Raw genomic sequence first — 56,284 nt, 5'->3', positions numbered from 1 at the left:
CGGTTCCGGCAACGCGGCGGCCTCAAGGGGATTCGCCTGCCGCGCGAGGGTCGCGAGCAGCGCGGCCAGCCCCGGCTGTTCGTTGCCGGGGACGATATCGAGCGCGGCATCGGCCGGCAGATGCAGCGCCGCGCGCACGGTCATGAAGGCTTCATGGTAGCCGCCCAGCCGGTCGACCAGGCCTCGGCTGCGGGCCTGCGCGCCGGTCCACACACGCCCCTGCCCCACCGCGTTCACCTGCGCGGGACTCATCCGCCGGCCGGCAGCCACCCAGCCGACGAATTTCTGATAGTCGAGATCGAGCTGCCCTTGCAGGCTGGCGAGTTGCGCCTCGGTCCACGGCGTCACCGCGCTGTCGAACAGCGCGTTCGCTCCGCGCGAGGCCGTGCTGACGCTGACGCCCAGGCGGGCCAGCAGCCCGCCGAAGCTGAATTTGCCGCCGAGCACGCCGATCGACCCCGTCAGCGTCGCCGGATCGGCCACCAGCACGGCGCCGTGGCTCGAAATCCAGTAGCCGCCAGAGGCGTCGAGCGCACCCATCGACACGATCAGCGGCTTGTGCAGGCGAGCGGCGCGCGCAACCTCGGCGCCGACCATGGCCGAGCCGGTCACCGTTCCGCCCGGCGTGTCGAGCCGCAGCACGATGGCGCGGATCGACGGATCCGCGACCGCCGTCGCGATTTCATGCGCCAGGCGGGCCGGATCGATCCCGCTGCGCCGCCCCGGCGCGTCAGGCGCGTTGATATCGCCATGGGCGACGATCAGGGCGACCTTCGGCGCGCCCGCGGGCGCCGGCGCTGCGTCGGCGACATAATCGGCGAGCGACACATGTACGCCGCGCACATGCGCGACCTCTGCCGAAAGCGGCAGCACGGTGTCGACCAGCCCGTCCTGTTTCGCCTGCGCGGCGCTGAACGGCGCCTGGTCGAACAGGGCCTTCACCTGGTCCGGGCTGCGCTTCAACCGCGCTGCGATCGGCACCAGAGCCGAATCGTAGAGCGAGCCGGCCAGGCTGTTCATCATCTCGGTCGCCGCCGCCGATGGGCCGGAGCGGGTGAACAGTTCCGGGTAGGTCTTGTATTTGCCGATATGCTCGAACTGCGCCTCGACCCCGGCCATCTTGAGCAGGTCCGCCGCGAACGGGCTTTGCAGGGCGAGCCCGGTGACCCCGAAATCGCCGGCATCGGAAAGTTCGATCCGGTTCGCCGCCGTCGCGACGATATAGGCACCCAGCCCTTCCGCCCCGTCGAAGGACATCGCGCGCGCAACCACCTGCCGGTGCGAAATGGCCCGGAACCGGGCGAGCGCGTCATGCAGTTCCTCGGCCGTGGTCAGGCCGCAGCATCCGCCGCCGAGAAGGATATCGATGCCGCGCACGCGCGGATCGGTGGCGGCGCGGTCGATCGCCGCGATCGTCTGCTCAAGCGTCGGCGTCGCGCCCGTCGCCCGCCTCAGCAGCGCCGACGGCGCGGCGACGTCCGGCGGCGCCGTCTGAAGATTGAGCGAGAGGATGAAATGTTCCGGCAACGCCGTTGGGCGGCCCGCGAGGCGGTGAAGCCCCCACAGCCCTGCGCCGGCGAGAAGGATCGTCACCAGCCCGATGGCGAACACGATCGCGCGCGCCGCGCGCCACAGCAGCCTCGCCAGGCGGCGCAGCGGCGCGGCAGACTCACTCATGGGCGGCGCTTGACCTCATGAATCATGATATGCCGGCGCGCCGCGTCGGCGGCAAGGCCCCCAAAACGCCATGTCCCCGCCGTTCAGACGCGCTCGAAACCCGGCCGTCCGATCTGGTCGGGAAACTGCGCCACCCGCCTGAACTGCCGCGCGTCGTAGCCCTGGCGATAGAAACGGTCGAGCATCGCGCGATAGGTCGCCTCGTCCATCCGTTTCTCGCGCGCGAAGATCCAGCCCAGCGAACGGTTCGGAAATCCGCCGAGGAACACCGAATAGTCGGGCTCGACATGCATGATCACATACGGCACGCCAACCAGACCGTTCAGCAGGGTCACGCGCCAGACCGCATTGTCAGTCCCGGGTTCCACCTGGTCGACCGAGGTGAACTGGAATCGTTTCGCGGCAAAGCTCTTCGGATAGCCATTATACTGATCGTCGATGGCCCCGTCGGGACGGCGCGTATAGACGGCATAGGAGCCGACATAACCCGCCTCGGCGAAATACGGGATGTGGCCAATGATGTACCAGCGCCCCATGAACCGGTCGAGATCGACGCGCGCATGGCGCAGCGGCGGCTGGGGATAGGGGCTGGTATCGAACGTGCAGCCGGCGAGCAGCGCCGGAGCTGCCGCCAGCAGCGAGCGGCGGGCAAGTGTCATCACGCGGGTCCTCCATGCAAAGCCGTGCCGGGGTTACGCGCCCCGCACGGCTCTGGATGTGGGCCCGGCCGGGATTTGCGAAACCGCGCCCCGCTTCAGTCCGCTGCCTCGGCATAGGCCGACAGCGGCGCGCAGGAGCAGACGAGGTTGCGGTCGCCATACACGTTGTCCACCCGCTTGACCGGCGGCCAGTATTTCGCAGCGCGCACATGGGGCAGCGGGAAGGCAGCGCGGTCGCGGCCATAGCCATGCGTCCATGTCGCCGCCATCACCTCGGCGGCGGTATGCGGCGCGTTCTTCAGCGGGTTGTCCACCCGGTCGAGCGCGCCGGCCGCGACATCGGCGATCTCGCCGCGGATCGCGATCATCGCATCGCAAAACCGGTCGAGTTCCGCCTTCGTCTCGCTCTCGGTCGGCTCGATCATCAGCGTGCCCGGCACCGGCCAGGACATGGTCGGCGCGTGGAACCCGTAATCCTGCAACCGCTTGGCGATGTCCTCGACCAAGATGCCGGCCTCTGCCTGGAAGTGCCGGCAGTCGATGATGCATTCATGCGCGACCATGCCGTTCGCGCCTGTGTAGAGGATCGGGTAATGCGGCGCGAGCCGATGGGCGATGTAGTTGGCATTGAGGATCGCCACCGCCGTTGCCTCGCGCAGCCCGTCCGGCCCCATCATGCGGATATAGGCGTAAGGAATCGGCAGGATCGAGGCCGAGCCGAAGGGAGCCGCGCTCACCGGGCCATAGCCGGTCGAGGGTCCTGCATCCGGGCGTAGCGGATGGTTCGGCAGATGCGGCGCGAGATGTGCGGCCACGGCGATCGGCCCCACGCCAGGCCCCCCGCCGCCATGCGGAATGCAGAACGTCTTGTGCAGGTTGAGATGGCAGACATCGGCGCCGATCGCCGCCGGCGAGGTCAGCCCCACCTGCGCGTTCATGTTCGCCCCGTCCATATAGACCTGGCCGCCCGCCGCATGCACGCGAGCGCAGATATCCCGCACGCTCGCCTCGAACACGCCATGGGTAGAGGGATAGGTGATCATCAGCGCCGCGATCTTCCCCGCATGCGCGGCGATCTTAGCCTCGAGATCGGCGAGGTCGATATTCCCCGCGCGGTCGCACCCGATGACCACCACCCGATAACCCGCCATCGTCGCCGAGGCCGGGTTGGTGCCATGCGCCGAGGAGGGGATCAGGCAGATGTCGCGATGCCCCTCCTCGCGCGCGGCGTGGAAGGCGCGGATCGCCAGCAGCCCCGCATATTCCCCCTGCGCGCCGGAATTCGGCTGCAGCGAGACCGCCGCGAAGCCGGTGATCCGCGCGAGATCCTCCGACAGCCGCGTGATCAGCGCCCGATACCCCCGGGTCTGCTCCATCGGCGCGAAGGGGTGGATGTCGGCGAAGGCACGCCAGGTGATCGGAATCATCTCCGCCGTCGCGTTCAGCTTCATCGTGCAGGAGCCGAGCGGGATCATGCTGCGGTTGAGCGCGACATCCTTGTCCTCGAGCTGCTTGAGATAGCGCAGCATCGCGTGCTCCGAGCGATGCGCGTGGAACACCGGCTCGACCATGAAGGCGCTCTGCCGCCCCAACGCGTCGAGTGGCGAGGCCGCAGCATCCGCCGCGCCGCCGATCACGCCGGCCAGAGTGGCAATCTCCGCCGCCGTCACCGTCTCGTCCAGCGCGATGGCGACGCAACCGTCATCGACGCGCCGCAGGTTGAACCCCGCGCCCAGCGCCCGCTGCATCAGCGAGTCGGCACCGGCGCCCGCCTCGATCGCGATCGTGTCGAAGAACACGTCATGGCGGATCGAAAGCCCCGCCGCCCGCGCCGCGCCGGCCAGCAGCCTGGCCGCGAGATGCACCCGCCGGGCGATCCGCGCCAGCCCTTCCGGCCCGTGCCACACGCCATAGAATCCGGCGATCACCGCCAGAAGCACCTGCGCGGTGCAGATATTCGAGGTCGCCTTCTCGCGCCTGATGTGCTGCTCGCGCGTCTGCAGCGCGAGCCGCAGCGCCGGGCTCCCCGCCGCATCGACCGAAACGCCGACCAGCCGGCCGGCCATATGCCGCTTCAGCGAATCGCGGGTGGCGAAATAGGCCGCGTGCGGGCCGCCGAAACCCATCGGCACGCCGAAGCGCTGCGCCGAGCCGACCACGATATCCGCCCCCATCTCGCCCGGCGGCCGCAGCAGCGTCAGCGCCAGCGGATCGGCCGCGACAATGGCGAGCGCCCCGGCGCGATGCGCCGCCGCGATCTCGTCCGACAGGTCGCGGACCGCGCCCGTCGTGCCCGGATATTGCAGCACCACGGCGAAGGGCTTCGCCTGCTCGATCGCCCCGGCATCCCCCGGCGCGACATCTTCAAGCGTCCAGCCGAGCGGCGCGGCACGGGTCGCGATCACCGCCCGGCTCTGCGGGTGCAGGTCGGCCGCGACGGCGATCACCGTCGATCCGCCCTTGTGCACCGCATGGGCGAGCGAGACGCCCTCCGCCGCCGCCGTGCCCTCGTCCAGCAGCGAGGCATTGGCGAGGTCGAGCCCGGCAAGCTCCGCCATCATCGTCTGGAAATTCAGCAGCGCCTCCAGCCGTCCCTGCGCGATTTCGGCCTGATACGGCGTGTAGGCGGTGTACCAGCCGGGATTTTCCAGCACGTTGCGCAGGATGACCGGCGGCGTGACGGTGCCGTGATAGCCAAGCCCGATCAGGCTGCGCTTCACCTCGTTGTCCGCGGCGTAGCGGCGCAGATCGTCGAGGATCTCACCCTCGGTCAGCGCCGCCGGCAGGTCGAGCGGTGCCGCGCTGCGGATCGTCTCCGGCACGGTGCGGGCGATCAGCGCGTCGAGATCCGCCGCGCCCAGCGCGCGCAGCATCGCCGCGCGCTCGGCTGGTCCGGGGCCGATATGGCGCAGGGCGAAGCGCTCCTCGGCCAGCAGGGCGGTGAAATCGTCGATGGTCTGGGGCGCGGTATCCGGCATGGCGGCGGCTCCGGTCAGAGCGTTGCGAGAAAGGCCTGGTAATCGTCGGCGGTCAGCAGGGCGTCGAAGGCGGCGCGGTCGTCCAGGGTCATGCGGAAGAACCAGGCGCCGGATTCGGCCTGCGCATTGACCATGCCGGGATCATCGGCCAGCGCGCCGTTCGCCTCCGTCACCGTGCCGGCCAGCGGGGCATAGACATCCGAGGCAGCCTTGACGCTTTCCACCACCGCGCAGGCCTCGCCGGCATCCACATGCCGCCCCGTCTCGGGCAGTTCAACGAACACGACATCGCCGAGCGCCGACTGCGCGTGATCGGTGATCCCCACGGTCGCGACGTCGCCGTCGAGCCGCACCCATTCATGGTCCTTGGAGAATCGGGTCTCGGTCATCTGGTCCTCTTTCAGCGATGATAACGATGCGGAACGAAAGGCAGCGGCACGACGGTGATGCCGATATCGCGGCCGCGCAGCCCGGCGATCAGGGTCGAGCCGTCCCCGGCGCAATCGGCGCGGACATAGCCGAGCGCCACCGGCCCGTTGACGCTCGGCCCGAAGGTGCCGGAGGTGACGCGCCCGGCCGGTTGCCCGGCGGCATCGCGAAGCTCGGCGCCGGCGCGCACAGGAGCCCGACCTTCGGCGCGCAGCCCGACCAGGCGCTCGCGCGGGCCGGCATCGTGCACCGCCCGCACGGCGTCGCCGCCGAGGAAATCCCAGCCCATCTTGCGTGTCTTGCCGATCGCGAAGCCGAGCCCGGCGGCAATCGGGTCGCGCGTCTCGTCGATATCGTTGCCATAGAGCGGCAGACCGGCCTCGAGCCTGAGCGAATCCCGCGCACCGAGGCCGGCCGGCTTCACCCGCGCATCGGCCAGCAGGGCGCGCGCCAGACCCTCGGCCTCCGCCGCGGGAAGGCCGATCTCGAACCCGTCCTCGCCGGTATAGCCCGAGCGGGTGATCGTGACGGAAATGCCGGACAATGCCATCTCGCGCGCTTCCATGAAGCGCATCGCGGCCACCTCTGGTGCCAGCGTGGCCATCACCGCGCCGGCCTCGGGCCCCTGCAGGGCGAGCAGCGCGCGGTCGAATTGCGGGGTCAGCGAAACGGTCGCGGGCAGGTGGGCGCGAATGTGAGCAACGTCAACATTTTTGCGCCCGGCATTGAGCACGAGGAGCAGGCGGTCGCCCAGATTGGCGACCATGAGATCGTCCACAATCCCGCCTTGCGCGTTCATTAGCAGCGTGTAGCGCTGGCGGCCTGGCTTCAGCCCCCGGATGTCGCCGGTCACCACGCGTTCTAGCGCGGCGGCCGCGTCGGGGCCTTCAAGCACCGCCTGGCCCATATGCGAGACGTCAAACAGCGCGGCTTGGGCCCGGCAGTGCAGATGCTCGGCGATGATGCCTTCATACTGCACCGGCATATCGTAGCCGGCGAAATCGACCATACGCGCGCCCAGGCTGCGATGCAGCGCGTCGAGCGGCACGGTGAGCAATGCTGATTCGGCCAAGACCGGATCTCCCGCGGCAGCAGCGGGCGGGTGCAGAACCGCCCAGTCTGACCCCCCTCTGTCACGGAACCTGAGAGATTCGGCCCGGGTTACCCCTTGCCTTACGCCTTCGGTGCGGCGCGACGCGCCGGCTTTCCAGAGATCCTTGCTCCGCCGCGGTCCTTTTGCCTGAGCGTTTCCGGGGGCCGGTTGCGCCTTCGGCGGCGGCAGGAGCCGGTCAGACCGGCCTCGCCGCTCTCTCCCGCGGGGAGGTGCGAATAACGGTTCTTAGGCTCAGATCGCGCGCAAACGCAAGCGCCGACCCCGGCTCAAATCGTAATGTTGAGCAACGTCCCCCGTGGCGCGCCGGCAGGTGCAGGGCCGGGGCGTGTTGCGGGGTTGACGGTCGAGGACGGCTGGGCCGGCGCGGACGGGACAGGTGACACGCGCAGCGGCGGGGTGCCGAGCGAAGTCGGGCCGATCGGCGCAGCGAACGCGGACAACGACGCGAGAGTGATCATGACGAGCACTATAACCAGCATGCGTTAACAATAGGTTAACGCATCGACGTCCGCCACCGATCTTAAGGTGTAATTTTGCTAGAATTTGTTCAAAAATTGAATTTTTTAATGTTCTCTACAACCATGGGTAAGTGATCCGCCAGATCCTCGGCGATCAGTCCGCCTCCCGCCCGCGTCGCCGCCGCGCCATGCAGCCAAACCGCCGCACAGCACGCCTCGAACGCCGGCATCCCTTGCACCAGGAGTCCGGCGGCGATGCCGGCGAGCGTGTCACCGGAACCGGCCGTTGCCAGAAAGGGCGGTGCATTGGCGTTGATCGCCGCACGCCCGTCCGGCGCCGCGATCACCGTATCGGGCCCTTTGAGCACGACCACGGCACCAATCCGCGCTGCCGCCGCTCGGGCGCGCGACAGCCGATCAGCCTGAAGGTCGGGAAACACCCTGGCAAACTCGCCCTCATGCGGGGTGATCGCCGCGACGCCACGCAGACGCTCCGCCTCTCCCGCGGCGGAGGTCAACGCATCGGCATCGGCCACGATAGCGCGGCCCGCCGCGACCAGGCGCGCCAGTGTCTGGCCCGCCGCTTCCACCCCCAGCCCCGGCCCGCAGAGCCAGACGCGACGGCGCGGATCGGTCACCAGTTCGTCGAGGGCGGCGCGGCTGACGATGATGCCCGGCGGCACGCCCGCAGGGTCGGGGCCCGCAAGGGTGACAAGCCCGGCACCAATCCGCCGCGCCGCCGCCGCCGCCAGGATCGCCGCGCCGCTCATCGGGCCGGCCAGGATCGTCAGATGGCCCCGTTCGTATTTATGCCCGGTCGCCGCAGGCGCCGGCAGGCGCCAGAGCGCCGGCGTATTCCGCCATGTTTTCGTTTCAACACGGGCGAACGCCGCCGCCGGCATGCCGATCTCCGCGCAGACCGTCTCGCCGCAGAGCGCCCGGCCGGGAAACAGGAGATGGCCCGGCTTCAATCCGGCGAAGGTGACCGTGAGATCGGCCCGCGGGGCGGCCCCGCGCACGGCGCCGGTCGCCCCGTCGACGCCGCTCGGCACATCGATCGCCACGAGACGCCGCGCCGCGCCGAGCAGCGCGACGGTCCCCGGGTCGACATCGCGCGCGAGCCCGGCTCCGAAAACGGCATCGATCACGAGTTCAGCCGATTGCACCCGCCCCTCGTCCGCCGCGACGACCGGGCCGCGCCAGAGCGCCGCCGCCGCGGCGGCATCGCTCGCCGGGCGCGGCGGCGCGAGCGGCGCGACGGCCACCGGCCAGCCGCGTTCGGCAAGTCGCCGCGCCGCGACATAGCCATCCCCGCCATTGTTGCCCGGCCCGGCGAGTACCAGCACCCGGCAGGGGCGGAATCGCCGCACGATCGCCCGCGCGACCGCGGTACCGGCATTCTCCATCAGCATGAGCCCGGAGACGCCGCATGACAGCGCCGCCGTATCGATCAAACCCATTTCCTGTGGCGTATATAAAGCGTCCATGCCGCCCATGTGGGACAGAAGGCGCCGTCTTTGCTAGTCTTCCGTCGAAAGTGGAGGCTCGGATGGCGCAGGTGATCGCGGTGGCGCAACAGAAAGGCGGCGCGGGCAAGACGATGCTGGCGACCCAGCTCGGCGTCGCCCTCGGAATGACGCGGCGGGTCGGCCTGCTCGACATCGATCCGCAGGGCTCGCTCGGCGCCTGGGCGCGGCTGCGCGCGGCCAATCCGAAGGCCCGTGCCGATCTCGCGGTCGGATCGGTGTCCGGATGGCGGCTCGCCAACACGCTCGACGCGATGCGCCGCGATTGCGACCTGCTCGTCATCGACACGCCGCCGGTGCTCGATTCCGACGCGCGGCGGGCGATCCGCGGCGCCGACCTCGTACTGGTGCCGCTGAACCCCTCACCGCCCGATCTCTGGGCGGCGGAAGGCACACTGACATTGGCGGCCGAGGAACGCCGCCCCGTCGCGCTGGTGTTCAACCGCGCACCGGCCGCCTCGAAACTGCGAAGACGCCTCGAAGCCGAGATCGCGGCACGGCGACTGCGACTGATCGACGAGGCGCTCGGCAACCGCGCCGCCTATGCGAACAGCTTCGCCGAGGGCCTGGGCGTCGCCGAAACCGGTCCATCAACGCTGGCCGGTACCGAAATCGCCGCCCTCGCCACCCGGCTTGCCTCGATCCTAGAGTGACCCTGTCCGGCTTCACGACGATCAGCGTGCTGTTGGCCGTTCATCTTGGCGGTTTTGCCATGTGGAGCGGTTTGCTGCTCGGCCTTCTCCTGGCCGGGCCGGGGCCGGGCGCCGTGGCGATCCGGCGCCAGCTCGACGCGGCGGTGCCGTTCATGGCGGTGACGCTCGCCACCGGCTGGGCCCTGGCGTTTGCAGAACAGGGACCACCGGAGCACTGGAACTGGACGGTGAACGCGATGCAGGCTCTCGGCATCGTGATGGCCGCCGTGCTCTTGGTTGCGCGATTCGGTGCGCTGTTTCTCTGGGAAGAAACGGACTCAGGGCCGGATGAGGAAGCAAAGGCAGCGGCGTATCGCCGCCTCGCCCGCCTCTTTGCGGCGGACCTTGCAATTTCCGGGGTGATTCTGGCAGTCGCGGTGGCCGGTCGCTACGGCTGACGGGCAATGTTTCATAAAAAACACGCCTGTCGCACCGCATGTAACACATTTTTTCTTTCAACAGCCCATATGCGACACGAAAGGGTCTTGCCCACGCCGGGAATCTCGGCCATTTATTGACTGTGGCGTTACGAAATTTTCGAAGATCGCAACCGAACACGGTTCGACTGCGAGCGTGAAGAGTTCGGGCGCCAGCCGCCAAGTTTAGGGAGCCTCTTTAAGTTGCATCAACGTGATGCCGGCCGGTCAAAGACCGGCCGTTTTTTTTGCGCTCTGCTGGATATGGAAAAGGCAAGGTGGGGGGCTTCTGTTGCCCGGCGCCCCCCGTGCCGCGCTTATCGCTTATGCAGCGACAGCGAGCGCCTCGAAGTTATCGTTGGCACTTGTCATACGGCCCGATGACGGCGGAACCATGCCGAGCGAAAGATGGGTCTTTACCACGCGTGTCGAGCCTGTTTCGCCCCCATGAAACCGCCGGCGGTTCGATTTGCGCAATGCGAACCGGACCGGCGGGGAAACTGGTGGAGGCGCCGGGTACTGCCCCCGGGTCCACTACGCTTATTCCACGCATCGTTTATCGCCATAGTCGGTTGCCCGACGCGCTCTATATAGGTGAAGGACACCGGCTGTGAAAGATCCTGTTCTTGCCGATGGCGCCGGACGGGCATAGGACGATCGCTCAACCAGGGACTGCCGTCATGCCGCTCAGCGATTCCGACCGGACCGAGATCGAGGCCGCGCGCGCCGAAACCACGCCGACCCGCCGCGCCACCGTACCCACGCTCGAGGCCATGCTTTTCAGCGCGATTCCGGTGCTCGATCACGGTTTTGTCCGCGTCGTCGACTATATGGGCGACGATGCCGCCGTCGTGCAGGCGGCACGCGTCTCCTATGGCCGAGGCACCCGCAAAGTCAGCGAGGACGAGGGACTGATCCGCTACCTCATGCGCCACCGGCATTCCACACCCTTCGAAATGTGCGAGATCAAGCTGCACGTGAAGCTGCCGATCTTCGTCGCGCGCCAGTGGATCCGCCATCGCACCGCGAACGTGAACGAATATTCCGCGCGCTATTCGGTGATGGACCGCGAATTCTACATCCCCTCCCCGGCCAATCTCGCCGCCCAGTCGGCCAGCAACCGGCAAGGTCGGGGAGACCTGCTCGAGGGCGACGAGGCGTCCGAGGTGCTTGCCATGCTGCGCGCGGATGCCGAGCGGAATTACAATCATTATGAGCGTATGCTGAACGAAGGCGGCGCCGATCCCTCTCGCCGCGGCCTCGCGCGCGAACTGGCCAGGATGAACCTGACCCTCAACACCTATACCCAGTGGTACTGGAAGACCGACCTGCACAACCTCTTCCACTTCCTGTCCCTGCGCGCCGATCCCCACGCCCAGTACGAGATCCGCGCCTATGCCGAGGCAATCCTCGATATCGCCCGCGCCTGGGTTCCGGCCAGTTGCCGCGCCTTCGAGGATTACCGCATGGGGGCCGCGACCTTCTCGGCCACGATGCTCGCAGCCCTGCGCCGGATGCTGGCCGGCGAACCCGTCGATCAAGCGCAATCCGGCCTGTCGAAGCGCGAATGGGCGGAAATGATGGCTGCACTCACCCCGCCCACGCCGGGCTGATCTGCGTACGGTCAAATTTTTCCGAAATATGTCTGCCGGTTGAACTTATGTCCTTGACGAGCGATGCCGCTTTCCCCGCAATAGTCAACGTTCGGGCACGGCCACGTCGCCGGCTCCGAGAGACTACGAGGAGCATCGTATGAATCGCGACCATCCGTTCATCGCCCAATGCGACAAGGCCCTGGCCGATATCCGCGCCGCCGGCCGCTACCGCCGCTTCGTGGCGCTGGAAAAGCTGGCCGATCGTTTCCCCTATTACAAGGTGACGATGGAAGGCCGCACCCAGGACATTCTGGTGTGGTCCTCAAACGATTATCTGGCCATGGGCACCGACCCCGAGGTGATCGAAGCCTCGATCGAGGCCGCGCGCACCATGGGCGCCGGCGCCGGCGGCACGCGCAACATCGCCGGCTCCTCCCCCATCCACGTCGCGCTCGAGGCCGAACTCGCCGCCCTGCACGGCAAGGATGCGGCCCTGCTGTTCACCTCCGGCTATGTCTCGAACCAGGCGACTCTGACCGCGATCCTCAACTCGATGCCCGGCTGGCACGTGTTTTCCGACGCGCAGAACCACAATTCGATGATCGTCGGCATCAAGGGCGGCAAGGCGGCGACGGTGCATGTCTTCGCCCATAACGACCTCGCCGATCTCGAAGCCCGTCTTGCGGCGGCGCCGGCGGATGCGCCGAAGATGATCGCCTTCGAGAGCGTCTATTCGATGGACGGCGACATCGCCCCGATCGGCGCGATCTGCGACCTCGCCGACAAGTATAACGCCATCACCTATCTCGACGAGGTTCACGCCGTCGGCATGTATGGGCCGCACGGTGCCGGCGTCTCCGAGCGCGACGGCGTTGCCCATCGGCTCACCATCATCGAGGGCACGCTGGCCAAGGCCTATGGCTGCCACGGCGGCTACATCGCCGGCGATGCCAGCGTGATCGACTATATCCGCTCGGTTGCGGCCGGCTTCATCTTCACCACCGCCCTGCCCCCGCCCACCGTCGCGGCGGCGCTTGCCTCGATCCGCCGGCTGAAGGTCGACCAGGCGCGGCGCGATACGCTGTTCGAACGGGCAAATCTGCTGAAATCGAAATTCGACCAGGCCAGACTGCCGCGCCTGCCGACAGAGAGCCACATCGTCCCGCTGATGATCGGCAACGCGACACGGGCAACCGAAGTCTCGATGCGGCTGATCCGCGAATTCGGCATGTACGCAACTCCGATCAACTACCCGACGGTACCGGCTGGCACCGAACGGCTACGTTTCACACCGGGCCCCAAACATACGGAAGCGATGATGGACCAGCTCGTCGCCGCCTTGCGTCATATTCTTTCCGGCGAAACCGGAACGGTGGCGGCCTGACCCGGTCTTGCAGCCAGCGACGAGCCTCGCTATAGCCTCGCGCAGCGCCGACATAGCTCAGCGGTAGAGCAACTGATTCGTAATCAGTAGGTCCCCAGTTCAATCCTGGGTGTCGGCACCATTTCAAATCAATGACTTGTGCGATGAATGACGTCGCTGGCTTCCAGCGCGAGCCGGCGGCCAAATGCCTCACTTTGTCTCACCTTATCCGGGGGAAAGTGAAGCATACGTGAAGCACGGCCGTGCACGCCGGTTTGCCCGGCGGCATCTTCATCTCGCAATTTCTTTATTTGGAATGGTGGGCGCACAAGGACTCGAACCTTGGACCCGCTGATTAAGAGTCAGCTGCTCTACCAACTGAGCTATGCGCCCATTCCAGCGTCGCGATCCGAAGCAGATCGCGTCGACACAGGGCGTCTAGCAAGATCGGTTCGGTCTGTGAAGAGGCGCCGGGCCTACTTGATCAATCAGTAGATATGGCGAATTAGAAATCTGACCGGACACGCCCGCTCCCGCCATGCAGATCACAGGTAGAATCCGATGCCGCATTCAAAAAAGACGATTTTTCGCCGCGCTCCGCTCTGGGCCGCCACACTTCTCATTGCATTGACCTGCGGCGCCGTCGGCATTGAGGCTGCGTTCGGCCAGGAGGCGGGCGGCTACATGCCGACGCCGACGGCGGCGAAGCCCGAGGCGTTTCCGGCGCTGCCCGAACCCGTGACCAAGGGCATGAGCCAGGCAGAGATCGCGCAGGTGCGGCGCGGCGAATATCTCACTGCCGCAGCGGACTGCATGCCCTGCCACACGGCACCGGGAGCAAAGCCTTTCTCCGGCGGACTGTCCTTCGTCACCCCGTTCGGCACGCTCTACTCACCCAACATCACCCCGGCCAAGACGACCGGCATCGGCAAGTGGACGCCGCGGCAATTCTACAATGCCCTGCATTACGGCGTCTCGCCCGGCAGTTCGCTGGGCGTGTTTCCGAAATATCTCTATCCGGCGATGCCCTACACATCCTATGCCAAGCTGACGAGGCCGGATGTGATGGCCATCAAGGCCTATCTCGACGCCATACCTGCCGTGCACGCACCGCATGCACCGAACCGGCTCGGCTTCCCGTTCAACATCCGCGCGATGCTGCTCGGCTGGCGCATCATGTTCTTCAGCACCGCGCCGGTCCATTACAAGAAGGACTGGTCGCCCGCGGTGCGCAACGGCGCCTATCTCGCCGAAGCCCTCGGCCATTGCAGCGAGTGCCATTCGCCGCGCAACCTGCTGTTCGCCATCAAGTCGGGCGATACGCTGGCCGGCGCGCAGATCCTCGGCGAGCCCTGGTATGCGCCGAACATATCCTCCTCGAAGACCTATGGCGTCGGCGGGTGGAGCCGGAAGGACCTGGTCGACTACCTGCATGAGGGCGGCAACATGAACCGTGGCTCGGCATTCGGGCCGATGCAGTCTGTTGTGGATTACAGCCTGAGCCAGCTCCCGCGGCAGGATGTCGACGATCTTGCCGCCTATCTGCAGACCGCGACGCCGCCGCGCGAGAACCCGGTGAAGAAGGTGGCGCTTGCCCCGGGCGAGCTCGCGCAGGGCAAGGCGCTCTACGATGACAACTGCGCCGCCTGCCACCAAGCGGACGGCAAGGGCGTGAAGGACGTGTTCCCGAATCTCGCCGGGAATGACGCGGTGACCAACGGCCCGTCGGACAACGTGATCGGCATCGTGCTCGGCGGAATGATCCCCTGGCACGCCAACGGCCCGGCCATGCCCGCCTTCGGTTCGATGCTGAACGACGCCCAAATCGCCGCGATCGCCAACTACGTGCGCACCGCCTGGGGTAACAAGGGCGTGACCGATGCCGATGCCGCCAAGGTGCTGGGCATCCGCGCATCGACCCCGCCGCACGACATCGCGCTGGCCGACGCCGACTATCTCGACCTGCCGCCGATCGCCTCCGCCGCCGCGCGCAGGATGAACTGCCCGCTGCTGACGAAGGACCTCGTCTCGCCCGGCCACGGCACGATGGAGATTATGCAGGGCGTCACGCCGGCAACGCTCGGCAACCGCACCCGCATGCTGGTCGCCGCGATCCGCAAGGCCTATCCGGACATTACCCAGAAGCGCATGGCGGAATTCCTGACGGCGGCCTATTGCCCGGTCGTGGCGCAGGAACGCGGCCTGTCGCTCGGGGAGAAGAAGAAGGCGATCCAGCGCTTCCTCTCCGAGGCGGCGTCGATGGACACGGCCGCCAGGAAGGGGAGCTGAGGCCATTCAGCCGCTGCTTCCCACCGAAACCCTCCGGGGTGCGGCGATCCTGCCGCATCTCGCGGCGCTCGCCCGGCTGCGGATCGAGGTGTTCCGCGCCTGGCCCTATCTCTACGAGGGCAACGAGGCTTACGAGCGCGACTATGTCGCGACCTATGCCGCGAGCGAGCGCGCCGCCATCGTGATCGCGCGGGATGGCGATGCGATCGTCGGCGCCTCCACCTGCCTGCCGCTTACCGACGAGGACGAGGCGATGCAGGCGCCGTTCCGCGCCGCCGGGATCGATCCCGCCTCGGTCTTCTATTTCGGTGAGTCGGTCCTGCTGCCGGCCTATCGCGGCCGCGGCGTCGGCGTGGCCTTTTTCCGCGAACGCGAGGCGCACGCGCGGGCGGTTTCCGACGCCGCGCAGGCCGCCTTCTGCGCGGTGATCCGCGACAACGCCGATCCGCGCCGCCCGGCGGATGCCACCACACTCGACGTCTTCTGGCGCAAGCGCGGCTACGCGCCGGTGTCCGGTCTCGTCTGCCGCATGCGCTGGCGCGAGATCGGTGCCGCGCATGAGGTGGAAAACCGCCTCCAGGTGTGGATGAAGCCACTCGGCGGCGCATGACCATGCGGGTTGCCCTGTCTCCCTTCCCGATCCACCGCCCGACCGGGCTGGACGATTTTCTCGATCGGGTGGATCGCCTCGCGGATGAGGCGAAATCTGGCGGCGCCGACCTGCTCGTCCTGCCGGAATATGCCTCGATGGCGCTCGCCGGCGCTTTTGTCGCCGCGCCGGACGTCGCCGCCGAACTCGACGCCGTGGTCAGTCGCGCCGATACCCTGGTGGAGGGTTTCCGCGCCATTGCCCGCACCCACCGCCTGCTGCTGCTGCCCGGCTCGGTGCCGATGCGCGGCGCCGATGGCAATATCCGCAACAGGGCGCCGTTGATCGACGGGGACGGCCGTATCGCCTTCCAGGACAAGCGGGTCATGACGCGCTTCGAATCCGAGCGCTGGGGCATCACGCCGGGCGGGCCCCCTTCGGTGTTCGAAACCGATTTCGGCCGGCTTGGCATCGCCATCTGCTACGACTCGGAATTCCCCCTGCTGGTGCGCGCACAGGCGCTCGCCGGGGCGGACACGATCCTGATTCCGGCCTGCACCGACTCCCTGCACGGCTTCAACCGGGTGCGTCTGTCGGCCCGCGCGCGGGCGCTGGAGAACCAGTGCTTCACCGCCGTCGCGCCGACCACCGGAATGGCGCCCTGGTCCGCCGCCGTGGATGAAAATCGCGGCTATGCCTGCGTCTTCGGTCCGGTCGATCGCGGGTTTCCGGAAGACGGGCTGCTGGCCCGCGGCGCGCTGGATGCGGCGGACCTGCTGTTCGCAACGCTCGATCCCGCCCGCCTCGCCGCCACGCGCGACGACCCAGCCGTCCGCAACCGGACCGACTGGCCGGACGATCCGGCGCCGGCCCGAATCGTCCGCCTGACATGACGCTGGTTTATGTCGTCGCCGGTGAAGCAAGCGGCGACGTGCTGGGTGCGCGGCTGATCGCGGCCATGCGCGCGCGGGCCGGCGGCATCGAAGTTGCCGGCATCGGCGGCGCGAGGATGGCCGAACAGGGTGTTGCCTCGCTGTTCCCGATGCAGGAACTGGCGCTCATGGGCCTCGCGGAAGTCCTGCCCAAGCTCTTCCGGCTGCGCCGCCGGCTCGAGCAGACGGAAGCGGACATTGCCGCGAGGCGGCCGGACATCGTCGTGACCATCGACAGTCCGGGCTTCACGCTCCGCCTGCTCCGGCGAATCGCCCCGCTCGGACTCCGCCGCGTGCATTACGTCGCCCCCCAGGTCTGGGCCTGGCGACAGGGGCGGGTAAAGCACTTCCCCGGCCTGTGGGACCGGCTGCTCTGCCTCCTGCCCTTCGAGCCGGATTTCTTTGCACCGCATGGGCTGAACCCGGTCTTTGTCGGCCATCCGGTGCTGGAATCGGGTGCCGATGCCGGCGATCCTGCGCGCTTCCGTGCCCGGTTCGGCCTGGCGGAGTCAGCGCGTTCCCTGATCCTGATGCCTGGCAGCCGCCGCACGGAAACGGCCCGGCTGATGCCGGTTTTCGGCGCGACGGTGGAACGCCTCCGCCCACGATTTCCGGATCTCGTGCCGGTGCTGGCCGCGGCGCCGGCACTCGCCGGCGAGTTGCAGGCGCAGGCGGCCGCCTGGCCGCGCCCGCCGCTGATCGTCACCAATGTGGCCGAGCGGTATGACGCCTTCGCCGGCGCCGAAGCCGCGCTGACGAAATCCGGCACCTCGACGCTGGAACTGGCTCTGGCCGGCGTGCCGATGGCGGTCACCTACCGGGTCAATCCGATCAGCGCGATGCTGGCCCGGCGGCTGATCAAGGTGCCGCACGTCGCCATGATCAACCTGCTCGCCGGGCAAGAACTGGTGCCGGAACTGTTGCAGGATGCCTGCACGCCGGAGCGCCTCTCCGCCGAAATCGCCTCGCTGCTCGGCGACCCTGAGCGGGCTGCAGCGCAACGGGCCGGCTTCAGCGCTGCCCTATCCACGCTCGCCATCGCGGGATCGGCGTCTCCCAGCGAAGCCGCGGCAACGGCCGTGCTCGACCTGCTCTGATCGGCGTTCCGGCCTGCACACGCAAAAAGCCGCAGCGCCAGCCTATAGGCGCAAGGAACAAGCGATTCTCCGCGCCCCACAACACCAAAAGGCCCGAAGCATTGCTCGGGCCGATCAGCAAGCGAAGCGTGTCAACGGCGCGGAGCCAAAGCTCCGCGGTTGATTACTTGATCTTGGCTTCCTTGAAGGTCACGTGCTTGCGCGCGACCGGATCGTATTTCCGGAATTCGAGCTTGCCCGTCTGCGCCTTCGCGTTCTTCTTCGTCACGTAGAAGAAGCCGGTGTCGGCGGTGGAAACCAGTTTGATCTGAACAGTGTTCGTCTTGGCCATGCGTATTCTCCGATCGCGCCGATATGATCGACCTTGCCGGCCTGGTCAACCCCCGGCCCGGGCATGCGGGAGCAGCGGGCGGATCAGGGCGGCGCGATACGCGGCCGGATGATCGATCAGCGCGGCCGCCGCCCGTTCGTAGCCGTTGCCGCCGATCGCGGCCGGGCAGGCCTCTCGCAGGGCCAGCACCTCGGCGAGCGGCATCGGCGCCCTGGCCGCACGGGTTTCGGCCAGCGGCTTCGCCAGCAGGTCGACGCCATGCCGCAGCGCGTTGATCTGCTTCGCGAGCTGGTCGGTGCCAAGGCTGGTGCAGACCTGCGGAAACACGCCAAGACTTTGCAGCGGCCAGCCGCGTGGGGCGATCATCCTGCTCCAGGTGACGAACAGCTCGCCCCCGCCCGGAAGTTCGGTGACGCTCTGCACCAGCCCCTTGCCGAGTGTCGCACTGCCGAGAACGACGCCGCGGTCGTTGTCGGCGATTGCGGCCGAGAACACCTCGGCGGCGCTCGCGGTGCCGCCATCGACCAGCACGACCACCGGCAGGCCGTGCGCGATATCGGCCCCCTCGGCATGCCATACCTTGTTGGCCGCCGGATCGCGGCCGATCGTGTGGATGATCGTGCCTTGCGAGAGCAGCGTGTCGAGGCTGAGCACCGACTGCCGCAGGACACCGCCGCGATTGCCGCGGAGATCGATCACGATTCCCTTCGGGGCGGGCTGCGCCTGCACGAGTTGCGCGAGAACCGCGGCGAACTGCCGCGCCGTGCCGTGGTCGAAGCCGAGAACGCGGATATGGGCGATGCCATCGTCGATCTGCCCGGTGACGCTCTGCGTCGGCACCAGGGCCCGGGCCAGGGTGATCGTCTGCGGCAGGCTGTGCCCGGGCCGGATCGTCAGATCGATCATGCTGCCGATCGGGCCGGCAAGTTCCTGTTGCAGCTGGGCGACCGGTTGCGCGGCGGCATCCCGCCCGTCGATCGCCAGAAGCTGCATGCCCGGCGCGATCCCGGCCCGGTCGGCCGGGCTCGACGGCGTGACGCCGGTGATCGTCACGATGCGGTCGTGCCGCGCCAGGGTCATGCCGATTCCGCCAAGGCCCAGCCGCAGCGCGCGCTCCGTCGCGGCCTCGCGCGGCGCGACATAGCGGGAATAAGGGTCGAAATGATTGAACAGCTCGTCGAAGAAGCTGCGGATCATGCCGCCGGTGCCGGCGCGCTCGATCGTGGGCGAAGCCGCGAAGGCATGCGCGGCGACAGCAGCGCAGGCCACGCCCCATTTCGCCGCGTCGCCGACCGGCGGCGCCAAGGTTGCGAAAATCACCCGATTGGGTCCGAAGAGCAGCAACTTTCCCGATTGTTCCTGCACGGTGAGATCGGGGTCCAGCGCGGTAATGCCGGACAATCCCCATACCGCCATGCGCGGAATGCCGAGCGGCTGCAACGTGCGGGGCGCCATGAAGGCGAGGGCAGCGCCCCAGACGGCGGCGGCGTGAGTCGAGTCGAAGCCACGCTGGCCCGCCTGGGCGCCGCAGATCGGCAGCATCACGCACAGCACTGTGACAATCCGGCGGATCGGCCGCACGAGCGCCGGCCGGCGGGCGCGGTGCGCCCGGGAACGGCGAGCGAGCGAACGGGCCATCCGGCGTTTCATCGGCGGCTGCGCTTGTGCCTGGCGGGCGCGCGGCCCGGCTTCCTGCCGCCCTTGCGGGCCGGCAACCGGCGATGTTGTCCACCGCCCTCGCCCGGCGCGCTGCCGCCCTCGATCAGGGTGAACAGCAGCCCGCCGGTCACCGGCTTCGCCTCGCGCAGCCGCACCAGCACCGGATCGGCCAGGCGGAACACCACGCGCGAGCGGGTGCCGGACAGCGTGCCATCGGCCTCGTCGAAATGCCAGAAATCGTCGGGCAGCAGCGCCATCGGCACGAAACCGGACGCGCCGGTCGCATCGAGCGTGACGAACAGGCCGAACCGCGTCACCCCGCTGACCCGCGCGCCGAAATCCTCGCCGATCCGGTCGGCCAGATAGGCGGCAAGATAGCGGTCGGCCGATTGCCGCTCGGCATCGGTGGCGCGGCGCTCGGTCGAGGTGATCGCCGCCGCGATGGTTTCGAATCCGTCGGCGTGTTCGGGACGCAGCCCGTCGGTGCCGAGCTTCAGCCCGGCGATGAGCGCGCGATGGACCAGAAGATCGGCATAGCGGCGGATCGGCGAGGTGAAATGCGCGTAGCTGTTCAGCGCCAGGCCGAAATGGCCGATATTCTCCGGCGCGTATTCCGCCTGGCTCTGGCTGCGCAGCACCGCCTCGTTCACCAGCGGCGCCGCATCGCTACCGGCGACAAGGCGCAGCACATGATCAAGGTCGCGCGGGTGGAGCTGGTCGCCGGGCTTGAGCGAAATCTCGAACGTCGCCAGCAGATTGCGCAGCGAATCGAGCTTTTCCGGCGAGGGCGGGGCGTGCACGCGATACATGCACGGCTGGCGCAGCCGTTCCAGCTCCTCCGCCGCCGCGACATTGGCGAGGATCATGAACTCCTCGATCAGCCGGTGGCTGTCGAGCCGCGGGCGCGGCGCCACGTCCGTCACCCGGCCAGCCTCGTCGAGCGTGATCTTGCGCTCCGGCAGGTCGAGATCGAGCGTGCCGCGGGCCTGCCGCGCCGCCAGCAGCGTGCGATAGGCGGCGTAGAGATGGTCGATCGTCCCGTCCGGCAGATCGGCTTCCCAGCCGGACTCGAAGGCGCCCTGCACCTCCTCGTAGGTGAGGCGGGCGAAGCTGCGCATCAGGCCGCGGCCGAATTGGTGGCTCAGCTTGCGGCCCTCGGCGTCGACGATCATCTCGACGAACAGGCATCCCCTGTCCTCGCCCGGCCGCAGGCTGCACCAGCCGTTGGAGAGCGCCTCGGGCAGCATCGGCACCACGCGGTCGGGGAAATAGACCGAGTTGCCGCGCTTCAGCGCCTCGCGGTCGAGCGCCGAGCCGGGGCGCACGTAATGCGCGACATCGGCGATGGCGACGACGATGCGATGCCCCGGCCCGGCGGGTTCGGCGAAGACGGCGTCATCGAAGTCGCGCGCATCGGCGCCGTCGATCGTCACCAGCGGCACTTCGCGCAGATCGGTCCGCCGGCCGGGGCGGACGCCGCGGGCGCGCTTCGCCTCGTCGATCGCGGTCTCCGGGAAGTCGGCCGGAATCCCCAGTGCCGCGATGGCGATCAGGCTGATCGAGCGCGCATCGCCCATCCGGCCGAGATGCTCGGCGATCCGCGCCGGCTTCGGCCTGTAGCCGAAGGCCGGCAAGGGCATGGCGCGCACCACGTCGCCGCTTTCGGCACCGGCGGTTTCGCCCGGCGGCACCTTCCATTCGGCGCGGCTCTTGCGGTCCACCGGCTCGATCCAGCCGCCCTCTCCCTCGGCGCGGAACACGCCGATGATGCTGGCCGGCTCCTCGTCGAGCCGCCGGACCGTGCGGCCTTCGTAACGGTCGTCGTCGATCCGTCGCAGCCGGGCCAGCACCCGCGCGCCGGGCGCGAGCGCAGCGTGGCCGCGCTTTTCGGGCAACATGAAGATGATCGGCGGCTTGCCCTGCCGGTCCCAGCCGACCGGCCGGGCAAGCGGGTCGCCGTCACGATCGGTGCCGGTGATCTCGACGACGCAGCGTTCCGGCAGCGCCTCGGCCGCGCGCACCTGCCGCCCGCCGGCGCGGACCAGCATGCCATCGCGTTCGAGATTCCGCAGCATCGCCCGCAGCGCCGGTTTCTGGTCGGGGCCGAGGCCGAAGGCGCGGGCAATGTCGCCCTTGCGCAGCCGGGTTCCAGCTTCGGCGATGAACTCGCGCAGCACAGCCTCGGTCGGCAGTTCGGCGGATCGGCGGACGGGCTTCCGGGTCATGCGCCACCGCGGCGGGGCATCATCACGATCCTCTCGCCCGAAACCCGGAATACCGCCTGGAATCGGTGCACGGCAGCGCCCCACACATCAGAAGTTTTGTCCAATGTTAACCGCATAGACCCTATGTGGCTGGCCGACAACGCTGATGCAGTGTTTCCCGTATGGTAGCGCGGCAAGTTTTCCAACTATGGCCGGAATGCCACAGACGCGCGGTCGAGCGTGGCGTTGAACAGCGCCCCGAACAGCACGGCATAGGCGCTCAGATAGAACCACATCATCAGACCGATGATCGTCGCCAGGGGCCCGTAGGTGCGGCTATAGGCCGCGAATTGGCCAACATAGACCGCAAAGCCATAGGACACGACGAGCCAGACCAGGATCGCGACCAGCGCGCCGGGTACGACCGGGTGCCCCGCATCGCGCCCGAAGGCCGGCCCGAATCGGTAGAGCAGGCCGAGCGCCAGACCCATCGACCCGATCAGCAGGGCGAATCCGGGCAGCACCGTCAGCACCGCCGGCGCCTTGGCAAGGCCCAGGAAGGCAAGCACCAGCGGCATGCCGACCAGCACGGCGATGGCGATGACGGCGCCGAGCATGGCAATCAGCGTCATCGCCAGGGTCACCGCCTGAAACTCGAAGAAGCCGCGCGTTTCCTGCCGCTTGTGGATCACGTTCAGCGCGTAGATCAGCGACTTGATGCCGGAAGCCGAGGAATAGAGCGTGAAGCCCAGCGAGATGACGAGGCCGATGCCGAGCGTCGTCTTGCCGCCGGAAACCAGTTGCTGGATCCGCCCGCCGATCAGCGCGAAGGCGGCCGGCGGCATCAGGTGTTTCAGATAGAGAAGCTGCGGTTCGACCGTTACCGGGTTGAATGCGAGGCCGTAGAGCGAAATCAGCGCCGTCATCGCCGGGAACAGGGCCAGGGTGGCGTAAAAGGCGCAACCGGCGGCGACGAGCGACATTTCCCCGCTCATCACTTCGATCGCGGCCGCGCGCAGCGCCCTGAACCAGAGGTCGAGGCGCGTCCGCCAGCGCATCAGGCGCCATCCAGAAACCGCCGGATCACCGCGATGGTCGGCCCGTCCATCAGCGCCGGCGCGTGGCCGCATGCCGGCACGGTATGCGTGGCGGCGCCATCCTCCTCCATGCGCGCGAGGGTCGCTTCGGTCAGCAGGTCGCTGGTGGTGCCGCGAAGGGCAAGCACCGGCACGCGGATCGCCGTCCAGATCGCGCCGAGATCGGCATCCATGGGCACCGAGGCGCGGATCGGTTCGGCGATCGCGGGATCGTAATGCAACGCGAGCCCGCCGCCCTCGACGGGCCGTGCCGAGTGAAGCGCGAGAGCGGCCCATTGCGGATCGGTCAGCGGGCCGAACGGCGCATGCACGGTGCGCAGATGGGCTTCGAGCGCCGCAAGATCGGGAAAGGCAGCGGGTGCCTCGCCCATGTAGTCGCGGATCCGGCCGAGCGCCGCGGCGGGAATATGCGGGCCGATATCGTTGAGCACGAGGCGGGTGATCGGCGTGTGCGCCGCGGCGGCGACCATCATGCCGCAGATCCCGCCCAGCGACGTGCCGACCCAGGCAACCGGCTTGTTCAGCCAGGCGAGCAGATGCGCCAGCGCGATGACGTAGGAAGGGGGCTGATAGAGCGCCCCGTCGCGCAGCCATTCCGATCGTCCGCGGCCCGGCAGGTCGGGGCAGATCACATGATAGCGATCGGCCAGGCTGTCCGCGAGAATGTCGAAATCGCGCCCGTTGCGGGTCAGGCCATGCACGCAGAGCACGGCCGGCGCGGCCGGGTTGCCGAATTCCACGAAGGCGAGCCGGTGGAAATCGTTGCCGAGCAGATAGGGAACGAAACCCTGCCGCGCCACGATCCGGCCGTCCTTCAGATGATGCCGTCCCGGCGCAGCGCGGCGCGGGCCGGTTCGTCGAGTCCCAGCATGTTGGTCAGCACCTCGTCGGTATGCTCTCCCAACATGGGAGGTGCGAGGCGATAATCCACCGGCGTTTCCGACAGGCGGACCGGATTGGCGACGAGCTTCACCGGCACGCCATCGCTTCTGGTCATTTCGATCAGGTTGCCGCGCGCGATCACGTGCGGATCGGCGAAGACCTGCTCCAGCGTGTTGATCGGGCCGCAGCCGATCTTCAGCTCTTCCAGCCGTTCCAGCCACCAGGCGGACGGATGCCGCGCCAGAACCGCAGTGAGGGTGTCGGTCACAAATGCGCGATTGGCGACGCGGGCGGCATTCGTGGCGAACCGCTCGTCAGCCAGCAGATGCTCCAGTCCGAACGCGTTGCAGAAACGCGCGAAGGTCGGGTCGTTACCGATCGAGAGGACGATATGGCCGTCTTCGGTCGCGAAAACCTGATAGGGAACGATATTCGGGTGCTCATTGCCGAGGCGCGGGGGATTCTTGCCGGTGGCGAGGTAGTTCATGCCCTGATTTGCGAGCCAGGCGACATGCGTGTCCAGCATGCCGATATCGATGTGCTGGCCCTGCCCGGTGATTTCCCGGTGGCGCAGCGCGGCGAGCACGCCGATCGCGCCGTAGAGCCCGGCAAAAAGGTCGGCGACCGGCACGCCCACCTTCATCGGCTGGCCATCCGGCACGCCGGTAAGCGACATGATGCCACCCATGGCCTGGATCAGGCTGTCGTAGCCGGGGCGGGACGCATAGGGGCCGGTCTGGCCGAATCCGGTGATCGAGCAATAGATCAGCCCCGGATTGTCGGCCCTGAGATCGTTATAGCCGAGGCCGTAGCGCGGCAGCGTGCCGACCTTGAAGTTCTCGACCAGGATATCGCTCTTCGCGATCAGCGCGCGCGCCAGTTTCTGGCCCTCGGGCTTCGCGATATCGAGCGTCACGGACCGTTTGTTGCGATTGGCGCCGGCGAAATAGGCGCTCTGCTCGGTGCCCGGCAGCGCGGGAGGCGCGAATCCACGGGTATCGTCGCCGCTGCCCGGCTTCTCGATCTTGATCACCTCGGCCCCGAGATCGGCCAGCATCTGCACGCAGGTGGGACCGGCGAGCACTCGCGTCAGATCGAATACCGTCAGTCCGGCGAGCGGGCCCGAGGGCGACACGGTTCCAGCGGATGGCTGTTCAGACATTCATGACCTCCCGTCAACGCGACCCGCAATAGCGAGCCTGTGAAGTCAGGTCAAAAACGGGAGGTCGGAACGCGACGACGGCGGATCAGTGGCGATGCGTGCCGCCGGCGGGCGGAACGCAGCTGCGCAGGGCAAGGCGGACCAGCCGGTTGGCGACGGCCGGCAACCCGGCGCGCTCGGCGTCCTGCGCCAGCGAAATCAGGCGGTCGACAAGAATGAGCGGGCTGACGATCGGCTCGTGATGGTCGGCGGTTTTCGCCGGGGCGAACTGGGTCATCGCGGGTTTCCTTCTCAGGAGTGTCCTTCAGGAACAGCCGTTTTTGGCTGCGCCCGAACATGACCCGCTCCAGATTACAATTCGGTAAACAAATTCGACCCGGAAAGGAAAATTATCTTTCGTTCTCGTCACTGTCGCGCTCGACCTCGATATCGGCATCGATCGCATCGTCGTCCTCGAGATCATCGGCATCCGTCAGGATATCGTCGTCGCCGGTATCCTCCACGTCATCCGTGTCGACGTCGTCCTCGGTGGTCTGCGCCTTGGCCGGCTTCTTGGCGTCGTCGGGCATTGGTACGCTGCGCTTGAGCTTCGGCTGCTCGGCCGGCTGTTCGGTGCCGCATTTCGGGCAGACGGCCGGAACCTTGCCGAGGTCGAAAAAGCGCGCGCCGCAGGACACACAGGTATGTTTGTCGCCAAGTTCAGGCTTCGCCATGAGAGCCTCGCATTCCAGGGTGAGCGGTGGAGTCCGTCAGGGCGGGCGCCATGCCACCCATCGCCCTGCTTGTCAAACCCTGACGGCCGCCGACAATGATGGCTGGCAAAATCGTCCACTCGTGGTAAGCGCCGCGCCATGGAACACGCCGCAACGCTGCCCCAGACCTCACGCCGCCCTGCCACGCCGCTCACCGGCACGATCACCGTTCCGGGCGACAAGTCGATTTCGCATCGCGCGCTGATGTTCGCCGGCCTCGCGGTCGGTGAAACCCGGATTTCCGGCCTGCTGGAAGGCGAGGACGTGCTGCGGACCGCCGCCGCGATGCGCGCGCTGGGCGCGACGGTGGAGCGTACCGGCCCGGGTGCCTGGCGCGCCTCCGGCCCCGGCATCGGCGGGTTGCAGAGCCCGGACGACGTGCTCGACATGGGCAATTCCGGCACCGCCGCGCGGCTGCTCTGCGGCATTCTCGCGAGCCACGACATTTTCGCCGTGATGACCGGCGATGCCTCGCTCCGCCGCCGGCCGATGCGCCGGGTGATCGATCCGCTGGGCGCGACAGGCGCCGTCTTCGCCGCGCGAGAGGGCGGGCGCCTGCCGCTTTCGGTGCGCGGTGCCGCCGAGGCGATGCCGCTCTCCTATCGGCTGCCGGTCGCCTCCGCGCAGGTGAAGTCGGCGCTGCTGCTCGCCGGGCTGAACGCCCGCGGCATCACCGAGATCGAGGAACCGGAGCCGACCCGCGACCATTCCGAGAACATGCTCCGCCATTTCGGCGCCGAGGTGGAGGTGGCCGCGCATGGCACGGGCAAGCTGATCCGCCTGCGGGGACAGCCGGAGCTGCGCGGCGCGGATGTCGTCGTGCCGGGCGATCCGTCGTCGGCCGCCTTCCCGATCGTCGCCGCGCTGATCGTGCCGGGCTCGCGCGTCACGATCGGGGGCGTCGGGCTGAACCCGCTGCGGACCGGGCTGTTCCTCACCCTGCGCGAGATGGGAGCAGCGATCGAGATCGTAAATGCCCGCGAGGCCGGCGGCGAGCCCGTGGGCGATCTCATCGTCACCGCCTCGGATCTGCGCGCCGTCGATGTGCCGGCGGAACGCGCCCCCTCGATGATCGACGAATACCCGATTCTCGCCGTCGCCTGCGCGATGGCGCGCGGCAGCTCGCGGCTGCGTGGCCTCGCGGAGCTGCGGGTGAAGGAAAGCGACCGGCTGGCCGCGACGCTCGCCATGATCACCGCCAATGGCGTCAAGGCGCAGGTGGACGGCGACGACCTGATCATCGAGGGCGGCGGCGCGCGCGGCGGCGCCACGGTGGCGACGCATATGGATCACCGCCTGGCAATGAGCGCGCTCGTCATGGGCCTCGCGACCGAGACCCCGGTGACCATCGACGATGCGCGCTTTATCGATACGAGCTTCCCCGGCTTCCTGCCGCTGATGCGCGGAATCGGCGCGGCGATCGAGGCGGCGGCGTGACGCGGCCGATCGTCATCGCGATCGACGGGCCGGCCGCCTCCGGCAAGGGCACGCTCGCGCGCCGCCTCGCCGCCGCCTTCAACCTGCCCTATCTCGATACCGGCCTGCTCTACCGCGCCGTGGCGCGCCGCGTGCTCGACCGTGGCGGCGATCCGGCCGATCCGGCGGCCAGCGAGGAACAGGCCCGCTCACTCAGCCGGCTCGATCTCGAACGCGGCGATCTGCGCACCCCTGAGGTCGACCGCGCGGCCAGCGCCGTCGCCTCGATCAAGCCGGTGCGCGCCGCGCTGCTCGACTTCCAGCGCCGATTCGCCGACGCCTCCGGCGCGGTGCTGGACGGGCGGGACATCGGCACGATCGTGTTTCCCGAGGCCGATGTGAAACTCTTCGTCACCGCCTCGCTGGATGTGCGGGCGAAACGCCGGCATCTGGAGCGCCTCGCCCACGGAATCGATCCCGGCTTCGACTCGGTGCGCGCCGAACTTGCCGCCCGCGACGAGGCCGACCGCACCCGCGCCGCCGCCCCGCTAGTGCAGGCGAAGGACGCCTTGCTGCTCGACACGAGCCAAATGGATGCCAATCATGCCTTTACCGCGGCGGCCGATCTGGTGAACAAGGTACTCGCGCGGGGGTAACCCCGCCCGGACCAGAGGAGACAGCGTGACCGATCTGTTCGAGCAGGCCGCCGGCCAGGCGAGCTATTCCGCCAAGGACATCGAGGTTCTCGAAGGGCTGGAACCGGTTCGCCGGCGCCCCGGCATGTATATCGGCGGCACCGACGATGCGGCGATGCACCACCTCGCCGCCGAACTGCTCGACAACGCGATGGACGAGGCCGTAGCCGGCCACGCCTCGATCATCGAGATGACGCTTGCGCCCGGCAACCTGCTCACGGTGCGCGATAACGGGCGCGGCATCCCGGTCGATCCGCACCCGAAATTCCGCGACAAGTCGGCACTCGAGGTGATTCTCACCACCCTGCATTCCGGCGGCAAGTTCGCCGGCAAGGCCTATGCCACCTCGGGCGGTCTGCACGGCGTCGGCTCTTCGGTGGTGAACGCACTGGCCGAGCGGCTGGAGGTCGAGGTCGCCCGCGAGAAAACCCTCTGGAAACAGGATTATGCCCGCGGCAAGCCGCTGACCAAGCTGGTCAATGCCGGGGCGACGCCGAACCGGCGTGGCACGCTGATCCGCTTCGTCCCCGATCCCGAGATTTTCGGCGACAAGAAGTTCAGCCCGGCGCGGCTCTACCGCATGTGCCGCTCGAAGGCCTATCTGTTCCGCGGCGTGCGGATCCGCTGGACGTGCGATGCGGCGCTGATCGCGGCGGGTGCCGATGTGCCGGCGCAGGCGGAGCTGCATTTCCCCGGCGGCCTCGCCGATTCGCTGGCGGAGGAACTGGGCGCCGCGCCGAAGCTCGTCGCCCCGGTCTGGGCCGGGCAGGCCGACCTGCCGGACGATGCCGGGCGGATCGAGTGGGCCTGCGCCTGGCTGGAAGCCGGCGAGGCCACGCTCTCGACCTATTGCAACACGATCCCGACGACGCTCGGCGGCACGCATGAGGCGGGGTTCCGCGCCGCCCTGCTCAAGGGCCTGCGCGGCTTCGGCGAGCAGCGCAGCAACAAGCGCGCCGCGGTGATCACCGCCGAGGATGCGACCGGCGCGCTCGCCGCCAAGCTCTCGCTGTTCATCCGCGACCCGCAATTCCAGGGCCAGACCAAGGAAAAGCTGACCTCGCCCGAGGCGCAGAAACTGACCGAGGCGGCGCTGCGCGACCGGTTCGAGCATTTTCTCACCGGCGATCCGGCGAACGCCGACAATCTTCTCGCCTTCGTGATCGAGCGGGCGGAGGAACGCATCCGCCGCCGCGAGCAGAAGGACACGCCGCGCAAATCCGCCACGCGACGCCTTCGCCTGCCCGGCAAGCTGACCGATTGCTCGCGCGAGAGCCGCGAGGATACCGAGATCTTTCTGGTCGAGGGCGATTCGGCTGGCGGCTCGGCCAAGCAGGCGCGCAACCGCGAGACCCAGGCGGTGCTGCCGCTGCGCGGCAAGATCCTCAACGTCGCCTCCGCCTCCACGGAGAAGCTCCGGCAGAACCAGGAACTGAAAGACCTGATCGAGGCGCTGGGCTGCGGCGTCGGCGACCGGTTCCAGATCGACGCGCTGCGCTACGGCCGGATCATCATCATGACCGACGCCGATGTTGACGGTGCTCACATCGCGTCGCTGCTGATGACGTTCTTCTACCGCGAGTTGCCGGAACTGATCCGCGGCGGCCATGTCTATCTCGCCCAGCCGCCGCTCTACCGCCTCACCCAGGGCGGCAAGTCGGTCTATGCGATGGACGATGGCGAACGCGACCGGCTGGTGAAGACGGCGTTCAAGGCGAACGCCAAGGTCGAGATCAGCCGCTTCAAGGGGCTTGGCGAGATGCCGCCGGCAATTCTCAAGGAAACCACGATGGACCCGAAGCGCCGCGTGCTGCTGCGCGTTCTCGCCCCGCCCGAGGCACGAGCTGAAACGGCGGAAATCGTCGAGAGCCTGATGGGGCGGAAGCCCGAGCTGCGCTTCCGCTTCATCCAGGACCATGCCTCGAGCGTGCAGGAACTCGACGTCTGACTCAGTTCATCATGCTCTTCATGAGCACACTGTTCGCCGTCAGGCGAAGGGCTCGGTCTCGCCGTCCGGCACGGGCACCCGGAAGGCCTTGATGGTCATGGAAATCAGCCCGTAATAGCCGAGGATCCCTACCAGATCGACGAGGGCTCGGTCGCCCAGCTGGCGGCGGGCAAAGGCGTATGTCTCGTCCGACACCTCGTGCGCAGTGAGTAGCTCCCGGGCGAAATCGTGCACCGCCCTGGCGTCCGGTTCGGCGAAGACGGGCGTTTCGCCCGCCTTGATCGCGGCGATGACCGCCTCGGGCACGCCGGCTTTCGCGGCGATCGGCGCATGGATGTACCATTCGAACCCGGCACGCCAATAAGAGCCCATCACCAGGATCGCGAGTTCCGACAGGCGCGGCGGCAGCGAGGAGCCAAAACGGCAGAAGGCGCCGAGGGCCTGCGCGTTGTTCGCGAGTTCGGCGCTGTGCAGCCACACTGCGAGCGGCCCCTCGACCCGGCCGCGCGGGCCGGACGCGATGGCATCGTGCGCGGCGCGCTGGGCCTCGCTCATCCGGGCGGGGTCGGGCAGGCCAAGGCGGGGTGTGTGGGTCATGGCGATCAATGCCTGAAATGGCGCATGCCGGTGAACACCATGGCAATCCCGGCGGCATCTGCCGCCTCGATCACCTCGTTGTCGCGGATCGAGCCGCCGGGCTGGATCACCGCCGTCGCCCCTGCCTCGATCGCGGCCACAAGACCGTCGGCGAAGGGGAAGAACGCGTCGGACGCGACGACCGAACCCGGAATCTTCTCCCCACCCTTCTGTGCGGCGATGCGCGAGGAATCGACGCGGCTCATCTGCCCCGCGCCGATGCCCGTGGTCGCCCCTGCTTTCGCGTAGATGATCGCATTCGACTTCACATGCTTGGCCACACGGAAGGCGAACAGCAGATCGGCGAACTCGGCGTTGGTCGGCGCGCGCTGGGTGACGACCTTCAGATCGTCGCGGCCAATCCTCCCGGCGTCGCGGGTCTGGGCCAGGAAACCACCGGCAACGCTGCGCCAGGCAAGGCCCGGTTCCGCCGGGTCGGGCAGGCCGCCGGTGAGCAGCAGGCGGAGATTCTTCTTGCGGGCAAGCAGTTCAACCGCGTCAGGTGCGGCGTCCGGCGCGATGATCACCTCGGAGAAGATGCTCGCCATCTTCTCGGCTGCCGCAACATCGAGCGGGCGGTTGACCGCGATGATGCCGCCAAACGCCGAAACCGGGTCGCAGTCCAGCGCGCGGTCCCAGGCCTCGGCAAGATCGGCGCCGAGGGCGACGCCGCACGGATTGGCGTGCTTGACGATCACCACCGCCGGCCGGTCGAACTCGGCGACGCATTCGAAAGCGGCATCGGTGTCGTTGATGTTGTTGTAGGAGAGTTCCTTGCCCTGCAACTGCCGCGCGGTGGCAACGCCGGGGCGGTTGCCGGTGCGATAGAACGCAGCGGACTGGTGCGGGTTCTCGCCGTAGCGCAGCATCTGCTGCCGCGCGCCGGCCAGGGCGAGGTGCGCCGGGAACATCTCGCCGGTCTGCTGCGCGAACCAGGCGGAAATCGCGGCGTCGTAGGCGGCGGTGCGGGCATAGGCGGCGGCGGCGAGGCGGCGGCGCTGCTCCAGCGTCGTTCCGCCGGCGGCTAGCGCCGCGATGAGGTCGTCATACTGCGCCGGGCTGGTGAGAACCGCCACCGAATCGTGGTTCTTCGCCGCCGCGCGGATCAGCGCCGGGCCGCCGATATCGATGTTCTCGACGCAGGTTTCGAAATCCGAGCCCTTCGCGACCGTTTCCTCGAACGGGTAGAGATTGACCGCGAGCAGGTCGATCGGCGGGATGTCGTGCCGCTGCATCTGCGCCAGATGCTCCGGCAGGTCGCGCCGGCCGAGCAGGCCGCCATGGATCTTGGGCACCAGCGTCTTGACCCGCCCATCCAGCATTTCGGGAACACCCGTGTAATCCGCCACCTCGACAACGGCGATCCCGGCCTCGCGCAGCGCGCGGGCGGAACCGCCGGTCGAGAGGATTTCCACGCCCGCTGCCGCCAGCGCGCGGCCGAGCTCGACCAGCCCCGCCTTGTCGGACACCGAGATGAGGGCCCGTCGGATGTTGACTCTGTCGTTCATGGCAAATCTCGTCTGTCAGTGGCCGGAAACGGGAACGGCGGAGACGGCGTTGGCCGGCGAGCCGTGGATGATTTTCGTGCTGATCAGCAGGTAGACGACCGCCTTGCGATCGGGATCGACCAGGCGATAAAGATTGAAATGCTTGACTAGGAAGGACGCCGAGATCGCGGCGATCTGCTGCTTCGCCGGCAGGCCGGCCGGCAGCGTGACCGGCCCGGTGGCAATGCAGGAGAGGGCAAAGCGCGACGGATCGGTTGCCACACCCAGGCTGCCCTTGACCCCGCCGGTCTTCGCGAAGCTCGCATAGCAGGCGATATCGGGGATCTTCGGATCGTCGAGCCGCTCGACCACCACCTTGTCATTCGCGCCGAGCAGGCGGAAATTCGTCGAGACCGCGCCGATCCGCGTCTCCGCCTGCGCCGTTGCCACCGCAAACGCCCAGGCCCCGGCCATGATGCCGAGAAGTGCGAGCCGCCTGATCATGCCATCCCCTGTCAAACGTCGTGTCGGATGGCGCGTTCATAGACCGCGAGCGTCGCCGCGCAAACCACCTCGTCGGCGAACAGGGTTTCCGCCCGCGCACGGCCCGCCGCTCCCATGCGGGCCCGCAGCTCGGGATCGGCGACGAGGCGCTCCAGCGCATCGGCCAGCGCCGCCGGATCGCGCGGCGGGACCAGCACGCCGCTTTCGCCATCGGCCACCGCCTCGCGGCAGCCGACGACATCCGTTGCCACGCAAGGAAGGCCCGACGCCATCGCCTCCAGCAGGAATTTCGGCAGCCCCTCGCGATAGGAGGGCAGGCAGGCAATGTGACAGGACGCCAGAAGGCTGGCCATGTCAGTGACCGGCCCCAGCCAGGTTGCCTCAGTGGCGCGCTGCAGCTCTGCCGCTTCGAGACTGGCCGGATTCTGCGGATCAGGACCGCCGGCCAGAAGGCACTCGGCAATGACGCCACGCAGACGCAGCAGCCGTGCCGCCTCGATGAATTCCCTGACCCCCTTGTCCGCCAGCATGCGCGCGCCGAGCACGATGCGCACCTTGCCGGCGGGTGGGGTATGGGGACGATACAACACGAGGTCGACGCCAGCGCCCCGGATCAGATACGCCCGTTCGGACGGGATCGCGCCCGAGGCGGTCATGGCCGTCAGATCATCATGATTTTCGAACACGGCCAGCGCTCCGCGAGCCCCCATCGCCAGCCGCAACCCGAGACTGACCGCCGGACGGAGCAGGCGCGCCTTCAGGGTTGCCGATGTGAAGACGAAGCCCTGGCCAACCGGCGCGTTGATGACGGCCGGAACGCGCGCGAGAGCGGCGGCAAGACTGCCCAGCAGGATGGGTTTCAGCGCGACATGATGCGCGAGATCGGGCGCGAGGGCCCGGTAATGGCCGGCGATCGAGCGCAGCAGGCGGAACTCGGCCAGGGGATTGAGGCGGGCGCGGCGGAAATCGACGTCGATCACCTCGAAACCCTCGGCGCGCAGCGCATCGGCGGCGCGGCCGGTGCGGGTGAGGATGGTGACGCGCCAGCCCGCCGCCCGCGCGGCCAGGGCACGAACCCGGAAATGCGATGCGAAGAACCAGTCTTCCCCGATGAGGAAGACGACGTGGCGGCTCATCGCGGGCTCAGTGCCGGCTCTGCCAGCGCCAGGCGTCGCGGCACATGTCCTGCACGCCGCGGCTGGCGCGCCAGCCGAGCAGGCTGGCGGCCAGGCCGGGGTCGGCATAGCAGGCGGCGACATCGCCGGGCCGGCGCGGGCCGACCTGATAGGGAACGTCGATCCCCGTCGCCGCCTTGAAGGCATGCACGAGGTCGAGCACGGAATAGCCGGTGCCGGTGCCGAGATTGACGGTGAAGCCGCCATCCTGCGCGAGGATGCGATCGACCGCGGCGGCATGGGCCTCGGCGAGGTCCATCACGTGGATGAAGTCGCGCACGCCGGTGCCGTCATGCGTCGGGTAATCGTTGCCGAACACGGTCAGGTATGGCCGCTGCCCGGCCGCGACCTGGCAGAGGTAGGGCATCAGATTGGCGGGAACTCCACGCGGATTCTCGCCGATCAGGCCGGAGGGATGCGCGCCGACCGGGTTGAAATAGCGCAGGATCGCCGAGGCGGCGAGCACGCCGGTGCGCGAGAGATCCTCGATCATCCCCTCCATCACCATCTTGGTGCGGCCATAGACATTGGTGACGCGCAGGGAGGCGGTTTCGGAAATCGGACAGGTGTCCGGCTCGCCATAGACGGTGGCCGAAGAGGAAAACACCAGCCGGCCGACCCCGGCATCGCGCATCGCGGCGAGCAGGCGGATCGTGCCGAGGATGTTGACGTCGAAATAGAGCAGCGGGTCGGCCTCGCTCTCGCCGACCGCCTTCTTAGCCGCGAAATGCACGACAGCATCGACGGGGAAGGCGGCGAAGGCGGCGCGCATGGCCTCGGGATCGCGGATATCCGCCTCGATCACCGGCATGGCGATGCCGGTGATCTGGCGCAGCCGGTCCGGCACATCGCGCGCGGCGTTGGAGAAATCGTCGAGCAGGACGATGTCGTAGCCGCGTTCGAGCAACACGACGGCGGTATGCGAGCCGATGAAGCCGGCCCCGCCGGTGAGCATGATGCGCGCCATGAAATCAGCCCATCCTGGTCAGCGCCCATTTCACCTGTTGCGGACCGTCGGGCGTTCCGGTCAGCACGATCTGCTCGGCGCGGCGCGGCTCGGGTCCGCCGAAATAGATGCTGTCCTCGATGCTCAGCGTGGCGCCGCCGGCACGCAGGCGCCAGCCCTGGCCCGAGGACAGGCGCAACAATGCCCCCTCCCCGTCCTGCTGGATGCTCGCCGTCACGTTCGGGTGCAGGTGAAAGCGCAGGGTGAAGGGCTGCGGCTGGTCGGCCTCGATACTGTCCTCGCCGCGCAGATCCTCGCCGCTCTCCGCGAGATAGAGGCGGCGGCGATGCACCGCGCCGAACAGTTTCTGCCAGCCGTCATGGCTCGCCTCCAGCCAGTGGGCGCCGTTCGCCTCCTGGCGCTGCACCTCGACATGGGCGGGACGGCGGCCGAGTCCCTCGTCACGCAATTCGGACGAGGACACGTCGGCGACGACGAGCGTCGAATGGGCGGCGGTGTTGCGCAGGGCGTCGCGCCACTCGCCCGACGCCGCGGGGGCGGCGCCGCAATTCACGATCAGCCGGTCGCGCCCGACCGAGAATTCGAAGGAGAGCGTGCCTGCATGGGCAAAGCGGTCGACGCCCGGCCCCGGCGGCGGCCCCGCATCGACAAGGACGAGTGACCGGCCGGCGGCAAGCCGGTGAAACCCCACGCCGGCCAGGGCCGAGGCGCTGCGGCCGGTGCGCCCGGCCTGGCTCAGCACGAGGTCGATCAGGTTGGGCCAGTCCTCGCTGGTGCCGTTGAAGAGGGCGAGGCCGCCATCGCCATGCCGCAGCGCCCGCAGCCCGACCGCCATCCGCTCGATGGCGCCGGGAAGCTGCGGCGGCACTTCGGCGCGCGCAAGTTGCAGCAAGGCGCGGATTTCGGTCAGGTCCTGCAGCACGGCAAAGTGGGCGGCGGGGCTGCGCTCGACATGCGCGCCGTCGGGCAGGATCTGCCGCTCGATCTCCGGCACGAGGAAGCGCAGGGCCCGCTGCATGAACGCTCCGTGCTCGGGCAGCGCGACCGCCGCGGCGATCAGTCCCTTGATCGCGGTGAAGGCACGGCCGTCGCGCACCTCGGCGGGGAGGTTAGCCGAGAGCATCCTCGCATCGGCGACGAGGCGGGCCATCAGCATCTGCCGGAAGTCGTCATCCGCCGAGGCGGCGAAGAAATCGTAATGGCCGAGCCACGCCGCGATGCGCGCGCCGGAAACCTCGGGGGCCGAGGCCACCGGCGGGAGGGCTTCACAATCGATCCAGTCGGCGATCAGGGCCCGCGCGCGGCTGCGGGCAGCGTCGGTGCCGAGCGCCCGCAAATCGCGCAGCCACACGAAACCCTGGATATGGGCGATGAAAACCGGCGAGCCGTCGTTCTCGTGAAAGAGGCCGGGCCGGAGCGGCCGTACGACGTTCTGGTATTCGATTTCCCCCTTGATGATGCGCGCGCCGCGGGCAGGCTCGCCGGGCCAGGGATCTCGCAGGGCGACCGAAGGGGCATCGGGAACGTTGCCACCGCGGAGGGCGGCGAGCCGGGCAACCCATTGTCTCGCGCCGCGCATCATTCCCTCCGCTTCAATCGCCCGTTCCTAGCGCGGCGATGGCCGCGGCATAGTCCGGCTTGCCGAAGATCGCGCTGCCGGCAATGAGGACATCGGCGCCCGCTTCGAGCGCGCGAGGCGCCGAGGCGGCATCGATGCCGCCATCCGTCTCGATGCGGATGTCGCGCCCGGCTTCAGTGACCATGCGGCGCAGTTCGGCGATCTTGGGCAACTGGCCCGCGAGGAACGACTGGCCGCCGAAGCCGGGATTGACGGTCATCACGTTGACGATGTCGACGAGGTCGAGCACATGCCGCACCGCCTCGGCCGGGGTCGCGGGGTTGATGGCGACGCCGGCCTTCAGGCCGAGGGCGCGGATCGTCTGCAGCGAGCGGTGCAAATGCGGCCCGGCCTCGGCATGGACAGTGATGTGATCCGCGCCGGCCTTCGCGAAATCGGCCAGATACGGATCGGCCGGGGCGATCATCAGGTGAACGTCGAAGGCGAGGCGCGTGTGCGGACGGAGCGCATTGAGAACCAGCGCGCCGAAACTGATGTTCGGCACGAAATGGCCGTCCATCACGTCGAGATGAAGCCAGTGCGCCCCGGCACGCTCCACCGCGGCGACCTCTTCGCGAAGGCGTCCGAAATCGGCGGCAAGCAGGCTGGGGGCGATGATCGGCGACGGGCGGGACATTGCACTCATGAGTGGCAATGTAGCGAAGAGACTCGCGCCTTCACAAGCGCACGCGCCGCCACCGGGGGCCGGTTCATTCGGTGGGGAAGGAATCGGCCGGGGCCAGCGACTTGATCAGGTCGAACATGCGCTTGCGCACGGTGGGCTCGGTGATCCGGTAATAGGCGCGCACCAGTTCGAGCGTCTCGCGCTTGGTCATGTGATCGTCGAGGCCGACGCCGAACGGCTCCTGCGCCTCGGACAGCCCGTTGCTGCGCCCGCGCGGGCCGGACATCGGCATTTCGTTCATCCCCTCCGGCATGTCGTCGAAGAAGAAGCTGATTGGCACATCGAGCACGCGGGAAATATCGAACAGGCGGGACGCACCGACCCGGTTCACCCCGCGCTCGTATTTCTGCACCTGCTGGAAGGTCAGGCCGAGCGCATCGCCGAGCTTTTCCTGCGACATCCCGAGCAGCGTGCGCCGGAGCCGGATTCGCGACCCGACATGCACGTCGATCGGGCTGGGCCGGCCATCCCGGTCGCTGCGGTCGTTCGAGGCGCCACCGTTTGCATTCATGTCTCATTCCTCAGCGACATCAACCGGCACCGCCCCCGGGCACAAGGCAGGGCGGACATGATGACCGACGCCGCCGTGCATCATTTTCGCCGCTGTCGGGTTTGATGACCGATCTCAGAGCGCAGGGCCGTCTCATAAGATTGGCCAAATCCGGTTAAAGTACAAAAATTAAGAAAAACTCTGATTTTCGGAACTTCGCTACCAGAGGTCGGCGGCACGTCCCTACAACCACTATCTACAATAGTGGCCACGCCTCAATTACACAAGCTCGAATTATTTTTAAGACGCGTTTACGAACCGTCACTTACATCAAGGTTATTGAAACAATCAAGCACACAACACCCAAAACCATCGTGTAAAAGCCAAGAATGCCCGACATGGTCACGCTGAACCGGCCGAAGGGTGTGACAGGAAGCGCAACCGGAAGTTTACCAATCAGAATCCCGGCGCGGTCGAGCCCGAGTGTGCCCGCGACCCGACCATGCGGGCCGATCACCGCGGAAATGCCGGAATTGGTGTCCACGACGATCGGAAGTCCCTCCTCCACCGCCCGCAGGCGGGTGGTTGCAAAATCCTGGTACGGGCCGGTTGTGTCACCGAACCAGGCGTTGTCGCTAATGTTCAGCAACCAGGCGGGACGATCCTTGGGATCCGTTATGATGCCCGGGAAGATCGACTCGTAGCAAATCAGCGGTCCGACCGATGGAATGCCGGGCACATGCAATGTGCGCGGACCAGGGCCAGGCGTGAATCCGCCGCCGGGCGTGACCTTTAGCGGAATCCAGGCTGGCGTGTACTCGCCGAATGGCACCAGCTTCCACTTGTCATACCACGCTACGGCCGGCCCTTTTCCTTCCACGGCGACCAGCGAGTTGCGCATGCTGCCATCAGCCGCCAGGCGGAACGAGCCGGCAAGGACGGGCGTGTTGCCGGCCACGGCCGCAATCGCGGCGCGCGCCGCGGCGTCGGTCTGCAGCAGAGCGGGGCTCGCCGTCTCGGGCCAGACGACAATGTTCGGTCCCTTGCCCGCCTTGTCCAAGGCTTCGCGGGTCAGCGCAAGGTCACGCCGCCAGCGGGCCTGCAGGGCGGGCTGGGTGAAGCTTCCCGGGACCGCGAAATCGGGCTGGAGCAATGCAACGGTGTATCTGGTCAGCGGCGCGGGGCCCGCAGAGGTGCGCGCGAAGCCGAAGCCGGCCCAGAGAGCCAGCAGCACCGCACTCGCCGCCCAGCCGCGCCGTCCGAGCAGCGGCAGCCCGGCGGCGAGCGCCGTCAGCAGGGTCAGGAGAAAAATGCCGCCGATCGCGGCGGGCTGGATCATCGCAAGGCCCAGCCTGCCGGCAAAAGTCCAGTCGGCTCCCCAATAGTTCCAGGGGAACCCGGTGAACAGGAATTCCTGCGCAAGATTGGATAGCACCAGCGCCCCCGCGAAGAGCAGCACGGCAGCGAGGCGGCCCGCCTGGTTGCGTTGCGGCACGGCAAAGACGGCAAGGGCCGGCAGGATCATGTAGAACGCGGTTGCGAAAGCGAGCGCCGGCGCGGCAAAGGGCACCGCCCACCAGAAATTCGATGCCATGATCAGCATCGGCTCGGTCACCCAGAACAGGCCGAGCAGGTTGAAGCCGAAGCCGAAGCACCAGCCGAGCCAGGCGGCGCGGCGCCAGCCGCCGGCACGGGCGAGACGGGTCAGGAGCGCCGGCACGACGAACCAGAGCACCGGCAGGAGGTAGAATGGCGGCAGCGCAACAGCGGCGAGCAGGCCCAGAGCAAAGCATTGCCAAGCCTCACCGCGCAGCCGCCTCGGCACGCGGGCGGCGAGTTGGTCGATCGGGCTCATCTACACGGCTCCTAGGCGGGGTCGGGACGGTCGAAGGCGGCGGCCACCGCGGCAAGATCGGGCGCGGTCGGGTAATCGGCCGACGCGATCGTGCCATCCTCGGGGCGAACGATCTGGCAGACCTGGATGCCGGCGGTCGCGGCGGCGGCAAGTTCGTCCGCGACATCCGAGAGAAACAGCACGTGAGCGGGCGCCACGGCCATGGACCGGGCGATGGCCGCATAGCTGGCGGCATCGCGCTTGCCGCCCATCCGCGTGTCGAAAAACCGCTCGAACAGCGCGGTCAGGCCACCATCCGGCGTGTGGCCGAGCAACAACCTCTGCGCCTCCTCGGACCCCGAGGAATAGATGGCGAGCCGGAGTCCGCTGCCGTGCCAGGCGCGCAGAACGGGCGCGACATCCGGGTAGAGACGGCTGGTCAGCGCTCCCTCGGCAAAACCTTCGGCCCAGATCCGCCCCTGGATCAGTTTCAGCGGGCCGACCTTGGCATCGCGGTCCATCAGCGCGAGCAGTGTTTCCACTGGCGGCGCACCCGGCGCGATGGCGTCGAGTTCGGCCAGCGCCGCCGCGATCTCGGGCTCGTCGCCATGTGCCGCAACGAAACCGGCAAGCCGCGCGCGCGCATAGGGGAACAGCACATCATGGACAAAGCTGATCGGGGCGATCGTGCCCTCGATGTCGAGGAGCACGAGTTCGGGCCTTGTGGTCACGGTGAGAATGGCCGGTTCAGGCGGCAACCGGAAAGCGGGCGCTGATCTGGTCGCCGGTGAAATGCGCGACCCAGCCGGAGGTGTCGGTGAAAATCCGAAGCGCGATGAAGTCCGGCGTGGAACCGGCATCAAACCAGTGGCGGGTGTTGGCGGGGACCGAGATCAGATCGCCCTCGGTGCAGTATGCGTCGTAGACCTTGCCGTCGAGGTGCATGACGAAATGGCCGGAGCCGCGCACGAAGAAGCGGACTTCATCCTCGGTGTGGATGTGCTCGTTGAGGAACTTCTCCCGAAGGGTGCCGGCCTGCGGGTGGTCCGGCGTCATCTTGATGACGTCGGCCGAGCCGGCGCCGGTTTCGCCCATCAGCCGATCGAGATACGGGCGATACGCCTCAAGGATTTCCTCGGGCGAGGCGTCCGCCGCGATGGCGACGGGGCTTTCCCACCGCTCGAAGCGCACACCGATGGACTTGAGTTCAGCCGCCATCCGCGCCGCGTCCGACGTGGCAACCAGGGGCGCATCGGGGTTCGCGTCGTCGAAAATCCGCAGCGTGCTCATCTCATCCGTCTCCGTTCGCATTCGCAGGACAGCAGGAACTCCAGGGCTTCGAGCCGCCAGAAACAGCGCTCGACATCCTCGCCCCAAGCGTAGATGCCGTGGCCACGCAGGACATACCCAATCGGCGGCGCCGCGAAGGCGGGCGCGATTGCCGCGGCAAGCCGACGCATGTCCTGGTCGTTATCGAAAACCGGCAAGACGATCCGGGTCTCGTGGGTCGCAATGCCCGGGAAAGCCTTCAGGATCTCATAGCCTTCAAGAACGATCCCTGGGGAATTGTCCGCGAGGGTGAGAGCGGTTGCGGCGACCGAATGGCCATGCAGCACCGCCCCGGCCGCCGGGAGCCGCTCGTAAACCTGGCAATGCAGCTGGGTTTCGGCGCTGGGCCGGTCGCCGGCGCGAAGCGGCGTGCCGTCGAGCCAGACCTCGATGATGTCGGCGGCTTCGAGCCGTCCCTTGTGAACGCCACTGCGGGTGATCGCGATGCTGTCGGCGGTGCATCGTGCCGAGAGATTGCCGGCGGACGCGGGCACCCAACCCCTGGCATCCATCCGCGCCCCGATGGCGACCAGTTCACGCGCGCGGGACGCGAGGACATCGCCGGCTTCGGCCGGCCCGGCGGCCAGGGTCACCGTCATGCCTGTGCGGTTCCGGTCAGTGCCGCGCGGTATCGGCCGGCTCGGGGGCCTTTTCGGCCGCCGGCGCGGACGAGTCGGCGATCCGGTTCTGGACGTCAGGCTCGGACTTCGCGGCCGGGGCGGGCTTCGCCGAATCGGCGTCGCTCATGTTCTGCTTGAAGGCCTTGATGCCCTTGCCGAGCTCGCCCATCAGGTTGCCGACGCGCGACCCGCCGAACAGGAGCGCGATGACGGCGATGACGATCAGCCAGTGAACGGGCGAATCGAATCCCATGTCCCGCGCCTCAGACCTTGCCCTGCCCGGCCTTCTGGCCGGCATTGGCCTCCGGCGCGCGGGTCTGCTGCTCCAGCATCGAGGCATCCTTCGCCGGCTGGTCATCGGCGATGTTGTTCTTGAACGCCTTCATGCCCTTGCCGAGCTCACCCATCAGGTTGCCGACCCGGCCCGTTCCGAACAGGAGCAGCACGACCGCCAGGACGATCAGCCAGTGCCAGATGCTCAAACCACCCATAATCCGTATCCTTCCTCGCTATGGCGATCCCCGCCAAGGGACTGGTTCCATCGGATCAGAACGATCAATGGCGGACGACAGATCGGTGGAGATCTCTCGCCCGGAGCTATCGGTACCCGTCCAGTTTATGAATACTCCAAACGCCCTGCCGCGCCAATGGCCGCGAAGTCACCGATTCGTGGTCAGTCGAGCAGATACGAAAAGCGGAGCCGGCTTGCGCCGGCTCCGCTGACAGGGCCAAGGATGTCGATCGTCAGGCCTTGGCGCCGATCGGCAGGATTTCCTTGCCATGCGCGCCATTGATGATGCCTGCCGCACCGAGATAGAAGGCGAGTACCGCGGTGACGAGGCCCAGATAGCCGCCGAACTCGCCCAGCGCCGCCGCACCGAGCAGGTCGTTCAGCGCGAGCAGGATGAAGGTCGCGGTCAAAAAGCCGAAGATCAGCTGCAGGGCCTTGTTCAGCGCGAAAGTGCCGATGAACATCACGAAGCTGAAGGCGCCCCAGACCAGCAGGTACCAGCCGACCATCACCCCCGGCACGCCCTTGGCGAAGATTTCGACGAACAGCGCGAAGGACCACCAGAAAGCCCCGTACGAGCAGAACGCCACGAAGCCGAAGGTATTGCCCACTTTCATCTCGCCGAGGCCGGCCACGAACTGGGCCGAGCCGCCAAAGGCGAAGGCCATGGCGAGGACCATGCCAAGACCGGCTCCGGGGAGAAGCCCGGCATTGATCATCGACAATAGCCATGTGGTAAGCGCAAAACCGAACAGGCCCAGAGGCGCCGGGTTGAAGGTGTTCATGTCATCTCCCTAAAAATTATTGCACTCGCCGTCATTGAGCGGATGCATGCATCATCGTGCATAGCTCCCCCAAGCCGATTAACAGCTTTTCACGAGCGCGTAAACGAAACGTGCCCGCGATGTAACGGGATATGACGGATCAGATCAGTTGCTGCCGCCGAAGCCGAGGAACCCGGCACTCGGATCCGGCCGGCCAGGATCCCCGGAAATGGTCAGGGGCCTGACGGCGGGCTTTGCTTCAACCTTGTGAAAAGGCGGAGATTTCGCATGCGCCGAACCTTTGCTCGTCGTCGGCGGGACTGCGGCCACCGGCGCGGAGGCGACGGAAACGCTCATCGGATGCTCCTCGGCCCGCGCCGAGAGCAGCATGAAGGTGATGCGGTTTCGATTCAGCTCAACCGAAAGTTCGATCGGCGTTTCGCCGAGGGCGTTGCGGGCATCGAGATTGGCGCCACGGCTGACCGCTGCGCGGGCCTGCGCATAGTCGCCATGGTTGATCGCTTTGAACAGCAGCGTGGTCGGGTCGCCGCCGGTATCGGTCACCGGGCCGGCGGAAACATTACCCGCCGCCGATGCGCCCGGAAGAGCCGGCGGCGCGATCGATTGGGATTCATGGCGGGGCTGAGGGACGCCGCCGATCGGACCGAGACCGCCGGCAAGGCCGCCACCGGCCATCTGCGCCTTGGCAGGCGCGGCGAAACCAAGCCCTGCCATCAGAACGGCAAGTGCGGCTAGATGAAGCTGAGAACGATAGGTCATGGCGGGCGTGGTTCCCTCGCGGTCAGGCCGACGGTCTAGCCGATCATCGGTTGAGAAACCAGAAGCCGGCGTTCAGATAGGTCGCATACAGACACCAGGCGAGATAGGGCACCATCAATGCGGCGGCAATTCGGCTGACCGGACGAAAGACGGCAATGGTCATGACGATCAGGCCGTCGAGCACGAGTATTACGAAAAACGAGATATCCGGCCGATGAAGGGCGAAAAAGACGGGCGACCAGAGCGCGTTGGCGGCAAGCTGCCAGCCCCAGAGACGTAGTGCGCGACGCTGGCGGGTCAGGATGTCCGGGCCACGCCAGATCAGCCAGGCGGCGACCGCCATGGCGATGTAGAGCAGCGTCCATACCGGGCCGAACACCCAATCGGGTGGCGTGCCCGGGGGATGCGGCAGGACATCGTACCAGCTGTGCACATTGGGCACTGTGGCCGTGCCGCCGACCGCACCAACCAGAAGCGCCAGCGCGAGAAACCCCAGCAGCGCCAGGATCTGGGCGCCGGAGGTACGGTGCTGTTCGGGGCGTTCGGGCAGGCGGAAGACACGCACTCCTTTCCGATGAAAGTTTAGGTAAATCCCGGCCGGGTGAAAAGGGACCCGATCGAGATTTCCGGCCGGCTACGTATGCTTAACGGTCTTGCGAGAGCGGCGCCCGAGCCTCGGCAAGGATGGCCAATGCTGCGGCGCCACCGGCGCGCGACGCGGCCTCAAGCGCGCGATAGGCCGCCAGAACGGCGTCACCAAGCTCCGTGAGCTGGGCTCCGCCGCCCGCCACCCCCCCCTTTGCTGCGAGGATCAACGGGGCATGGAAGGTGGAGTTCATCGACTCGGCCAGTTGCCAGGCACGCTTGTAGCTCATCCCCATGCGCCGTCCGGCGGCGGCGATCGACCCGGTTTCCCGGATGAAGGCGAGAAGGTCCGCCCTACCGGGGCCGAGGAGAAGATCCTCACCCTGCACCACCCGGATGCGGAGTGTGAGCGGTTCGGTCTTTCCGTGCATCTGCATCGCCCGACTTCACCACGAAAACTGCCGCGTGCCGATATGGCGGATTGACGATATCGCTTAATGAACATATCGATAGTCCGAATTCTGGAATTACGTCCCCGAAGGAAGCAGCACATGGCGATTTCCCGACGCGCATTCACCCGGCTCGCGGGCGCGGCCGCGCTGGCGCCGGTCACCGGCCGCGCCGCGGGGCGCGCGGCAACCATCGCCTATGCGGGTTCGATGGGGCTGCTGATGGACCGGGCGCTCGGGCCCGCCTTCACGGCTGAGACCAGCGAGCGGTTTCACGGCATCGGGCGGGGCGCGTTCGGCCTCGCCCACCTCATCGCCGCGAAGACGCTGCAGGCTGACGCCTTCATTTCGATCACGAGCGGGCCGATCGAGGTGCTGCAAAAGGCCGGGCTGGTCGGGCATGCGGTGCCGGTGGCGAGCACGGCGATGGTGCTGGCCTGGTCGCCCCACTCGCGCTTCCGCAAGGATTTCGAGGCGGCCGATGCCGGAGCGCACTGGTTCGACATCCTCGAAAAGCCCGGCCTGCGCTTCGGCCGCACCGACCCGCGCACCGACCCGCAGGGCCGCAACGTGCTGTTCACCTTCGATCTCGCCCAGCGCTACTATCACAAGCCGGACCTGATCCGGCGCGTGCTCGGCAGGCCGGTGAACCCCGCGCAGATCTTCCCCGAACCATCGCTTCTCTCGCGAATCGACAGCGGCGCGGTGGATGCCACGATCGGCTACGAAAGCGGCGTGAAGTCGCTCAAGCTGCCGTTCCTCGCACTGCCCCGGCAGATCAACCTCAGCGATCCGGCGATGGTGGCGGACTGGTATTCCCGCGCCGCGATCTCGCTGACGGTAAAGGGCCGCAGGCAGACCTTGCACACGCAGCCACTCGTCTTCTATGCGTGCGTGCCGCGCAACGCCCGGAACCCGGAGGCGGGACGGGCCTTCGTTTCACTGCTGCAAAGCCGCAAGGGACAGGAACTGTTCGCACGATACGGCTACAACCCGCCGCTGGGCGGGCCGGTCTGACCGGAGCACGCCTCGGGGCCCTGCTGCGCGGCTTGGTGCTGCTGCTGCTCGCTTGCCCCTTCGCTGGTCTGTTCATCATGACCGACTGGCGCAAATTCGCCCTGTCCAGCGCGGATGGCAGATCGGTGGCGATTTCGCTGGCCTACGGGCTGGCGGCCCTGGCCGTGATTGCGGTGCTGGGAACGCCACTCGCCTACTGGCTGGCAACCGGCAAGGGACGGATGCGCGACGGGGCGCAAGTCTTCCTGCTGCTGCCGCTGCTTACCCCGCCGCTCGCGCTCGGCATCCTGCTCGCCGCATTCTACGGCCCGATCGGCCCGGTCGGCATCCTACTCGAACGGTTCGGCGGGATCATCACCAACAATCCGCCGGCGCTGCTGATCGCGGGGATCTATGCCGGCCTGCCGACCTATGTGGTCGCGGCACGCGGCGCGTTCGCCGAGATACCCGCCGAACTGGCCGAATCTGCGCTGACCCTCGGCGTCTCCCGCCGGCAGATCTTCCGCCACATCACCCTGCCGATGGCGCGCGACGGGCTCGGCGCCGCCCTCGCGCTGGCCTGGGTGCGCGGGGTGGGCGAACTCGGCATCGTGCTGATCTTCGCCTACTTCCCGCAGGGCATGCCGGTGCGCCTGTGGGTGGATCTTGAAGACGGCGGGCTTTCGGCCACATTCCCGTTGCTCTGGCTGTTCCTGCTCGCCGCCCTGCCGTTGCCGCTCTGGCTACTGCGGCGGGGCTCGAAACGCTGAGGATGATGCCGATGAAACGGCCGGTTTCGTTCGCACTGGCGCTGATGGCCCTGGCCGGAACGGCGCGCGCCAGCGGATTTTCCCTGCGATCGGGCGCGTTTCGCGATGGCGGAACCATCGCGGCCGCCCAGGTCTTCAACCGCTTCGGCTGCACTGGCGACGATGTCAGCCCCGCCCTCGCCTGGAGCGGCGCGCCAGCGGGCACGCGGAGCTACGCCGTCACGCTGTTCGATTCCGATGCCCGGCAGGGCAAAGGCTACTGGCACTGGATCGTGGCGGATATTCCGGCGCGCGTCACTTCATTGCCGGCGGGTTCCGGGAGCCGGGGCGGCGCGCTGCCGCGCGGCGCGGTTCAGGGCATCGGCAGCGGCAGCATTCATGGCTACCAGGGGCCCTGCCCGCCGGTCGGCGATCCGCCGCATCACTATCATCTGACAGTCTACGCGCTGCGGGTTAACCGGCTGCCGGCGGCGGCCCTGGCGTCCTATGGCGCGCTCCGCCGGGCGCTGGCGCGGGACGCGCTGGCCAGCGCCACGATAACGGGGCTTTATGGCCGCCCGGCCAGGTGACCGGGCGGCAGCGAGCCGATCAGAACGCGGCGTCCTCGAATTCCATCATGGTCGCAGCGCCCGACCGGATCGCGGCGAGCAGCGCGCCGGTCTGCGGCAGGAGGCGTTCCATGAAGAATTTCGCGGTCTGCACCTTGGCGCGGTAGAACTGCGCGGCCTCGCCGTCCTCCCCGGCCTTGGGGGCAGCCACCGCGACCATGCGGGCCCAGACGAAGGCGAGTGACGCGAGGCCGAACAGGCGGAGATAGTCGACCGACGCCGCCCCCACCTCGTCGCGATTGGTCATCGCACCTTCCATGATGAGGCCAGTCGCTTCCTGCACATGCTCCAGCGCCTGCGACAGCGCGGGCAGGAACTCGGCGAGGGCGTCGTTATCCTGATGCGCGTCGATGAATTCGAGGACCGGATCGAGGAAGCGGGTCAGCAGTCTCCCGCCATCCTGCGGCAGCTTGCGGCCGACGAGGTCGAGCGCCTGGATGCCGTTGGTCCCCTCGTAGAGCATTGCGATCCGCGCATCGCGCACATACTGCTCGATGCCGTGATCGCGGATATAGCCATGGCCGCCATAGGTCTGCACCGCGAGCGAGGCGATCTCGAAACCGAGATCGGTGAACATCGCCTTGACCACCGGCGTCATCAGCGAGGCGAAATCGTCGGCCGCCTGCTTCGCATCACCGTCATCCGACTTCTCGAGGATTTCCAGCTCGCGCGCGACCCAGCCGGCCAGCGCCCGGCAGCCCTCGATATAGGCGCGGCTGGTCAGCAGCATCCGCCGCACATCGGGGTGGACGAGGATCGGGTCCGCCTGCTTCTCCGGCGCCTTGGTGCCGGTGAGCGAGCGGCCCTGGATGCGCTCGCGCGCATAGGCCACGGCGTTCTGATAAGCGACCTCGGCGATGCCGAGCCCCTGGATGCCGACGGAGAGACGCTCGGTGTTCATCATCTTGAACATCGCGGCGAGGCCCTTGTTCGGCTCGCCGACGAGCCAGCCGGTCGCGCCGTCGAAGCTCATCGCACAGGTGGCGGAGCCGTTCAGCCCCATCTTGTGCTCGATCGCGGTGCACTGCATGCCGTTGCGCGGGCCCAGCGTGCCATCCTCGCGCGGCAGGAACTTGGGCACCAGGAACATCGAGATGCCCTTCACTCCGGCCGGCGCGTCCGGCAGGCGGGCGAGGACGAGATGGACGATGTTTTCCGCAAGGTCGTGCTCGCCGGCACTGATGAAGATCTTGTTGCCGGTGATGCTGTAGGTGCCGTCATCGTTCGGCACCGCCTTGGTGCGGAGCATGCCGAGATCGGTGCCGCAATGCGGCTCGGTCAGGCACATCGTGCCGGTCCACTTGCCGGAGACGATGTTGGGAAGCCAGGCCTTCTTCTGCTCGTCCGACCCCGAATGCTTCAGCGCGACATAGGCGCCGTGGCTCAGCCCGGGGTAGAGGCCGAACGCGACATTGGCGGAGCAGAACATCTCCTCGACCATCATCGCCGCGGTCAGCGGCATGCCCTGCCCGCCATAATCCGGGTCAGCGGAAATCGAGGTCCAGCCGCCCTCGCAGAAAGTGTGGTACGCCTCGCGATAGCCGGTCGGCGTGCGGACGACGCCGTTTTCATAGGTGCAGCCCTCGCGGTCGCCCACCTGATTGAGCGGGAACAGCACCTCCTCGCTGATCTTCGCGGCTTCCTCCAGCACGCTGTCGATCAGTTCGGGGGTGAAGTCGGCATTGCCGGGAAGCTCGGCGATGGCGGTGCTGTCATAGAGCTCGTGCAGGACGAAGCGCATGTCCTTGAGCGGCGCCTTGTAGACGGGCATGTCGTATCTCCCTTGTCTCGGTTCAGTTGCGCAGGGGTTTGCCGGTATCCAGGATATGCTTGATCCGCGCCTGGCTTTCCTTGGTGCGGAACAGGGCCATGAAGGCCTCGCGTTCGAGGTCCTTCACCGCGGCGACCGGCACCGGATCGGTCATGTCGGTATCGCCGCCGGTGAGCACGCGGGCAAGGTGGGACGATACCGTCACGTCATGCGGGGTGGCGACTCCCTTCTTGCGGAATTCGTCCACCGCCATGCCGAGGGCGACACGGCCGGAAGCGCCCGGCAGTTGAAGCGTTTCCGGCTCGGCGGGCGCATATCCCGCCACCATGGCGAGCGCCCGGGCCTTGGCGTCGGCCAGCACGCGCTCGCGGTTCATGGTGATGCCGTCGCCGGGGCGGAGGAATTTCAGCTCCTTCGCCTCGGCGGCCGAAGTCGCGACCTTTGCCGTGGAAATCATCTCGAAGACCTTCGAGACGGCGGGCATCGGGCCGCGCGGCGCATCCTTCGCGCCCTGCCAGCGCGCCAGCATCGTGGCACAGCCGCCCCAGCCCGGCACAAGGCCAACGCCGACCTCGACAAGCCCCATATAGGTCTCGGCATGGGCCTGAACGGCGTCGCAATGCAGCAGGATCTCGCAGCCGCCGCCCAGCGCCCGGCCGGCCGGCGCGCCCACCACCGGGAACGGCGCCTCGCGCAGCGCCTGCAACGCCTTCTGCCCCTCCTTCACCGTGCCCTCGATCTTGCCCCACATGCGCAGATTAGCGGCGAACATGGCGAGGCCGAGATTGGCGCCGACCGAAAAATTCTCCTTGCCCGGCCCGGCGCGCAGGTTCTCGCTGTAGATCACCATCGCCTTGTAGGATTTCTGCACGAGCGCGATGGTCTTGCCGAGAAGAGCGAGAATGTCGCCATCGATCGAGTTCATGATCGAATGGAACTCGACGCAGAGCACGCCGTCGCCGATGTCCCAGACCGAGGCGGACTTGTTCGAGAGCACCGGCTTGCGGCCGCGCTTCGCATCCTCGAGCAGCAGCACGCCAGGCGCGCGTTCGACGGCCCGGTAGCCGCCATCGGGCATGAAGCGGAGCAGCGTGGCGCCGTCCTCGCGGTAGAATGCGCCCTTGCCGAGTTTGGCGAGCAGCGGCGGGATCGGCTCGTCGAGGTCGGCGAGGTGCGACGAAACCCAGTCGGCGCCGAGCCGGTCGATCAGCTCGAACGGACCGTATTTCCACGTGTAGCCCAACCGCATCGCGGCATCGACGGCGGCGATATCGTCACCGATCTCCGGAATGAGCGAGGCTGCATAGGCAAGCACGCGGCCAAGCACGCCCCAGGCATAGCGCCCGTATTTCGACTTCGCGCCGACCAGGCGCTTGAGATCCTTCTTGGCGTCCTTCACCTCGGCAATGTCCGGGCGGATGGAGGGCCGCCATTCCAGCCGGCCCTGCGCCGCCGCGGCGAGCGAGAGGGTCTCCTTCACGCGATCCCTGCCGCGCCCGGCCGAGCGGTAGAAGCCGCCCTTCCCCTTCTTGCCGGTATAGCCCTCGGCGATCATGGTCGCGAGGAACGGCGCCTCGCGATTCATCATGTGGAACGCGTCGGTTTTCGGCAGCAGCCGGGCGAGCGAGGCATTGACGTGCGGGCCGAGATCGATGCCCACCAGGTCCATCAGGCCGAACACGCCGGTCGAGGGAAAGCCCATCGGCTTGCCCATGATCGCATCCGCTTCCTCGATCTCGATCCCCATTTCGAGTGCGAGCGCGAGGGCCGTCTGGATCCAGTAGGTGCCGATCCGGTTGGCGATGAAGCCCGGCGTGTCGCGGCAGGGAATCACCGACTTGCCGAGCACGACGTCGCAGAATTCGGTGATGCGGGCGATGGCGTCCGCACTCGTCGCCGGGCCGGTGACCAGTTCGAGCAGCCGCATGTAGCGGGGCGGATTGAAGAAGTGGGTGATGACGAAATTCGGGCGGAGGCTCTCCGGCATGTCCGTCATCAGTTCGGCAAGCGGAATGGTGGAGGTGTTGGACGACACCACCGAACCGGGCTTGCGCACCTCCGCGAGGCGCCGATAGAGCGCCTGCTTGATGTCGAGCCGCTCGATCACCGCCTCGACGATCCAGTCGCAGTCGGCGAGGGCAGCGAAATCGTCCTCGGTATTGCCGGGCGTGATCAGCCGCGCGGCGCGGGAGGACATTAGCGGCGCCGGCTGGGTCTTCTTCAGCCGCTCGATCGCTCGCCGGGCGATGGCGTTGCGGTCATCACCCTCCTTCGGCACGATGTCGAGCAGGCGGACCTTGATGCCGGCATTGGCGATCTGGGCGGCGATCGCGGCCCCCATCACGCCGGCGCCGATGACGGCGACGGATTGGATGGCACCCATCAGAGCGCCTCCAGAACCGTCGCGATACCCTGCCCGCCGCCGATGCACTGGGTCGCGAGGGCGAATTTGCCGCCTTCGCGCTGGAGCAGCTGCGCCGCCTTGCCGGTGATGCGGGCACCCGTCGCCCCGAGCGGATGGCCAAGCGCGATGGCCCCGCCATCGAGATTGACGCGCGCCGGATCGAGACCGAGTTCGCCGATGCAGGCGAGCGCCTGGGAGGCAAAGGCCTCGTTGAGTTCGACCACGTCGAGCGCCGAGGCCTCGATGCCGGCGCGAGCGAGCGCCTTGCGCGAGGCGGCGACCGGGCCCATGCCCATGATGTCCGGCGCGCAGCCGGCCACGGCAACCGAGCGAATGCGCGCGAGCGGCGCGAGGCCGTGCTTCGCGGCATAATCCTCCGAGCAGACCAGCACGGCGGAGGCGCCATCGGTCAGCGGCGAGGAGGTTCCGGCGGTGACCGTACCCTCGGCATCGAAGGCTGGCTTCAGTCCGGCCAGGGCTTCACGCGAGGCATCGTGGCGGATGCAGCCGTCCTCCGACACCATGGCGCCCGAAAGCGAGATCGGCACGATCTCGCCGGCCAGTTTCCCCGCCTTCTGCGCCGCCGCCGCCTTGATATGGCTGGCGAGGGCGAATTCCTCCTGCGCCTCGCGTGGAATCTGCCAGCGTTTCGCGACGTTCTCGGCCGTCTCGCCCATGCCCATGTAGGCGGCCGGCATCTTGGCGAAGAGGGTCGGCGACGGCATCGGGTTGAACCCGCCCATCGGCACCCTGGTCATGCTCTCGACGCCCGCGGCGATGAAAGCCTCTCCCGCGCCCATCGCGATGGCGCCCGCCGCCATGTGGATCGAATACATCGACGAGCCGCAGAACCGGTTCACCGTCGCCCCGGCAACGCTGATCGGCAGGTCGGCCATCAGCCCGATCAGACGGGCGACATTCAGCCCCTGCTCGGCCTCCGGAAAGGCACAGCCGACGATGAGATCCTCGACGTCGCCAGCCGCGATGCCGCTGCGGTTCACCAGTTCGCGAACGACGGCGGCGGCCATCTCGTCGGGCCGGACCCGCGAAAGCCCCCCTTTCCGCGCAAGGGCGAATGGCGAGCGGGCATAGGCGGCGATGACGGCGCTTGGCATGGGCAAAGGACTCCTGTTCTCTGTCTATTTGGCGGCCTGCTTCAGGGCATTTTCGGACTGGCGCTCGATATCCGCCAGTTCGGCGAGGCTCTGCTCGAGCGCCGCACGCTGTTCCTGAAGCTTGGCGATACGCTTTCGCACGCCGGCAAGCAGCTGGCGCAACTGGGTATGCTGGGTAGGATCGACGTCATAGAGGTCGAGGTAGTCCTTGATCTCACGCAGCGAGAATCCAAGGCGCTTGCCGCGCAGGATCAGCATGAGCCGCGCGCGGTCACGCGAGGTGTAGACGCGGGTAGTGCCGGCGCGACTTGGATTTACCAGCCCCTTATCTTCATAGAACCGGATGGTTCGCGCGGTCACGCCCAGCTGGCGGGCGAGCTGGCTGACCGAGTAGAGCGCGTTGCCGTGCTGTCCCGCAGCCTCGTCCTCACGTTGGTGACGTTCGTGCAGTGCCGCCATCGCGGGGCCAGTGCTTGTTCGAGTGGTCATTGGTCGTCCTGTCGAATTATAAAAGCCGGATGGGGACAATACCATAAATGACCGATTCCCGTCGTTAACGATAAGCGAATGATCATTACGTATAGGGCATGCACGGTAATATGTCGAGCCATATCTCGGGCCCGAATGCGAAATTTGCCGCGCAAACGGAAGCGGGTCCGGGTTCAACGTATTGAAATTTGCGGCACGGTGGCCCGCTGGCGGCAATCGCAACGGCCCGGCGACGGGCCTTCGGTCACGAAAATGTCAGATGCGCGGCGAGTTTGGTCTGCCGAGCACAACAGTCCCGCAGGCCGGCCACTCGCCGCTGATCGTCTGGTCAGGAGGAATGGGCGCGGTGACCACCGACCACCAGCCGAACCGATCTGGATCGGATGCGGCGTTCCATCTCACCGGCATGACGAGTCTTCTTGTCCGGCAGGGCGCGGGATCACGCTCCTGCCGGCTCTCACCTCGAGTCGTACAGCCGCAATCAACCAAATTCGGTAGGACAAGGCGGGTCTGGACCATTGGGTGCCTGCAATTTTGCAGACATCTCCTTTCGGTCGATCAGCACGTACGGTCGCGCAATAAAAAACGGGGCCCCGGAGGGGCCCCGCCTTTCGTCGCGCCGGACCGTGAGGTCAGACGGCCTTGAGGTTTGTCGCCGCTGCCTTGCCGCGTTCCTGCGTCACCTCGTAGGAAATCTTCTGCCCTTCGTTGAGGCCGCGCATGCCGGCCGCCTGAACTGCAGTGATGTGGACGAAAACGTCCTTGCCGCCATCCTGCGGCACGATGAAGCCGAAGCCCTTCGTGGTGTTGAACCACTTGACAGTGCCGATCGCCATTGTCGCGTCGTCGCTCCTAAGACAGACCCACCGTGCGACCGCCGCACGGCTCCAGAGGGACAACCGGGTTTTGGACGTCTTGGCCGTACGGAAACCCGTCTCGTGCAACAAGGCAAGCCAAAGTCGATTGCGCGTTTAATGACGCAGAAACCGCAGGAACTGTCAACGCGAATAAGTCTCCTCCTGTCGGGTTTCAGAAAGATTTCGTAAATCATGCGTTTAAATTCGATAAAGCGCATATCGGCGCAGACTGATTGCCTTCCATCCACCTGCGCGGGATAGTTGTGCGCATGATTCAAAGGGAGATCGATACATGACCAGCGCCACCGTTCTTGAGACGGTTTCGACCCAGAAATGTTTTGGCGGCATGCAGGGCGTTTATCGGCATGAGGCAAAGGAGACCGGCTGCACAATGCGATTCGCCGTTTTCCTGCCGCCGCAGGCCGCGGCGGGAACGGTTCCTGCGCTCTATTATCTGGCCGGGCTGACCTGCACCGAGGAGAATTTCACGGTGAAGGCCGGGGCGCAGCGCGTGGCCGCGGAACTCGGCATCGCCCTGATCGCGCCGGATACCTCCCCGCGAGGCCTCGGTTATCCTGGCGAGGACGACGCCTATGATTTCGGCACCGGCGCCGGTTTCTATGTCGATGCGACGGAAACGCCGTGGCGGGACGGCTACCGGATGTATTCCTACATCACGAGGGAACTCCCTGCCCTCATCAACGCGTCCTTTCCGGTCGATCCCGCGCGCGTGGGCATTTTCGGCCATTCGATGGGTGGGCATGGCGCGCTGACGATCGCGCTGAAGAACCCTGGCGCCTACCGCTCGGTCTCGGCCTTCGCGCCGATCGTCTCGCCGATGCGCTGCCCCTGGGGTGAAAAGGCGCTGACCGGCTATCTCGGCGTCGACCGTGCGAACTGGCGCGCCTATGACGCGACGGCGCTGATCGAGGACCGCGGCTGGGCAGGGCCGGCCATCCTCGTCGACCAGGGCACCGCCGATCCGTTTCTCGAACGCGAGCTGAAACCGGAACTGCTCCGCGAGGCCTGCGCGGCGAAGGGCGTGAAGCTCGATCTGCGGATGCAGGAGGGGTACGACCACTCCTACTTCTTCATCGCGACCTTCGTGGAAGACCATCTGCGCCATCACGCCCGCCATCTCTGACAGGCGGCGACGCTGCCCGGATCCGGCTCAGACGGTCAGGATCCGGCGCAGCAGTTCGACATCCTCGGCGAAATCGGGATCGGCCTCGATCAGTTCGGTCACCTTGGAGACCGCGTGCATGACGGTGGTATGGTCGCGGTTGCCGAATTTCCGGCCGATCTCGGGCAGGCTGCGGCTGGTCAGCTGCTTGGCGAGATACATGGCGATCTGCCGAGGCCGGGCGATGTTGCGCGCGCGCCGGGCGGAGGACATCTCGCTGACCCGGATATTGTAATGCTCGGCGACCTGCTTCTGGATCTCCTCGATCGTGATCTTGCGGTCATAGGCGCGGAGCAGGTCGTGCAGCACCTCATGCGCCGTCTCGAGGGTCACCGGGCGCTCGAACAGGTTGGCATGGGCGATCAGCCGGTTCAGCGCCCCTTCGAGCTCGCGGACATTGGCGGTGATCTTCTGCGCGAGGAACTCCATCACCCGCCCCGGCACGACGACGCCAGCCCGCGCGGCCTTGGCCTCCAGGATCGCGAGGCGCAGCTCATAGGTCGTGGCATGGACATCGGCGACCATGCCGCAGCCGAGCCGCGTGCGCAGCCGATCCTCGATGCCGGACAGGTCCGACGGCGACTTGTCGGCCGAGACGATGATCTGCTTGCCGGAATCGACCAGCGCATTGAAGGTGTGGAAGAATTCCTCCTGCGTGCCATCCTTGCCGATCAGGAACTGCAGGTCGTCCACCATCAGCACATCGACGCTGCGCAACTCGTTCTTGAATTCGATGGTCGATTGCCGGCGCAGGGCGCTGACGAATTTGTGCATGAACTTCTCGGCCGACATGTAGGCGACCGTGACCTCGTCCGAGCGCTGCGACAGTTCCCAGGCAATCGCGTGCATCAGATGGGTCTTGCCGAGACCGACACCGCCGTAGAGGAACAGCGGATTGAACCCCGGCGACGCGTGCCCGTCGGCGACGCGGCGCGCGCAGGCATAGGCGAATTCGTTCGGCTTGCCGACCACGAATGTATCAAAGGTGAAGCGCGGGTCGAGCGGCGCGCTCATGTCCGGGCGTTCCTCGGCCTCGCGGCGCGCCGCGGCGGCGGGCCGCGCGATCGCGGTCTTCGGCTCCACCTCGGCGAGGTCGGGCGCGCGCTCGCTGGTGCCGGCCGGCCGGGTCCGGATATCCACGCGCCGTACCGCCGGGTTCTCGGCCTGCCAGAACGCGGTCAGCAGGTTGCCATATTCCTTGTTCACCCAGTCACGCAGGAAGCGGGTCGGCAGCATGACAGTCACTTCATCGCCGTCGAGCCCATGCAGCACGGCTTGCCGCAACCAGTTGCGGTACTCGACCTCGCCGATTTCTTCCTGAAGTCGGCCGCGAACACGGCTCCACTGGTGCGCCAGTTCATCCTGGCTGATTTCACCGCGCGTGCGTCCCGGAGACCGGGTTTCGAGCCCCTGTTCCTGCCAAGTTTGCGTGTCCAAGCGCACCGCTCCCCGTCCTGCCATCGTCCCAGCTCAACCGAATAGCGATTTCCGCCATACGGCCGCACAACCCCGCTCCCGCAATCGACGGTTGAAAAAACCCTCGACCAGGCAAGCTTTCGTCATTTGATCGTCATCTTGAGGCCCAAAACTAGGCCAAGTCCGGCACCCTGCGCAAGACCCAACAGGTTCGATTTTTTGCTGATATAATGTGCATCTTTAAAAATTTGCCCATTAAATCAGATGATTGACCAACCCAT

General features: G+C 67.3%; 53 protein-coding genes, 2 tRNA genes, 1 other RNA gene and 1 riboswitch (1 of these 57 cut by a window edge). Of the genes, 16 read left to right on the top strand and 40 right to left on the bottom strand.

What is annotated here, in order from left to right; genetic code table 11:
• The 6 genes from ACRY_RS02710 to ACRY_RS02680 all read right to left on the bottom strand — a co-directional run.
• Positions 1-1,677, bottom strand: the 5' portion of a protein-coding gene (locus tag ACRY_RS02710; protein WP_011941239.1) for a S49 family peptidase. 66 nt of this gene lie to the left of the window's left edge; 1,677 of the gene's 1,743 nt are visible here — the first part of the coding sequence; it begins with the start codon at positions 1,675-1,677; the stop codon falls past the left edge of the window.
• A gap of 83 nt (positions 1,678-1,760) precedes the next feature.
• Complete coding sequence (locus tag ACRY_RS02705; protein WP_007422732.1) at positions 1,761-2,336, bottom strand: lipocalin family protein; 576 nt, start codon at positions 2,334-2,336, stop codon at positions 1,761-1,763.
• 95 nt (positions 2,337-2,431) lie between these two features.
• Positions 2,432-5,314 carry an aminomethyl-transferring glycine dehydrogenase gene (gene gcvP / locus ACRY_RS02700; protein ID WP_011941238.1) on the bottom strand — a complete coding sequence of 961 codons (2,883 nt, stop codon included), beginning with the start codon at positions 5,312-5,314 and terminating at the stop codon, positions 2,432-2,434.
• Positions 5,315-5,328: 14 nt separating this feature from the next.
• Entirely contained in the window at positions 5,329-5,703 is a 375-nt protein-coding gene (gcvH, locus tag ACRY_RS02695) for a glycine cleavage system protein GcvH (RefSeq protein ID WP_007422735.1), read from the bottom strand.
• 11 nt (positions 5,704-5,714) lie between these two features.
• On the bottom strand, positions 5,715-6,815 hold the full coding sequence (gcvT, locus tag ACRY_RS02690; RefSeq protein ID WP_011941237.1) for a glycine cleavage system aminomethyltransferase GcvT: 1,101 nt from the start codon (positions 6,813-6,815) through the stop codon (positions 5,715-5,717).
• Positions 6,816-6,961: 146 nt separating this feature from the next.
• Positions 6,962-7,069, bottom strand: a riboswitch (glycine riboswitch).
• Between the two features lie 335 nt (positions 7,070-7,404).
• On the bottom strand, positions 7,405-8,811 hold the full coding sequence (locus ACRY_RS02680) for a bifunctional ADP-dependent NAD(P)H-hydrate dehydratase/NAD(P)H-hydrate epimerase (RefSeq protein WP_011941236.1): 1,407 nt from the start codon (positions 8,809-8,811) through the stop codon (positions 7,405-7,407).
• 53 nt (positions 8,812-8,864) lie between these two features.
• Here ACRY_RS02680 and parA point away from each other — a divergent pair, with 53 nt between their 5' ends.
• Both parA and ACRY_RS02670 read left to right on the top strand, forming a co-directional pair.
• Positions 8,865-9,494, top strand: coding sequence for a ParA family partition ATPase (gene parA, locus ACRY_RS02675; RefSeq protein WP_011941235.1), 630 nt, complete (start codon positions 8,865-8,867; stop codon positions 9,492-9,494).
• A complete protein-coding gene (locus ACRY_RS02670; protein ID WP_011941234.1) occupies positions 9,491-9,931 on the top strand; it encodes a hypothetical protein in 441 nt (146 codons plus the stop codon). Before parA ends, ACRY_RS02670 begins: the two co-directional genes overlap by 4 nt.
• Before the next feature lie 295 nt (positions 9,932-10,226).
• Here ACRY_RS02670 and ssrA read toward each other — a convergent pair.
• Positions 10,227-10,569, bottom strand: a transfer-messenger RNA (tmRNA) gene (gene ssrA, locus ACRY_RS18850).
• A 60-nt stretch (positions 10,570-10,629) separates the two neighbouring features.
• Between ssrA and thyX the strand changes: the two genes are divergently transcribed.
• The 3 genes from thyX (at position 10,630) to ACRY_RS02655 (ending at position 13,049) form a co-directional block, all read left to right on the top strand.
• Complete coding sequence (gene thyX, locus ACRY_RS02665) at positions 10,630-11,562, top strand: FAD-dependent thymidylate synthase (protein WP_011941233.1); 933 nt, start codon at positions 10,630-10,632, stop codon at positions 11,560-11,562.
• 139 nt (positions 11,563-11,701) lie between these two features.
• Entirely contained in the window at positions 11,702-12,928 is a 1,227-nt protein-coding gene (gene hemA / locus ACRY_RS02660) for a 5-aminolevulinate synthase (protein ID WP_011941232.1), read from the top strand.
• Between the two features lie 46 nt (positions 12,929-12,974).
• A tRNA-Thr gene (locus tag ACRY_RS02655) sits at positions 12,975-13,049 on the top strand.
• Between the two features lie 175 nt (positions 13,050-13,224).
• Here ACRY_RS02655 and ACRY_RS02650 read toward each other — a convergent pair.
• Positions 13,225-13,300: transfer RNA gene (locus ACRY_RS02650), tRNA-Lys, on the bottom strand.
• 168 nt (positions 13,301-13,468) lie between these two features.
• Here ACRY_RS02650 and ACRY_RS02645 point away from each other — a divergent pair.
• From ACRY_RS02645 to lpxB, 4 genes are all read left to right on the top strand, one after another.
• Entirely contained in the window at positions 13,469-15,196 is a 1,728-nt protein-coding gene (locus tag ACRY_RS02645) for a c-type cytochrome (RefSeq protein ID WP_011941231.1), read from the top strand.
• An 88-nt stretch (positions 15,197-15,284) separates the two neighbouring features.
• Positions 15,285-15,806 carry a GNAT family N-acetyltransferase gene (locus ACRY_RS02640; protein ID WP_011941230.1) on the top strand — a complete coding sequence of 174 codons (522 nt, stop codon included), beginning with the start codon at positions 15,285-15,287 and terminating at the stop codon, positions 15,804-15,806.
• A complete protein-coding gene (locus tag ACRY_RS02635; protein ID WP_011941229.1) occupies positions 15,803-16,678 on the top strand; it encodes a carbon-nitrogen hydrolase family protein in 876 nt (291 codons plus the stop codon). Before ACRY_RS02640 ends, ACRY_RS02635 begins: the two co-directional genes overlap by 4 nt.
• Positions 16,675-17,814 carry a lipid-A-disaccharide synthase gene (gene lpxB / locus ACRY_RS02630; protein ID WP_011941228.1) on the top strand — a complete coding sequence of 380 codons (1,140 nt, stop codon included), beginning with the start codon at positions 16,675-16,677 and terminating at the stop codon, positions 17,812-17,814. Before ACRY_RS02635 ends, lpxB begins: the two co-directional genes overlap by 4 nt.
• A 163-nt stretch (positions 17,815-17,977) precedes the next feature.
• On the opposite strand, the gene rpmG is transcribed toward lpxB, so the two are convergent.
• The 8 genes from rpmG to ACRY_RS02590 all read right to left on the bottom strand — a co-directional run bounded on the left by rpmG (position 17,978) and on the right by ACRY_RS02590 (position 25,862).
• A complete protein-coding gene (gene rpmG / locus ACRY_RS02625) occupies positions 17,978-18,145 on the bottom strand; it encodes a 50S ribosomal protein L33 (protein WP_007424241.1) in 168 nt (55 codons plus the stop codon).
• A gap of 45 nt (positions 18,146-18,190) precedes the next feature.
• On the bottom strand, positions 18,191-19,783 hold the full coding sequence (locus ACRY_RS02620) for a S41 family peptidase (protein WP_043509016.1): 1,593 nt from the start codon (positions 19,781-19,783) through the stop codon (positions 18,191-18,193).
• An 8-nt stretch (positions 19,784-19,791) separates the two neighbouring features.
• Positions 19,792-22,029 (bottom strand): ribonuclease R, encoded by a 2,238-nt coding sequence (rnr, locus tag ACRY_RS02615; protein ID WP_011941226.1) that lies wholly within the window; start codon positions 22,027-22,029, stop codon positions 19,792-19,794.
• A 185-nt stretch (positions 22,030-22,214) separates the two neighbouring features.
• Positions 22,215-23,066 carry a YihY/virulence factor BrkB family protein gene (locus ACRY_RS02610; protein WP_011941225.1) on the bottom strand — a complete coding sequence of 284 codons (852 nt, stop codon included), beginning with the start codon at positions 23,064-23,066 and terminating at the stop codon, positions 22,215-22,217.
• Positions 23,066-23,905 carry an alpha/beta fold hydrolase gene (locus ACRY_RS02605; RefSeq protein WP_011941224.1) on the bottom strand — a complete coding sequence of 280 codons (840 nt, stop codon included), beginning with the start codon at positions 23,903-23,905 and terminating at the stop codon, positions 23,066-23,068. Before ACRY_RS02605 ends, ACRY_RS02610 begins: the two co-directional genes overlap by 1 nt.
• 14 nt (positions 23,906-23,919) lie before the next feature.
• Positions 23,920-25,149 carry a CaiB/BaiF CoA transferase family protein gene (locus ACRY_RS02600; protein WP_011941223.1) on the bottom strand — a complete coding sequence of 410 codons (1,230 nt, stop codon included), beginning with the start codon at positions 25,147-25,149 and terminating at the stop codon, positions 23,920-23,922.
• Between the two features lie 85 nt (positions 25,150-25,234).
• Positions 25,235-25,426 carry a hypothetical protein gene (locus tag ACRY_RS02595; RefSeq protein ID WP_013639134.1) on the bottom strand — a complete coding sequence of 64 codons (192 nt, stop codon included), beginning with the start codon at positions 25,424-25,426 and terminating at the stop codon, positions 25,235-25,237.
• Between the two features lie 112 nt (positions 25,427-25,538).
• Complete coding sequence (locus ACRY_RS02590; RefSeq protein WP_007424235.1) at positions 25,539-25,862, bottom strand: TIGR02300 family protein; 324 nt, start codon at positions 25,860-25,862, stop codon at positions 25,539-25,541.
• A 138-nt stretch (positions 25,863-26,000) separates the two neighbouring features.
• On the opposite strand from ACRY_RS02590, the gene aroA reads away from it, so the two are divergent.
• The 3 genes from aroA to parE are packed head-to-tail and all read left to right on the top strand — an operon-like array spanning position 26,001 to position 29,960.
• On the top strand, positions 26,001-27,338 hold the full coding sequence (gene aroA / locus ACRY_RS02585) for a 3-phosphoshikimate 1-carboxyvinyltransferase (RefSeq protein WP_007424234.1): 1,338 nt from the start codon (positions 26,001-26,003) through the stop codon (positions 27,336-27,338).
• Complete coding sequence (gene cmk / locus ACRY_RS02580; RefSeq protein WP_011941221.1) at positions 27,335-27,973, top strand: (d)CMP kinase; 639 nt, start codon at positions 27,335-27,337, stop codon at positions 27,971-27,973. The genes aroA and cmk overlap by 4 nt, the downstream gene beginning before the upstream one ends.
• Positions 27,974-27,998: 25 nt before the next feature.
• A complete protein-coding gene (parE, locus tag ACRY_RS02575; protein ID WP_011941220.1) occupies positions 27,999-29,960 on the top strand; it encodes a DNA topoisomerase IV subunit B in 1,962 nt (653 codons plus the stop codon).
• 39 nt (positions 29,961-29,999) lie between these two features.
• Here the strand turns inward: parE and ACRY_RS02570 are convergent, their stop codons facing one another.
• From ACRY_RS02570 to ACRY_RS02485, 18 genes are all read right to left on the bottom strand, one after another.
• Complete coding sequence (locus tag ACRY_RS02570) at positions 30,000-30,557, bottom strand: carboxymuconolactone decarboxylase family protein (RefSeq protein WP_011941219.1); 558 nt, start codon at positions 30,555-30,557, stop codon at positions 30,000-30,002.
• A gap of 5 nt (positions 30,558-30,562) precedes the next feature.
• Positions 30,563-32,104: a bifunctional phosphoribosylaminoimidazolecarboxamide formyltransferase/IMP cyclohydrolase gene (purH, locus tag ACRY_RS02565; protein ID WP_011941218.1), complete on the bottom strand. Its 1,542-nt coding sequence runs from the start codon at positions 32,102-32,104 to the stop codon at positions 30,563-30,565.
• A 15-nt stretch (positions 32,105-32,119) separates the two neighbouring features.
• Positions 32,120-32,587 (bottom strand): CreA family protein, encoded by a 468-nt coding sequence (locus ACRY_RS02560; protein ID WP_011941217.1) that lies wholly within the window; start codon positions 32,585-32,587, stop codon positions 32,120-32,122.
• 11 nt (positions 32,588-32,598) lie between these two features.
• Complete coding sequence (locus tag ACRY_RS02555; protein ID WP_011941216.1) at positions 32,599-33,723, bottom strand: glycosyltransferase family 4 protein; 1,125 nt, start codon at positions 33,721-33,723, stop codon at positions 32,599-32,601.
• 7 nt (positions 33,724-33,730) lie between these two features.
• A complete protein-coding gene (gene galE, locus ACRY_RS02550) occupies positions 33,731-34,729 on the bottom strand; it encodes a UDP-glucose 4-epimerase GalE (protein ID WP_007421941.1) in 999 nt (332 codons plus the stop codon).
• 4 nt (positions 34,730-34,733) lie between these two features.
• Positions 34,734-36,308, bottom strand: a complete 1,575-nt coding sequence (locus tag ACRY_RS02545; protein ID WP_011941215.1) for a heparinase II/III family protein — start codon at positions 36,306-36,308, stop codon at positions 34,734-34,736.
• A 13-nt stretch (positions 36,309-36,321) separates the two neighbouring features.
• A complete protein-coding gene (rpe, locus tag ACRY_RS02540; protein ID WP_043509013.1) occupies positions 36,322-36,984 on the bottom strand; it encodes a ribulose-phosphate 3-epimerase in 663 nt (220 codons plus the stop codon).
• A gap of 73 nt (positions 36,985-37,057) precedes the next feature.
• Entirely contained in the window at positions 37,058-37,543 is a 486-nt protein-coding gene (locus ACRY_RS02535) for a helix-turn-helix domain-containing protein (protein ID WP_007421944.1), read from the bottom strand.
• Between the two features lie 304 nt (positions 37,544-37,847).
• The gene (lnt, locus tag ACRY_RS02530) at positions 37,848-39,347 is read right to left on the bottom strand and encodes an apolipoprotein N-acyltransferase (RefSeq protein ID WP_231295317.1); all 1,500 of its coding nucleotides are present in this window, start codon (positions 39,345-39,347) and stop codon (positions 37,848-37,850) included.
• 41 nt (positions 39,348-39,388) lie between these two features.
• Positions 39,389-40,087, bottom strand: coding sequence for an acireductone synthase (mtnC, locus tag ACRY_RS02525; protein WP_007421946.1), 699 nt, complete (start codon positions 40,085-40,087; stop codon positions 39,389-39,391).
• A gap of 16 nt (positions 40,088-40,103) precedes the next feature.
• Positions 40,104-40,646, bottom strand: coding sequence for a 1,2-dihydroxy-3-keto-5-methylthiopentene dioxygenase (locus ACRY_RS02520; RefSeq protein WP_011941212.1), 543 nt, complete (start codon positions 40,644-40,646; stop codon positions 40,104-40,106).
• Complete coding sequence (locus ACRY_RS02515; RefSeq protein WP_007421948.1) at positions 40,643-41,284, bottom strand: methylthioribulose 1-phosphate dehydratase; 642 nt, start codon at positions 41,282-41,284, stop codon at positions 40,643-40,645. The genes ACRY_RS02520 and ACRY_RS02515 overlap by 4 nt, the downstream gene beginning before the upstream one ends.
• A gap of 16 nt (positions 41,285-41,300) precedes the next feature.
• Positions 41,301-41,558: a twin-arginine translocase TatA/TatE family subunit gene (tatA, locus tag ACRY_RS02510; RefSeq protein WP_007421949.1), complete on the bottom strand. Its 258-nt coding sequence runs from the start codon at positions 41,556-41,558 to the stop codon at positions 41,301-41,303.
• 10 nt (positions 41,559-41,568) lie between these two features.
• Positions 41,569-41,796, bottom strand: coding sequence for a twin-arginine translocase TatA/TatE family subunit (locus ACRY_RS02505; RefSeq protein WP_007421950.1), 228 nt, complete (start codon positions 41,794-41,796; stop codon positions 41,569-41,571).
• A 253-nt stretch (positions 41,797-42,049) separates the two neighbouring features.
• Positions 42,050-42,601 (bottom strand): acetate uptake transporter, encoded by a 552-nt coding sequence (locus ACRY_RS02500; RefSeq protein WP_007421951.1) that lies wholly within the window; start codon positions 42,599-42,601, stop codon positions 42,050-42,052.
• Between the two features lie 144 nt (positions 42,602-42,745).
• A complete protein-coding gene (locus ACRY_RS02495; protein WP_231295316.1) occupies positions 42,746-43,276 on the bottom strand; it encodes an ankyrin repeat domain-containing protein in 531 nt (176 codons plus the stop codon).
• A 127-nt stretch (positions 43,277-43,403) separates the two neighbouring features.
• Positions 43,404-43,925 (bottom strand): TspO/MBR family protein, encoded by a 522-nt coding sequence (locus tag ACRY_RS02490; RefSeq protein WP_007421953.1) that lies wholly within the window; start codon positions 43,923-43,925, stop codon positions 43,404-43,406.
• Between the two features lie 79 nt (positions 43,926-44,004).
• On the bottom strand, positions 44,005-44,382 hold the full coding sequence (locus ACRY_RS02485) for a winged helix-turn-helix domain-containing protein (RefSeq protein ID WP_011941211.1): 378 nt from the start codon (positions 44,380-44,382) through the stop codon (positions 44,005-44,007).
• A gap of 114 nt (positions 44,383-44,496) precedes the next feature.
• Between ACRY_RS02485 and ACRY_RS02480 the strand changes: the two genes are divergently transcribed.
• The 3 genes from ACRY_RS02480 to ACRY_RS02470 are packed head-to-tail and all read left to right on the top strand — an operon-like array spanning position 44,497 to position 46,729.
• Entirely contained in the window at positions 44,497-45,411 is a 915-nt protein-coding gene (locus tag ACRY_RS02480) for an extracellular solute-binding protein (RefSeq protein ID WP_011941210.1), read from the top strand.
• Positions 45,412-45,446: 35 nt separating this feature from the next.
• Complete coding sequence (locus ACRY_RS02475) at positions 45,447-46,160, top strand: ABC transporter permease subunit (protein WP_013639124.1); 714 nt, start codon at positions 45,447-45,449, stop codon at positions 46,158-46,160.
• Between the two features lie 11 nt (positions 46,161-46,171).
• Positions 46,172-46,729, top strand: a complete 558-nt coding sequence (locus tag ACRY_RS02470; protein ID WP_011941208.1) for a YbhB/YbcL family Raf kinase inhibitor-like protein — start codon at positions 46,172-46,174, stop codon at positions 46,727-46,729.
• Between the two features lie 19 nt (positions 46,730-46,748).
• On the opposite strand, the gene ACRY_RS02465 is transcribed toward ACRY_RS02470, so the two are convergent.
• The 5 genes from ACRY_RS02465 to ACRY_RS02445 form a co-directional block, all read right to left on the bottom strand.
• Positions 46,749-48,539 carry an acyl-CoA dehydrogenase C-terminal domain-containing protein gene (locus tag ACRY_RS02465; RefSeq protein WP_011941207.1) on the bottom strand — a complete coding sequence of 597 codons (1,791 nt, stop codon included), beginning with the start codon at positions 48,537-48,539 and terminating at the stop codon, positions 46,749-46,751.
• 22 nt (positions 48,540-48,561) lie between these two features.
• Complete coding sequence (locus ACRY_RS02460; RefSeq protein ID WP_011941206.1) at positions 48,562-50,922, bottom strand: 3-hydroxyacyl-CoA dehydrogenase/enoyl-CoA hydratase family protein; 2,361 nt, start codon at positions 50,920-50,922, stop codon at positions 48,562-48,564.
• On the bottom strand, positions 50,922-52,058 hold the full coding sequence (locus ACRY_RS02455) for a thiolase family protein (protein WP_011941205.1): 1,137 nt from the start codon (positions 52,056-52,058) through the stop codon (positions 50,922-50,924). Before ACRY_RS02455 ends, ACRY_RS02460 begins: the two co-directional genes overlap by 1 nt.
• Positions 52,059-52,082: 24 nt before the next feature.
• Entirely contained in the window at positions 52,083-52,547 is a 465-nt protein-coding gene (locus ACRY_RS02450) for a MerR family transcriptional regulator (RefSeq protein WP_419465250.1), read from the bottom strand.
• A 632-nt stretch (positions 52,548-53,179) separates the two neighbouring features.
• A complete protein-coding gene (locus ACRY_RS02445; protein WP_007421600.1) occupies positions 53,180-53,383 on the bottom strand; it encodes a cold-shock protein in 204 nt (67 codons plus the stop codon).
• A gap of 313 nt (positions 53,384-53,696) precedes the next feature.
• Here ACRY_RS02445 and fghA point away from each other — a divergent pair, with 313 nt between their 5' ends.
• A complete protein-coding gene (fghA, locus tag ACRY_RS02440; protein ID WP_007421599.1) occupies positions 53,697-54,548 on the top strand; it encodes an S-formylglutathione hydrolase in 852 nt (283 codons plus the stop codon).
• A gap of 27 nt (positions 54,549-54,575) precedes the next feature.
• On the opposite strand, the gene dnaA is transcribed toward fghA, so the two are convergent.
• The gene (dnaA, locus tag ACRY_RS02435) at positions 54,576-56,048 is read right to left on the bottom strand and encodes a chromosomal replication initiator protein DnaA (protein WP_013639118.1); all 1,473 of its coding nucleotides are present in this window, start codon (positions 56,046-56,048) and stop codon (positions 54,576-54,578) included.
• Positions 56,049-56,284: the final 236 nt, after the last annotated feature.

It is taken from the genome of Acidiphilium cryptum JF-5, assembly GCF_000016725.1.
GTDB lineage: Bacteria > Pseudomonadota > Alphaproteobacteria > Acetobacterales > Acetobacteraceae > Acidiphilium > Acidiphilium multivorum.
Note: the sequence above shows the minus strand (reverse complement) of the source record. Positions and strands in the feature narration are given on the sequence as shown.

Coding starts and splice junctions, on each gene's coding strand:
- ACRY_RS02705 (WP_007422732.1), bottom strand. CDS start 2,336: ATGACACTTGCCCGCCGCTCGCTGCTGGCGGCAGCTCCGGCGCTGCTC.
- gcvP (WP_011941238.1), bottom strand. CDS start 5,314: ATGCCGGATACCGCGCCCCAGACCATCGACGATTTCACCGCCCTGCTG.
- gcvH (WP_007422735.1), bottom strand. CDS start 5,703: ATGACCGAGACCCGATTCTCCAAGGACCATGAATGGGTGCGGCTCGAC.
- ACRY_RS02680 (WP_011941236.1), bottom strand. CDS start 8,811: ATGGGCGGCATGGACGCTTTATATACGCCACAGGAAATGGGTTTGATC.
- parA (WP_011941235.1), top strand. CDS start 8,865: ATGGCGCAGGTGATCGCGGTGGCGCAACAGAAAGGCGGCGCGGGCAAG.
- thyX (WP_011941233.1), top strand. CDS start 10,630: ATGCCGCTCAGCGATTCCGACCGGACCGAGATCGAGGCCGCGCGCGCC.
- hemA (WP_011941232.1), top strand. CDS start 11,702: ATGAATCGCGACCATCCGTTCATCGCCCAATGCGACAAGGCCCTGGCC.
- ACRY_RS02645 (WP_011941231.1), top strand. CDS start 13,469: ATGCCGCATTCAAAAAAGACGATTTTTCGCCGCGCTCCGCTCTGGGCC.
- ACRY_RS02635 (WP_011941229.1), top strand. CDS start 15,803: ATGACCATGCGGGTTGCCCTGTCTCCCTTCCCGATCCACCGCCCGACC.
- lpxB (WP_011941228.1), top strand. CDS start 16,675: ATGACGCTGGTTTATGTCGTCGCCGGTGAAGCAAGCGGCGACGTGCTG.
- rpmG (WP_007424241.1), bottom strand. CDS start 18,145: ATGGCCAAGACGAACACTGTTCAGATCAAACTGGTTTCCACCGCCGAC.
- ACRY_RS02620 (WP_043509016.1), bottom strand. CDS start 19,783: ATGGCCCGTTCGCTCGCTCGCCGTTCCCGGGCGCACCGCGCCCGCCGG.
- rnr (WP_011941226.1), bottom strand. CDS start 22,029: ATGACCCGGAAGCCCGTCCGCCGATCCGCCGAACTGCCGACCGAGGCT.
- ACRY_RS02610 (WP_011941225.1), bottom strand. CDS start 23,066: ATGCGCTGGCGGACGCGCCTCGACCTCTGGTTCAGGGCGCTGCGCGCG.
- ACRY_RS02600 (WP_011941223.1), bottom strand. CDS start 25,149: ATGTCTGAACAGCCATCCGCTGGAACCGTGTCGCCCTCGGGCCCGCTC.
- ACRY_RS02595 (WP_013639134.1), bottom strand. CDS start 25,426: ATGACCCAGTTCGCCCCGGCGAAAACCGCCGACCATCACGAGCCGATC.
- ACRY_RS02590 (WP_007424235.1), bottom strand. CDS start 25,862: ATGGCGAAGCCTGAACTTGGCGACAAACATACCTGTGTGTCCTGCGGC.
- aroA (WP_007424234.1), top strand. CDS start 26,001: ATGGAACACGCCGCAACGCTGCCCCAGACCTCACGCCGCCCTGCCACG.
- ACRY_RS02570 (WP_011941219.1), bottom strand. CDS start 30,557: ATGACCCACACACCCCGCCTTGGCCTGCCCGACCCCGCCCGGATGAGC.
- purH (WP_011941218.1), bottom strand. CDS start 32,104: ATGAACGACAGAGTCAACATCCGACGGGCCCTCATCTCGGTGTCCGAC.
- ACRY_RS02560 (WP_011941217.1), bottom strand. CDS start 32,587: ATGATCAGGCGGCTCGCACTTCTCGGCATCATGGCCGGGGCCTGGGCG.
- ACRY_RS02555 (WP_011941216.1), bottom strand. CDS start 33,723: ATGAGCCGCCACGTCGTCTTCCTCATCGGGGAAGACTGGTTCTTCGCA.
- galE (WP_007421941.1), bottom strand. CDS start 34,729: ATGGCGCGCATCATGCTCACCGGCGGGGCCGGCTTCATCGGCTCGCAT.
- ACRY_RS02545 (WP_011941215.1), bottom strand. CDS start 36,308: ATGCGCGGCGCGAGACAATGGGTTGCCCGGCTCGCCGCCCTCCGCGGT.
- rpe (WP_043509013.1), bottom strand. CDS start 36,984: ATGTCCCGCCCGTCGCCGATCATCGCCCCCAGCCTGCTTGCCGCCGAT.
- ACRY_RS02535 (WP_007421944.1), bottom strand. CDS start 37,543: ATGAATGCAAACGGTGGCGCCTCGAACGACCGCAGCGACCGGGATGGC.
- ACRY_RS02520 (WP_011941212.1), bottom strand. CDS start 40,646: ATGAGCACGCTGCGGATTTTCGACGACGCGAACCCCGATGCGCCCCTG.
- ACRY_RS02515 (WP_007421948.1), bottom strand. CDS start 41,284: ATGACGGTGACCCTGGCCGCCGGGCCGGCCGAAGCCGGCGATGTCCTC.
- tatA (WP_007421949.1), bottom strand. CDS start 41,558: ATGGGATTCGATTCGCCCGTTCACTGGCTGATCGTCATCGCCGTCATC.
- ACRY_RS02505 (WP_007421950.1), bottom strand. CDS start 41,796: ATGGGTGGTTTGAGCATCTGGCACTGGCTGATCGTCCTGGCGGTCGTG.
- ACRY_RS02500 (WP_007421951.1), bottom strand. CDS start 42,601: ATGAACACCTTCAACCCGGCGCCTCTGGGCCTGTTCGGTTTTGCGCTT.
- ACRY_RS02495 (WP_231295316.1), bottom strand. CDS start 43,276: ATGGCCGGTGGCGGCCTTGCCGGCGGTCTCGGTCCGATCGGCGGCGTC.
- ACRY_RS02485 (WP_011941211.1), bottom strand. CDS start 44,382: ATGCAGATGCACGGAAAGACCGAACCGCTCACACTCCGCATCCGGGTG.
- ACRY_RS02480 (WP_011941210.1), top strand. CDS start 44,497: ATGGCGATTTCCCGACGCGCATTCACCCGGCTCGCGGGCGCGGCCGCG.
- ACRY_RS02470 (WP_011941208.1), top strand. CDS start 46,172: ATGAAACGGCCGGTTTCGTTCGCACTGGCGCTGATGGCCCTGGCCGGA.
- ACRY_RS02465 (WP_011941207.1), bottom strand. CDS start 48,539: ATGCCCGTCTACAAGGCGCCGCTCAAGGACATGCGCTTCGTCCTGCAC.
- ACRY_RS02460 (WP_011941206.1), bottom strand. CDS start 50,922: ATGGGTGCCATCCAATCCGTCGCCGTCATCGGCGCCGGCGTGATGGGG.
- ACRY_RS02455 (WP_011941205.1), bottom strand. CDS start 52,058: ATGCCAAGCGCCGTCATCGCCGCCTATGCCCGCTCGCCATTCGCCCTT.
- ACRY_RS02450 (WP_419465250.1), bottom strand. CDS start 52,547: ATGACCACTCGAACAAGCACTGGCCCCGCGATGGCGGCACTGCACGAA.
- ACRY_RS02445 (WP_007421600.1), bottom strand. CDS start 53,383: ATGGCGATCGGCACTGTCAAGTGGTTCAACACCACGAAGGGCTTCGGC.
- fghA (WP_007421599.1), top strand. CDS start 53,697: ATGACCAGCGCCACCGTTCTTGAGACGGTTTCGACCCAGAAATGTTTT.
- dnaA (WP_013639118.1), bottom strand. CDS start 56,048: ATGGCAGGACGGGGAGCGGTGCGCTTGGACACGCAAACTTGGCAGGAA.